The organism is Brevibacillus nigriterrae (assembly GCF_049846925.1).
In the GTDB taxonomy this organism is placed as follows: Bacteria; Bacillota; Bacilli; order Brevibacillales; family Brevibacillaceae; genus Brevibacillus_H.
Genome location: NZ_JBNCMT010000006.1, coordinates 1 through 57,174 on the forward strand (window position 1 = coordinate 1; position 57,174 = coordinate 57,174).

The 57,174-nt window shown below is 44.4% G+C and carries 55 protein-coding genes, 1 other RNA gene, 1 pseudogene, 1 riboswitch and 1 other annotated feature (1 of these 59 only partly in view); of the genes and pseudogenes, 30 read left to right on the forward strand and 27 right to left on the reverse strand.

All coding sequences use genetic code 11. The features are described 5' to 3' along the window. Positions 1-55 precede the first annotated feature (55 nt). Positions 56-493: a GntR family transcriptional regulator gene (locus ACPW7N_RS05890; protein ID WP_425650104.1), complete on the reverse strand. Its 438-nt coding sequence runs from the start codon at positions 491-493 to the stop codon at positions 56-58. Positions 494-615: 122 nt separating this feature from the next. On the opposite strand from ACPW7N_RS05890, the gene ACPW7N_RS05895 reads away from it, so the two are divergent. Then, positions 616-1,233, forward strand: a complete 618-nt coding sequence (locus ACPW7N_RS05895) for a pyridoxamine 5'-phosphate oxidase family protein (protein ID WP_425650105.1) — start codon at positions 616-618, stop codon at positions 1,231-1,233. 200 nt (positions 1,234-1,433) lie between these two features. Here the strand turns inward: ACPW7N_RS05895 and ACPW7N_RS05900 are convergent, their stop codons facing one another. Continuing rightward, positions 1,434-2,471 (reverse strand): glycosyl hydrolase family 18 protein, encoded by a 1,038-nt coding sequence (locus ACPW7N_RS05900; RefSeq protein ID WP_425650106.1) that lies wholly within the window; start codon positions 2,469-2,471, stop codon positions 1,434-1,436. A 235-nt stretch (positions 2,472-2,706) separates the two neighbouring features. Here ACPW7N_RS05900 and ACPW7N_RS05905 point away from each other — a divergent pair, with 235 nt between their 5' ends. The 7 genes from ACPW7N_RS05905 to ACPW7N_RS05935 all read left to right on the forward strand — a co-directional run bounded on the left by ACPW7N_RS05905 (position 2,707) and on the right by ACPW7N_RS05935 (position 9,562). After that, the gene (locus ACPW7N_RS05905) at positions 2,707-2,835 is read left to right on the forward strand and encodes a DUF3953 domain-containing protein (RefSeq protein WP_425650279.1); all 129 of its coding nucleotides are present in this window, start codon (positions 2,707-2,709) and stop codon (positions 2,833-2,835) included. Positions 2,836-3,162: 327 nt separating this feature from the next. Then, the gene (locus ACPW7N_RS05910) at positions 3,163-4,155 is read left to right on the forward strand and encodes an ABC transporter substrate-binding protein (protein ID WP_425650107.1); all 993 of its coding nucleotides are present in this window, start codon (positions 3,163-3,165) and stop codon (positions 4,153-4,155) included. Positions 4,156-4,161: 6 nt separating this feature from the next. Beyond that, complete coding sequence (locus tag ACPW7N_RS05915) at positions 4,162-4,959, forward strand: ABC transporter ATP-binding protein (protein WP_425650108.1); 798 nt, start codon at positions 4,162-4,164, stop codon at positions 4,957-4,959. Then, a complete protein-coding gene (locus ACPW7N_RS05920; RefSeq protein WP_425650109.1) occupies positions 4,946-5,767 on the forward strand; it encodes an ABC transporter permease in 822 nt (273 codons plus the stop codon). Before ACPW7N_RS05915 ends, ACPW7N_RS05920 begins: the two co-directional genes overlap by 14 nt. Positions 5,768-5,783: 16 nt before the next feature. Beyond that, complete coding sequence (locus ACPW7N_RS05925) at positions 5,784-7,325, forward strand: spore germination protein (protein WP_425650110.1); 1,542 nt, start codon at positions 5,784-5,786, stop codon at positions 7,323-7,325. Further along, positions 7,312-8,430, forward strand: coding sequence for a GerAB/ArcD/ProY family transporter (locus ACPW7N_RS05930; RefSeq protein ID WP_425650111.1), 1,119 nt, complete (start codon positions 7,312-7,314; stop codon positions 8,428-8,430). The genes ACPW7N_RS05925 and ACPW7N_RS05930 overlap by 14 nt, the downstream gene beginning before the upstream one ends. Beyond that, complete coding sequence (locus tag ACPW7N_RS05935) at positions 8,414-9,562, forward strand: Ger(x)C family spore germination protein (RefSeq protein ID WP_425650112.1); 1,149 nt, start codon at positions 8,414-8,416, stop codon at positions 9,560-9,562. Before ACPW7N_RS05930 ends, ACPW7N_RS05935 begins: the two co-directional genes overlap by 17 nt. Positions 9,563-9,589: 27 nt before the next feature. Here ACPW7N_RS05935 and ACPW7N_RS05940 read toward each other — a convergent pair whose 3' ends face one another. Together ACPW7N_RS05940 and ACPW7N_RS05945 are read right to left on the reverse strand one after the other, a co-directional pair. Next, entirely contained in the window at positions 9,590-9,901 is a 312-nt protein-coding gene (locus ACPW7N_RS05940; protein ID WP_425650113.1) for a YciI family protein, read from the reverse strand. A gap of 63 nt (positions 9,902-9,964) precedes the next feature. Continuing rightward, on the reverse strand, positions 9,965-10,135 hold the full coding sequence (locus ACPW7N_RS05945; RefSeq protein WP_425650114.1) for a hypothetical protein: 171 nt from the start codon (positions 10,133-10,135) through the stop codon (positions 9,965-9,967). A gap of 217 nt (positions 10,136-10,352) precedes the next feature. Between ACPW7N_RS05945 and ACPW7N_RS05950 the strand changes: the two genes are divergently transcribed. The 3 genes and pseudogenes from ACPW7N_RS05950 to ACPW7N_RS05960 all read left to right on the forward strand — a co-directional run bounded on the left by ACPW7N_RS05950 (position 10,353) and on the right by ACPW7N_RS05960 (position 13,083). Then, positions 10,353-11,822: a recombinase family protein gene (locus ACPW7N_RS05950; protein ID WP_425650115.1), complete on the forward strand. Its 1,470-nt coding sequence runs from the start codon at positions 10,353-10,355 to the stop codon at positions 11,820-11,822. Positions 11,823-11,897: 75 nt separating this feature from the next. After that, a pseudogene (locus ACPW7N_RS05955) lies at positions 11,898-12,002 on the forward strand (ABC transporter permease); the annotation flags it as partial. 100 nt (positions 12,003-12,102) lie between these two features. Continuing rightward, positions 12,103-13,083, forward strand: coding sequence for a glycerophosphodiester phosphodiesterase family protein (locus ACPW7N_RS05960; protein WP_425650116.1), 981 nt, complete (start codon positions 12,103-12,105; stop codon positions 13,081-13,083). 59 nt (positions 13,084-13,142) lie between these two features. Here the strand turns inward: ACPW7N_RS05960 and ACPW7N_RS05965 are convergent, their stop codons facing one another. Next, a complete protein-coding gene (locus tag ACPW7N_RS05965; RefSeq protein WP_425650117.1) occupies positions 13,143-14,081 on the reverse strand; it encodes a tetratricopeptide repeat protein in 939 nt (312 codons plus the stop codon). 74 nt (positions 14,082-14,155) lie between these two features. Next, entirely contained in the window at positions 14,156-14,533 is a 378-nt protein-coding gene (locus ACPW7N_RS05970; protein WP_425650118.1) for an ATPase, read from the reverse strand. A gap of 134 nt (positions 14,534-14,667) precedes the next feature. Between ACPW7N_RS05970 and ACPW7N_RS05975 the strand changes: the two genes are divergently transcribed. Beyond that, entirely contained in the window at positions 14,668-15,090 is a 423-nt protein-coding gene (locus ACPW7N_RS05975; RefSeq protein ID WP_425650119.1) for a DUF2621 domain-containing protein, read from the forward strand. A 54-nt stretch (positions 15,091-15,144) separates the two neighbouring features. Here the strand turns inward: ACPW7N_RS05975 and ACPW7N_RS05980 are convergent, their stop codons facing one another. After that, positions 15,145-15,621 carry a glutathione peroxidase gene (locus ACPW7N_RS05980; RefSeq protein ID WP_425650120.1) on the reverse strand — a complete coding sequence of 159 codons (477 nt, stop codon included), beginning with the start codon at positions 15,619-15,621 and terminating at the stop codon, positions 15,145-15,147. Positions 15,622-15,623: 2 nt separating this feature from the next. Beyond that, complete coding sequence (locus tag ACPW7N_RS05985; RefSeq protein WP_425650121.1) at positions 15,624-16,196, reverse strand: DUF502 domain-containing protein; 573 nt, start codon at positions 16,194-16,196, stop codon at positions 15,624-15,626. Positions 16,197-16,352: 156 nt separating this feature from the next. Here ACPW7N_RS05985 and ACPW7N_RS05990 point away from each other — a divergent pair, with 156 nt between their 5' ends. Together ACPW7N_RS05990 and ACPW7N_RS05995 are read left to right on the forward strand one after the other, a co-directional pair. Further along, entirely contained in the window at positions 16,353-17,186 is an 834-nt protein-coding gene (locus ACPW7N_RS05990; protein WP_425650122.1) for a sulfurtransferase, read from the forward strand. Beyond that, positions 17,186-18,040, forward strand: a complete 855-nt coding sequence (locus ACPW7N_RS05995) for a DUF817 domain-containing protein (RefSeq protein ID WP_425650123.1) — start codon at positions 17,186-17,188, stop codon at positions 18,038-18,040. Before ACPW7N_RS05990 ends, ACPW7N_RS05995 begins: the two co-directional genes overlap by 1 nt. Before the next feature lie 51 nt (positions 18,041-18,091). Here the strand turns inward: ACPW7N_RS05995 and ACPW7N_RS06000 are convergent, their stop codons facing one another. Next, positions 18,092-19,987, reverse strand: coding sequence for a clostripain-related cysteine peptidase (locus ACPW7N_RS06000; RefSeq protein WP_425650124.1), 1,896 nt, complete (start codon positions 19,985-19,987; stop codon positions 18,092-18,094). Positions 19,988-20,128: 141 nt separating this feature from the next. On the opposite strand from ACPW7N_RS06000, the gene ACPW7N_RS06005 reads away from it, so the two are divergent. Beyond that, positions 20,129-20,809, forward strand: a complete 681-nt coding sequence (locus tag ACPW7N_RS06005) for a response regulator transcription factor (RefSeq protein WP_425650125.1) — start codon at positions 20,129-20,131, stop codon at positions 20,807-20,809. Further along, the gene (locus tag ACPW7N_RS06010; RefSeq protein WP_425650126.1) at positions 20,806-22,614 is read left to right on the forward strand and encodes a sensor histidine kinase; all 1,809 of its coding nucleotides are present in this window, start codon (positions 20,806-20,808) and stop codon (positions 22,612-22,614) included. Before ACPW7N_RS06005 ends, ACPW7N_RS06010 begins: the two co-directional genes overlap by 4 nt. Here the strand turns inward: ACPW7N_RS06010 and ACPW7N_RS06015 are convergent. Next, on the reverse strand, positions 22,601-23,755 hold the full coding sequence (locus tag ACPW7N_RS06015; RefSeq protein ID WP_425650127.1) for an MFS transporter: 1,155 nt from the start codon (positions 23,753-23,755) through the stop codon (positions 22,601-22,603). The two genes, ACPW7N_RS06010 and ACPW7N_RS06015, sit on opposite strands and share 14 nt — an antisense overlap. A gap of 212 nt (positions 23,756-23,967) precedes the next feature. Then, positions 23,968-25,572: a peptide chain release factor 3 gene (locus ACPW7N_RS06020; protein ID WP_425650128.1), complete on the reverse strand. Its 1,605-nt coding sequence runs from the start codon at positions 25,570-25,572 to the stop codon at positions 23,968-23,970. A 174-nt stretch (positions 25,573-25,746) separates the two neighbouring features. Here ACPW7N_RS06020 and ACPW7N_RS06025 point away from each other — a divergent pair, with 174 nt between their 5' ends. The 4 genes from ACPW7N_RS06025 (at position 25,747) to ACPW7N_RS06040 (ending at position 29,417) form a co-directional block, all read left to right on the forward strand. Continuing rightward, the gene (locus tag ACPW7N_RS06025; protein WP_425650129.1) at positions 25,747-27,267 is read left to right on the forward strand and encodes a carboxypeptidase M32; all 1,521 of its coding nucleotides are present in this window, start codon (positions 25,747-25,749) and stop codon (positions 27,265-27,267) included. A gap of 317 nt (positions 27,268-27,584) precedes the next feature. Beyond that, entirely contained in the window at positions 27,585-28,124 is a 540-nt protein-coding gene (locus ACPW7N_RS06030; protein ID WP_425650130.1) for a GNAT family N-acetyltransferase, read from the forward strand. Between the two features lie 86 nt (positions 28,125-28,210). Continuing rightward, positions 28,211-28,549: a YmaF family protein gene (locus tag ACPW7N_RS06035; RefSeq protein WP_425650131.1), complete on the forward strand. Its 339-nt coding sequence runs from the start codon at positions 28,211-28,213 to the stop codon at positions 28,547-28,549. A 163-nt stretch (positions 28,550-28,712) separates the two neighbouring features. Next, positions 28,713-29,417 (forward strand): L,D-transpeptidase family protein, encoded by a 705-nt coding sequence (locus tag ACPW7N_RS06040; RefSeq protein ID WP_425650132.1) that lies wholly within the window; start codon positions 28,713-28,715, stop codon positions 29,415-29,417. A gap of 199 nt (positions 29,418-29,616) precedes the next feature. Here the strand turns inward: ACPW7N_RS06040 and ACPW7N_RS06045 are convergent, their stop codons facing one another. From ACPW7N_RS06045 to ACPW7N_RS06060, 4 genes are all read right to left on the reverse strand, one after another. Continuing rightward, on the reverse strand, positions 29,617-29,706 hold the full coding sequence (locus ACPW7N_RS06045) for a YjcZ family sporulation protein (protein WP_425650133.1): 90 nt from the start codon (positions 29,704-29,706) through the stop codon (positions 29,617-29,619). Positions 29,707-29,847: 141 nt separating this feature from the next. After that, entirely contained in the window at positions 29,848-31,710 is a 1,863-nt protein-coding gene (locus ACPW7N_RS06050; RefSeq protein WP_425650134.1) for a bifunctional homocysteine S-methyltransferase/methylenetetrahydrofolate reductase, read from the reverse strand. Between the two features lie 28 nt (positions 31,711-31,738). Beyond that, entirely contained in the window at positions 31,739-35,197 is a 3,459-nt protein-coding gene (gene metH / locus ACPW7N_RS06055) for a methionine synthase (protein ID WP_425650135.1), read from the reverse strand. 132 nt (positions 35,198-35,329) lie between these two features. Further along, positions 35,330-35,429: riboswitch (SAM riboswitch) on the reverse strand. An 88-nt stretch (positions 35,430-35,517) separates the two neighbouring features. Then, complete coding sequence (locus ACPW7N_RS06060; RefSeq protein WP_425650136.1) at positions 35,518-37,926, reverse strand: M6 family metalloprotease domain-containing protein; 2,409 nt, start codon at positions 37,924-37,926, stop codon at positions 35,518-35,520. A 255-nt stretch (positions 37,927-38,181) separates the two neighbouring features. On the opposite strand from ACPW7N_RS06060, the gene ACPW7N_RS06065 reads away from it, so the two are divergent. From ACPW7N_RS06065 to ACPW7N_RS06080, 4 genes are all read left to right on the forward strand, one after another. Next, the gene (locus ACPW7N_RS06065) at positions 38,182-38,670 is read left to right on the forward strand and encodes a hypothetical protein (RefSeq protein ID WP_425650137.1); all 489 of its coding nucleotides are present in this window, start codon (positions 38,182-38,184) and stop codon (positions 38,668-38,670) included. Positions 38,671-38,774: 104 nt separating this feature from the next. Further along, positions 38,775-39,024 (forward strand) — a binding site (T-box leader). 44 nt (positions 39,025-39,068) lie between these two features. Then, positions 39,069-40,787, forward strand: coding sequence for an arginine--tRNA ligase (gene argS, locus ACPW7N_RS06070; RefSeq protein ID WP_425650138.1), 1,719 nt, complete (start codon positions 39,069-39,071; stop codon positions 40,785-40,787). Between the two features lie 168 nt (positions 40,788-40,955). After that, positions 40,956-42,137 carry a GGDEF domain-containing protein gene (locus ACPW7N_RS06075; RefSeq protein ID WP_425650139.1) on the forward strand — a complete coding sequence of 394 codons (1,182 nt, stop codon included), beginning with the start codon at positions 40,956-40,958 and terminating at the stop codon, positions 42,135-42,137. 92 nt (positions 42,138-42,229) lie between these two features. Beyond that, positions 42,230-42,799, forward strand: coding sequence for an NAD(P)/FAD-dependent oxidoreductase (locus ACPW7N_RS06080; protein ID WP_425650140.1), 570 nt, complete (start codon positions 42,230-42,232; stop codon positions 42,797-42,799). A 40-nt stretch (positions 42,800-42,839) separates the two neighbouring features. Here ACPW7N_RS06080 and ACPW7N_RS06085 read toward each other — a convergent pair whose 3' ends face one another. From ACPW7N_RS06085 to ACPW7N_RS06100, 4 genes are all read right to left on the reverse strand, one after another. After that, positions 42,840-43,313, reverse strand: coding sequence for a GyrI-like domain-containing protein (locus tag ACPW7N_RS06085; protein ID WP_425650141.1), 474 nt, complete (start codon positions 43,311-43,313; stop codon positions 42,840-42,842). Positions 43,314-43,322: 9 nt separating this feature from the next. Further along, positions 43,323-44,006, reverse strand: a complete 684-nt coding sequence (locus ACPW7N_RS06090) for an MOSC domain-containing protein (RefSeq protein ID WP_425650142.1) — start codon at positions 44,004-44,006, stop codon at positions 43,323-43,325. Between the two features lie 6 nt (positions 44,007-44,012). Further along, positions 44,013-44,408, reverse strand: coding sequence for a hypothetical protein (locus tag ACPW7N_RS06095; RefSeq protein WP_425650143.1), 396 nt, complete (start codon positions 44,406-44,408; stop codon positions 44,013-44,015). 108 nt (positions 44,409-44,516) lie between these two features. Further along, positions 44,517-44,831 carry a hypothetical protein gene (locus ACPW7N_RS06100; protein WP_425650144.1) on the reverse strand — a complete coding sequence of 105 codons (315 nt, stop codon included), beginning with the start codon at positions 44,829-44,831 and terminating at the stop codon, positions 44,517-44,519. A gap of 188 nt (positions 44,832-45,019) precedes the next feature. Here ACPW7N_RS06100 and asnB point away from each other — a divergent pair, with 188 nt between their 5' ends. Next, positions 45,020-46,864 carry an asparagine synthase (glutamine-hydrolyzing) gene (asnB, locus tag ACPW7N_RS06105; protein ID WP_425650145.1) on the forward strand — a complete coding sequence of 615 codons (1,845 nt, stop codon included), beginning with the start codon at positions 45,020-45,022 and terminating at the stop codon, positions 46,862-46,864. A gap of 103 nt (positions 46,865-46,967) precedes the next feature. Here the strand turns inward: asnB and ACPW7N_RS06110 are convergent, their stop codons facing one another. Continuing rightward, on the reverse strand, positions 46,968-48,137 hold the full coding sequence (locus ACPW7N_RS06110) for a peptidoglycan DD-metalloendopeptidase family protein (protein WP_425650146.1): 1,170 nt from the start codon (positions 48,135-48,137) through the stop codon (positions 46,968-46,970). A gap of 99 nt (positions 48,138-48,236) precedes the next feature. Continuing rightward, a complete protein-coding gene (locus ACPW7N_RS06115) occupies positions 48,237-48,497 on the reverse strand; it encodes a metal-sensitive transcriptional regulator (RefSeq protein WP_425650147.1) in 261 nt (86 codons plus the stop codon). Positions 48,498-48,758: 261 nt separating this feature from the next. Here ACPW7N_RS06115 and trpS point away from each other — a divergent pair, with 261 nt between their 5' ends. Then, complete coding sequence (gene trpS / locus ACPW7N_RS06120) at positions 48,759-49,742, forward strand: tryptophan--tRNA ligase (RefSeq protein WP_425650148.1); 984 nt, start codon at positions 48,759-48,761, stop codon at positions 49,740-49,742. A 55-nt stretch (positions 49,743-49,797) separates the two neighbouring features. Here trpS and ACPW7N_RS06125 read toward each other — a convergent pair whose 3' ends face one another. From ACPW7N_RS06125 to ACPW7N_RS06135, 3 genes are all read right to left on the reverse strand, one after another. Next, positions 49,798-50,430 carry a nitroreductase family protein gene (locus tag ACPW7N_RS06125; RefSeq protein WP_425650149.1) on the reverse strand — a complete coding sequence of 211 codons (633 nt, stop codon included), beginning with the start codon at positions 50,428-50,430 and terminating at the stop codon, positions 49,798-49,800. A gap of 167 nt (positions 50,431-50,597) precedes the next feature. Continuing rightward, positions 50,598-50,987, reverse strand: an RNA gene (gene rnpB / locus ACPW7N_RS06130) — RNase P RNA component class B. 81 nt (positions 50,988-51,068) lie between these two features. Continuing rightward, on the reverse strand, positions 51,069-51,833 hold the full coding sequence (locus tag ACPW7N_RS06135) for an MBL fold metallo-hydrolase (RefSeq protein WP_425650150.1): 765 nt from the start codon (positions 51,831-51,833) through the stop codon (positions 51,069-51,071). 182 nt (positions 51,834-52,015) lie between these two features. On the opposite strand from ACPW7N_RS06135, the gene ACPW7N_RS06140 reads away from it, so the two are divergent. From ACPW7N_RS06140 to ACPW7N_RS06155, 4 genes are all read left to right on the forward strand, one after another. Further along, a complete protein-coding gene (locus tag ACPW7N_RS06140) occupies positions 52,016-52,447 on the forward strand; it encodes a winged helix-turn-helix transcriptional regulator (protein ID WP_425650151.1) in 432 nt (143 codons plus the stop codon). Between the two features lie 13 nt (positions 52,448-52,460). Further along, on the forward strand, positions 52,461-53,066 hold the full coding sequence (locus ACPW7N_RS06145; RefSeq protein ID WP_425650152.1) for a GNAT family N-acetyltransferase: 606 nt from the start codon (positions 52,461-52,463) through the stop codon (positions 53,064-53,066). Further along, entirely contained in the window at positions 53,054-53,365 is a 312-nt protein-coding gene (locus ACPW7N_RS06150) for a hypothetical protein (protein ID WP_425650153.1), read from the forward strand. Before ACPW7N_RS06145 ends, ACPW7N_RS06150 begins: the two co-directional genes overlap by 13 nt. A gap of 69 nt (positions 53,366-53,434) precedes the next feature. Further along, a complete protein-coding gene (locus ACPW7N_RS06155; protein WP_425650154.1) occupies positions 53,435-53,965 on the forward strand; it encodes a gamma carbonic anhydrase in 531 nt (176 codons plus the stop codon). A gap of 85 nt (positions 53,966-54,050) precedes the next feature. On the opposite strand, the gene ACPW7N_RS06160 is transcribed toward ACPW7N_RS06155, so the two are convergent. The 3 genes from ACPW7N_RS06160 to ACPW7N_RS06170 form a co-directional block, all read right to left on the reverse strand. Beyond that, complete coding sequence (locus tag ACPW7N_RS06160) at positions 54,051-55,139, reverse strand: GRAS family protein (RefSeq protein ID WP_425650155.1); 1,089 nt, start codon at positions 55,137-55,139, stop codon at positions 54,051-54,053. Positions 55,140-55,410: 271 nt separating this feature from the next. Then, positions 55,411-56,139: a fumarate reductase iron-sulfur subunit gene (locus ACPW7N_RS06165; protein ID WP_425650156.1), complete on the reverse strand. Its 729-nt coding sequence runs from the start codon at positions 56,137-56,139 to the stop codon at positions 55,411-55,413. A 33-nt stretch (positions 56,140-56,172) separates the two neighbouring features. Continuing rightward, positions 56,173-57,174, reverse strand: the 3' portion of a protein-coding gene (locus tag ACPW7N_RS06170; protein ID WP_425650157.1) for a fumarate reductase flavoprotein subunit. 825 nt of this gene lie beyond the right edge of the window; only the last 1,002 of its 1,827 coding nucleotides appear in the window; its start codon lies off the right edge, out of view; the stop codon is at positions 56,173-56,175.

The following is a 57,174-nucleotide window of genomic DNA, read 5'->3' on the forward strand; positions in this document are numbered from 1 at the left end:
CTTACAGGAGACCCTTTTATACATTATTTCATTCAAGCTACTGAATCGGACTATCTCATTTTGCGCGTCGCGTTTTCTCATTTTGCGCGTCCGCATACACAGAACGAGATATTTGAAAGTCGTATTTTAGATCGTTATCCAGTCTTTTGACATGCCCTTGAAAAGTAAGATGATTGATTCTCTTACCCCAATCAGATAGCTGCGCATATCGCTTTTCGCAGTTTTTTTCATGTTTTCGTTCATTGTGAAAAGCAACAAATGTGCCTTTCCCCACAACCGCCTCGACATAGCCTTCTGCAAAGAGCATCTCGTACACCTGATTCACAATTCCTCGTGACAATACATAGAGGTCTGCCATTTCTCTCGAGGAAGGCAGCTTCGTACCATAAGCAATAGCTCCACTCACAATAGCATCACGCAATGCATGGTACAGGGCGAGATGCTTAAAGCGATATTCGTTTAAATAGAGATGAAAAGGAAGATGGAACTCCATATAGCACCCTCTCTTCTTACAAGTGGTACAAAAAATTCTTACTAAAATGGCTCTTTTTATGGATCAATCTACTCTCTATTATAAATAATACAAAGGAAAAAATGGATGGGAGTAGAGATACCATGAGAAGAAAAGAATTTGAGATGAAGGAACAGCAAGAAATCGCTTCATTCTTACAAGAAATGAGTTTTGGCTTTTTGGGGTCAAACGGGACGAATGGATGGCCACAGATTACACCCGTTAATTTTGTCTACCATAAGGAAGCCATCTACTTCCACGGCAGTCGGATCGGACAAAAAATGAAAGACATGGCAGGAGATACTCGAGTTACTTTTTCAGTGGCAAAGGAATATGCAATCATTCCTTCCTACTTCACCGATCCCAAAATGGCCTGTCCAGCTTCTGCTTTTTTTAAGTCTGTATTAATTTACGGTCATGCCTCCGTACTAGAAGATGAAGCTGAAAAAGCCGAGGTGCTTTCGGTATTCATGAAAAAGCTGCAGCCAGAAGGAGGATATGAGCCTATCACTCATGAAGACGAGCAATATCTCAAAATGTTGCGTGCAGTTGCTGTTGTAAAGATCAGCGTGGAAGAGATGACAGCCAAATTCAAGTTTGGACAAAATCTCAACGAAGATCGTTATGAGAAAATCGCCGATGGACTAACGGAAAGAGGCGCAGAATTCGATCAGGAGACAGTCGAGTTAATGAAAAAATACTGTCCGATGCATCGAGATTAATTTGTTTCATCAAAAGTGCAAGAGAATAAAGTAAAAGAAGGATTCGGAATATTTTCACTCCAAATCCTTCTTTTTATGTGAAAAACGTCTCGACGTTTTTACCGAAGTAAATGCCAGATGTTACGCTGAGGCACCTTGTCATAAAAGTGGATGTGACCGCTTGCGGGCAACAAAACGGTCATGACCGTTTTGTTGTCGATTTATTCCAGTCCAGCAGAGAGAGCTTCCCAAAATCTCTGATCTTCCATACCCATTGCATAGACAGAAACACCAGCTAGCTCGTATGTAAGTGTATAATGTGTCTTTTGTGTAATACTTGTTTCGTCTTCATACCAAACGACATGTTCATACCCATTCGAATCCGTGTAAGTGAAGTACATGGAACCAGAAACGGTATCTCTCACCGGAGTTGCTCCTGTAGCAGCAATTAATTTAAGCATATCTTTCCACTCTACTACGGCATTGCTTTTATTTGTAGGATCAGATAGGTTCCAGTCATTTCCGTATTCTGGAATCCCCATCAGTACCTTTTCAGAAGGAACATAAGTAATCGCAAAGTCGAGCGTAGATTCTATCCATGGATTACTTGCTACAGAACCCGGCTCCCCCCATACCCCATGCTCATCATATGTCATCACCTGAATGAAGTCGGCAGCTTTTCCTAGCGCTTCATAATCGAATGCTCCTGTCCATTCATCCGAAGGGTCGTCTAAGGATTTGGCGGGAACAGAAACCATCGTGAGAAATCCGTTCGCTTTCATCGTTTTCGCTACATCTTCAACGAACTTCGTCATGGCCGTGCGGTCATCCGGCAAAACAGCTTCGAAGTCAATGTTAATGCCTTTATACTTGTTTTTTTTCACAAGAGATACCATGTTTTTGATGAGATTTTTTTTGGCTTTGGGATTGGTCAGCACTTGATGTGCTATGTTACTGTCCCAACCTTCTGCGCCATAGTTGGACACCAGAGCGTATGTCAGCACATTTACCGATTTTGCGTAGGAGACGGCTTGTTTTGGCACTTTTCCCACAATATTACCCTTACTATCTGTATTCAACGTGTCGGTTGAGATTTGATTCATGTATTTATGAAATTGTCGAAACGACTTTGTTGAATCATCCGTATAATATCCAAGAATAATTGGAGAGGCAGCATTAGATTTCGCAGTACCGACGAAGATTGAAGATGTCAGGATTGCTGTAATCGAGAGGATCGTTAGTACTTTTCTGAAATTCATGTATATAGCCCCCTCTGAATGCACTTATTTTAACTAATATTTACAATTTACAGTTCGAATTTAGTATAATTTTACCGTATAAACAAATTTATCAGAAGGAGGAAACTATATGGAGAATAAAATAAATATTTATTTACTTATCAGCTATTTCTTTGCAGCACTAACATTAATTACTGCTAGTTATTCTCTGATATACTCTGTCGATAATCAATTTACAGGATACCTTCAACTCTTTATGGGACTCATGTTTTTATTTTCAAGTTTTTCGGAGTTCAAAAGAAAAAACAAAAGAAGCGGTATGCTCAATTTCTTAGTCGCAGCATTTGTGATATTCGTCTTTTTGAAAATACAATTTTTCCGATAAATAACCCGTTTGAAAAAGACTTCTCAATCCACCACTACCCTTCTAAGGCATAGAGCTGGTTACAAACTCCTGAGTATTATCCTCGTACTGATTGGCGATATTTTCATAATCTACGTACTGCGAATTCATCCATATCCTTTTCTCTAATCCTTTTACTTCCATTTCCTTTCCCCCCTTCTTTCTTAACCACTTTTTTTATCAAAAACACCTAGGCAATCACCCTTTTTTATCTGGGCGCATAGGCTACATCATCCAAAAAACCCACTTGAGAAAGCTCTAAAAGCTATTTCAGGTGACAGAGCAACTACTGCCCAGGAGGGATTTGCCATGAAACGATTTCTTTCCCTTGGCCTAGCGATAGGTTTAGGGCTGTTCAGTGTAATTACTGGCTGTTCGAGCAGCAGTGACAAAATTCGTATCGGGGAAGTCACCCGTTCCCTGTTTTATGCACCACAATATGTAGCTATTGAAAAAGGCCTTTTCAAAAAAGAAGGCTTGGAAGTAGAACTCACGACTACCTGGGGCGGAGACAAAACCATGACAGCGCTCCTGTCCGACGGGATAGACGTTGCGTTGGTTGGCTCTGAAACAAGTATCTACGTTTCCCAACAAGGTGCGCAAGATCCGGTAATCAATTTTGCGCAGCTTACTCAGACAGACGGCACGTTCCTCGTCTCTCGCAAAAAAGTAGATAACTTTTCATGGGACCAGTTGAAAGCCAGCACATTCCTGGGCCAACGCAAAGGTGGCATGCCACAGATGGTCGGCGAGTTTGTACTGAAGAAGCACAACATCGACCCTCACAAGGACCTCAACCTGATCCAGAACATTGAATTCGCCAATATCGCTTCTGCCTTCTCTTCTGGTACCGGAGAATACGTCCAACTATTCGAGCCTACCGCATCTCAGTTCGAAAAAGAAGGCATCGGTCATGTTATCGCATCGTTTGGCAAGGAAAGCGGTGCTGTCCCCTATACCGTATTCATGTCAAAACAAAGCTACATCCAGAAAAATGAAGCGGTCATCCAGAAGTTCACCAATGCTGTTTACCAAGGTCAACAGTGGGTAGCGACTCATTCTGCCAAAGAGGTTGCTGAGGCTATCAAGCCGTACTTCAAGGATATCTCACCGGAAATCCTGGAGTCTTCCGTGAAGCGTTATCAGGAACAGGGCTCGTATGCAGCCGATCCAATCCTCGATGAAGCGGAATGGAACAACTTGCAGGATATCATGGATGAGGCAGGCGAACTGAAAAGCCGGGCGGATTACAGCAAGCTGGTCAACACGACATTTGCAGCAAAGGCTAAAGATGGGAGGTAATCACTCATGACTACTCTTCCTTCGACTCCCGCCAAGATCGAGCTTCACCGTGTCTCTCACCTTTACGTCAATACAATTAATGCATTCATGGCGATAAAAGGCATCGACTTGCGTGTAGAAGAAGGTGAGTTCGTCTGTTTGGTTGGCCCAAGCGGTTGCGGCAAAACTACACTTCTTTCATTAATTGCAGGCATCGAGAAACCGACTGCGGGCAAAGTGTTCATAGACGGAAAGGAAGTCACTGGGACTTCTCGTCAAGTCGGTTACATGCTTCAGCAAGACTATTTGTTTACGTGGAGAACCATCGAGGATAATGTGATGTTGGGATTGGATATTCAAGGTATCCGCAATAAAGTGACGGAAGAATATGCTTCTTCGCTCCTGGAAGAAATGGGGCTAACCGCTTTTCGCAAAGCATATCCACAGCAGTTGTCCGGCGGAATGAGGCAACGGGTTGCGCTAGCCAGGACACTTGCTTGCCAGCCTGATGTACTTTTGCTAGATGAGCCTTTCTCTGCTCTTGATTATCAGACGAAGCTGAAACTGGAAGACCTCATTATCGAAACGCTGCGCCGTCATAAAAAAACAGCGATTCTGGTAACACACGATTTGTCAGAAGCGGTAGCTATGGGTGATCGGGTCTATATCCTTGAGCGCAATCCTGGTCGCATCCATTCAGAAGTAATCATTCCTGATGAAATTCGCCTCCCGCTTCCATTCCTGGCACGAAATCAGGAGGGGTTTCAGGCGCTGTTTCGTCAAGTGTGGAAAGAAATGGAGCGTGTGTCCGATGGAACCCATTAATGTGGAGCACGTACATCACGAATACCTCAGGCAACAAAAACGACGAACAGGCTTGGTTATTTTGACACAAGTCAGCATATTCCTGGCGTTTATCGGAACATGGGAATGGTTAGCCCGATCAGACAAGATCAACGTGTTGTTGTTCAGTCATCCGAGCAAAATGTGGGATTTGTTTTATCAGAAGTTACTGGATGGAAGTCTCTTGCCACATCTGTACACGACTGTTTTGGAAACCGCTGTTGGATTTATCCTCGGGACGGTGCTTGGCACCCTGTTTGCCACTCTCATCTGGTGGTTTCCATTCCTATCCCGTGTACTCGATCCCTACCTGGTCATCGCTAACAGTATGCCAAAGGTTGCGTTGGGTCCGCTGTTTATCGTGGGACTTGGACCCGGTTTCTTCTCCATCGTCGCTATGGGATGTGCCATTTCCGTTATCATCACAACCATTGTCGTTTACACGAGCTTCAAGGAAGTGAATCAGCAGTATGTAAAAGTCGTTCAGACACTGGGGGGCAACAAGCGGCAAATCTTCTCTCTCGTCATTTACCCTTCCACTTTACCCACAATTGTTTCAACCCTAAAAGTAAATGTTGGCCTCTCATGGGTGGGAGTGATAGTCGGAGAATTCCTTGTCTCCCAAAGTGGGCTCGGATATCTGATCATTTACGGATTTCAAGTATTTAACTTCACCCTCTTGAAGGTAACGAAAGAACTACATCACGATTATCTACAGTTTTTATGGATAAACTGCCCTTTCTTACCAAACAATACTTACATATCTTCCCCTTTCTTCATTTCCTCGTGAAAGGAAGTGACATTTGATGTTTTTTCGTAAAAAGTCTACCCCCATGAAAAATAACGATCCGCAAGACATCGTGCCTGCGACCTATGATGACTTTCTGACCAAATTGATTAATCGGACAGCACCGGGTAGAGATTGGACCATTTCTCGAACACAACAGGGCTTTGCTCTTGTGTACTATGAATATTTAATAGATCCTGCTCAGTTGCAACGTGCGATTCTTGAACAAATCCAGTTGCTTGAGGAACCATGCACAATTGAACAGCTGATTACGACTATCCCAATACCCGAAATAAAACTGACGAACGACTTTACTGTTGTCCTGAATCATCTTCTTGAAGGCTGGACCTTCATACATATGGATGGATGTGCCAGAGGTGTATTGTGCAACACCGTAAAAGAGGCGAAGCGTTCACTGCAAAGACCAGAGGTAGAAAGCCAGATATTTGGCCCACAAATCGCCTTCGTGGAATCGATTGATACGAACGTTTCAATCATTCGCAACTATGTTCCTCGCCCCAATCTCATTATTGAAACATGCGATATTGGCGCTCGGGCAAAATCAGTCGTCTCGATTTTATATATGAAAGATATCGCTTTGGAGGAAAATGTACAGGAAGTGAAATCTCGCCTTTCCCGCATCGATATTGACCGTGTTTTGGATAGTTCGGTACTTGTCCAGCTTTTAGTGGATAACCCGTGGTCAATTTTTCCTCAGATACTGTTTACAGAACGTCCCGATCGTGTTGTTCAAGAGTTAATGGAAGGAAAAATTACACTTTTTTTATCAGGCAGTCCTTTTGCCATAGTCTGTCCAAGCACCATCTTTGATTTCTTCAAGTCACCCGAAGACTCGTACGTCCGTTGGAATATCGGATCATTTTTTCGATTCTTGCGTATTGTAGCTGTTGTCGTATCTGTCCTGTTTACACCTGCATATGTCGCTGCATTAACGTTTCATTATCAGTTGATCCCGTCTGCCATGTTAGTTTCACTGGCCCAGTCACGCTCCCGAGTACCTTTCCCTCCGATAATGGAGGCACTAATTCTAGAATTTATGATTGAGCTTTTACGAGAGGCTGGAGCCCGATTACCGACAAAAGTCGGACAAACGATGAGTATCGTTGGAGGTATTGTCATCGGACAAGCAGCCGTTCAGGCAGGTTTTACAAGTAACATTCTCATCATTATTGTCGCCCTGGGAGCTCTTGCTTCGTTCACTACACCCTCTTACATCCTTGGCAATGCCATCCGTATTATCCGTTTTCCCATGATAATCCTCGCAGGATCTTTAGGAGGAGTGGGGATCATGCTTGGGATCTGCTTCATTTTGTTACATTTGCTTCGGCAAACTAGTTTGAATCACCCATTTTTATATCCGTTGTACCCTCTTCGCTTCCGTGATCTCCCTAACAGCATAATTCGGTTACCCTTGTATAAATCACTCAAGCGTACATCCTACACTACAGGAGATAATAAAATTCGAATGGAAAAACCTCATATCCAAAAACCTGAAGATATTTTTGAAGAACCGGTAGGTGTTCGAGTTGAAAAACAATGACCATGTCAATTCTGTACCGGCTTTTAATGCCTACCTGCTCTTCTTCATCATCCCAGCCATTCAAATTGGTGTCGGAGCCATGGGGTTTCAGTCAACTATTTACGAAAAGACGGGTCATGACGCATGGATTTCCGTCATAATTGCAGGTATTGCAGCACAGATATCCACATGGATTGTGATTCGCACGTTACTTCGCTTTCCAAAGAAAGATTTGTACGACATCCATGAACTTATTTTAGGAAAATGGCTGGGAAAGATAATGAATATTGTCTACCTGGTCTACCTGTTCTTAATCGGATTTACGATATTGCGTAATTACATTGATGTCATTCAGACTTGGCTGTTTCCTGAAATGAAGTCATGGACTTTAGCATTCCTTCTTGTTTTACTAATCCTTTATGGGGTTATGGGTGGAATTCGAGTAATCGTTGGTTACTGTGTTCTTTCCTGTATCTTTTCTATCTGGCTTTTCTTCTTAATTTTTTACGGATTAAAATACTCCACATGGGATCAGCTTTTTCCAATCATGGAAGCCAAAGTCGGCAATCTGCTAAATGGTGCATTTCAAATGTCTTTTACCGTTCTCGGCTTTGAGATTCTTTACTTCATTCTGCCCTTCATCAAAGAACAAAACAGAGCTCAAAAGTATTCGCAATTTGGCCTCATCTTCACCACAGTTACGTATATCGGTCTCATGATTGCCGCCATCGTTTATTATTCTGGTCCTCAATTGATTCATGTAACTTGGGCCACTTTAAACATGTATAAAATTGTCGAACTCCCTTTCTTAGAGCGTTTTGAATTTCTGGCTGTATCCTATTGGGTACTAGTCATTACACCCAATTGTCTCTTATATTTGTGGGCTGCGACCCGGGGAATCAAAAAGGTATTTCCATTTAAACAAAAGTATGCCGTTTACTTTCTATGTCTTGTGACAATCGGGCTGACGCCACTATTCAAGACTCGTGAGCAATTAACGACGTTCACTGAGTGGGTAGGCCAACTTGGTATTCTATTAAGTTTCATTTATCCGTTTTTTTTACACCTTCTCGTGATGCTGGTTCAAAGGCAAGGGAGGAAAAAAAAGAATGAGCAGAGTGCGTAATACAACCATTCCTTTGATCATCATTTTCTTTTTCATGGCTGTAGTCGCATCGGGCTGCGCAGAAAAACGCGTCCTTGAGCGAATGGGTTTAATTGTTGCAGCGGGCTATGATCCACTGCAGAAAAACCGTATGCTGGGTACTGTTGTGCTCTACCAAATCGATCCCAATGCGAAAGAAAAAGTGAATGTCATTGCAAATACAGCTTATACAAGTAAAGGGTTCCGAAGTGCAATGAATGTGGAGTCTTCCAAAAAACTGGTATCCGGCCAATTGCGTGTGGCTCTTTATAATGAATCGCTTGCACGAAAAGGAGTCATCAATCTGGTTGACACATTAAGCAGAGATTCGGATATAGGAACAGGGGTTTATCTGACTGTCTCAGAAGGAAGAGCGTTTGATATCCTATCCCACCGCTATCCGGAAGTAAGTAACATCGGCACTTACCTTTTCCAAACCATTAAACAAAACGTAACAGGAGAACGAATGATCTCGCCAACGTTACATGAATTTCTCCATGCCTATTTCTCCGTCGGTAAAGACCCTGTACTTCCCTATGTACAGAGAAGAGGAAATGAAGTCTTGGTAAACCAAATCGCTTATTTCAAGAATGACAAAATGGTGGGCCTCGGCTCGCTTCAAGAGGCATTCCATTTGAAATTGCTGCGTGATCGATTCCGTTCTGGAACTATTGAGCTTTCATTGCGTTACCATCCAATGGCAAAGTATGCGATCCGAAAGAAAGCTACAAAAGATGATGTTTATTACATTGTTATAGAACAAATTTCTAGTAATTGCAAAATCAAACTGGTTGACAAAAAAACACCTTCTTTCAAAGTGTCCATTGATTTGACAGCAAGGTTACAAGAGATATCCGAGCAATTTGATTTATCAAACCCGGAAGCATTAAAAGAAATTCAAAACGAAATCAACAAAAAAATGGAATTGATGATCGTGAAATTCCTGAAGAAGACACAACAGATGCAAATTGATCCTGCTGGCTTTGGAAAAAAATATCTGGCAAGTGTCCGCAATCCCCAACTCACCAAAGAAAAATGGCGCCAGATGTATTCCAGCGCCAAATTTAATATTACCGTCGATACGACTTTAGTTCGAGTTGGTGTAACGAAGTAGTAATCAGAAAAGTTATGTTCTTGCTGTTCAGCCCATACCTAAGTGATTGTTCTCTTCACAAGACAAACTCCAGACACGCAGCTCGTAAGACTCAGCACCAGATGAGACGAACGGATCACGCTCAGCAATTTCTGTCGCCTCTTCCAAAGATGACGCCGAAATGATGACCATCCCCCCACGATAATTGGAAAATGGTCCACACAGCACCAGTTGCCCTTTCTGATCCAAATCTCTCAAATAGGCTACGTGTTCGCGAATTAATTGCTCATTCAGACTTTTCCCTTCATTCATGTTCAACAGGATCACATATCGGACGAATGAGTCAGGCTGTTGGGTCATTTAACTTCCTCTTTTCCTAGAATTACAGTATCCATCCTCACGTACAAGATTACTGGCAAGTTTCTACTCCCGCTTTAATAGACTGTAATGAGAGTTGGTTTGTGTAACGATCCGTTTGGCTGTCGGTAACATCATCATGAACATGATCTGAAGGATTCGCTCGCTGGGAAATTGTTTGTCATTACGGGGATAAACAGGAGATACTGTCACTTCAACTATTTCTACAGGTGTCATAAGATCCCTCCCGTTATTCTGTGAAAAACGTCTCGACGTTTTTACCGAAGTTAATGCCAGATGTTACGCTGAGGCACCTTGTCATAAAAGTGGATATGACCGCTTGCGGACAATAAAACGGTTATGACCGTTTTATTGTCAATTTATTCTCATCCGCCTGTACGACATGACGAAACCTTACTCCTATTCCCGGGTAATGGATGAGGTAGGTGAACGTATGAAAGCTGCCCTTTACATCCGTGTCTCCACAGATGAGCAGGCCAAAGAAGGCTACTCCATTCCTGCCCAACGAGAACGGTTACTCGCATATGCCCACTCCCAGGGGTGGGCAATCTCCGATGAATATGTAGATGAGGGGCGAAGCGGCAAGGACATCCAACGCCCGCAGCTCCAACGATTGCTCACTGATCTGCCAAGCAACAAGTTTGATGTGGTGCTTGTTTATCGCCTCGACAGGCTGACCCGCTCCGTGTTGGATCTCTACTCTCTCTTACAAGAATTCGATGCCTTCCAGGTAACGTTCAAATCAGCTACAGAAGTGTATGATACGACAACAGCGATGGGACGCTTGTTTATCACCTTGGTGGCGGCTTTGGCTCAGTGGGAACGTGAGAACCTCGGAGAACGAACTCGTCTCGGGAAAGAGCAAAAAGTCAAACAAGGAAAAAGAGCAGGAGGCAGACCTCCCTTTGGCTACCAGCTAGAACAGGGAAACCTGGTTGTTCATCATGCCGAAGCGGAAATCGTCCGCCTGATTTTTCATCTCTATCTGACTTGTCAAAACATGAATACCGTGGCAGACAAACTGTTTGAACAGGGAATCGTCACACGATCCAAAAAACCATTTTCCGTAAAAACCATCCGTGACCTTTTGCGCAATCCCGTATATTCCGGGTTGTTACGCTACAATTACACCAGAAAGCAGCAGGTTTCGGGAGCAAGTCAAACACATAAGCTCGTGATTGCCCCACCAGAGGAATGGATCGAGGTTCCTGCAGCTTTGCCAGCGATTATTACTCCTTCTGAATTTGATTCAGTGCAGCAGCTATTGATTACCCAATCCCGAAAAAAACCGCGCCATATTTCATCTACCTATCTTTTTTCAGGGCTAGTGATCTGTCCCAACTGCAACCACACATTGCTAGGAAAGACGAGCAACCAACGAAAATACTATCATTGCTCCTATACCAAACCAGGTGCCTGTCATCGTTTTAGCATGCGAGAGGACGCCTTGGAAGACTTGTTTGTCCAAAAACTCCATTCACTCCTGCAGCATGTAACCGTACGCATTCACCTGACCGGTCAAGAAAGCATCTGGAGTGAACCCGTAGACACCTCCATCGAAAGGGAGCTTCACCAACTGCAACAAAAGAAACAACGCCTGCATGATCTTTACTTGGGTGCCTTCATTCACTTAGAAGAACTTTCTATTCAACAGCAGATGATTGAAAATCGTGAGAACGAACTGCGACAAATCATCCAAGAAAGAGAACAGACTGTGGGCAGCAGTCTACCTACTACAGATGAGCTTGCTCAGGCTCTCGTTGACCTGCCAAATGTATGGATGAAATTGAACGAACTAGAAAAGAAAAAAATCGTCCACATCCTTGTTGAGCGGATTCATGTCAGCAAAGACTGTTCGAAAAAGAATGAATGTTCCATCACATCAATCTGGTTTCGCCAATAGTTTTGCACCAATAGTTTTGCAATGAAAAAGTTCTCATTGAGATTTTCCATGGAGAATGGTGATGCTTTCGTTACCTTTCTCCTGGTAATGGTAAGTCTCTCCATGATCGCCGTCGTGGCAACCATTATGTATCAAGGGGTTGCCTTTCTGGAAAGGAGACTTACCCGCCAGTTCAAATAGATTGCTCCTAGCCAAAGCCGCTGCGAATGCCCATTCGTAGTGGCTTTGGTTTTTTGCTACAATGGGTGAAAAATGAGTCGTCAAAAGAAAGAGGAATTGTATGCGGATATCGAAACGAGGGATTTTTAAGCGAAAACGATTTTGGATCTTCCTGGTACTCCTGATAGGTATCTATCTAAACAACACATCACTCCTTGCTGAAAAACAATACAAGAAACCACTTCTTCTTGCGCATCGGGGACTTGCGCAAACGTTTACGATGGAGGGTATCACCAATGATACCTGCACAGCAAAACAAATCTATCCTCCAGAGCATTCGTATTTGGAAAATACCATATCATCCATGGAGGCAGCCTTCCGACTGGGTGCTGATGTCGTCGAGCTTGATGTACAAATGACCAAAGATGCGAAGTTCGCCGTCTTCCACGACTGGACACTGGAATGCCGAACCAATGGCAAGGGTATTACTCGTGACTATACCTTGAGTGAATTGCAAGCCCTCGACATCGGTTATGGCTACACTGCGGATGGGGGCAAAACCTATCCTTTCAGAGGGAAAGGAGTTGGACTAATGCCCTCTCTTGAGCAAGTGTTACTCCACTTCCCTGGTAAGGAGCTTCTCATCCATGTCAAAAGCAATGATCCTAAGGAAGGAGAATTGTTAGCGAAATACCTCTCTTCCCTTGATGCCAATCGATTAGCTAACATTACTGTGTATGGGGGCGATCGACCGATTGAGGCACTTCAGATGCAAATGCCAAATCAACCTGTCATGTCCAAGGCTACGATGAAAAAATGCCTTATCCCTTATCTAGCCGCCGGATGGACAGGCTACGTTCCAACAGCCTGCGAGAAGACACAATTGCATATTCCCGAGGAAATTGCCCCCTGGCTGTGGGGATGGCCCAATCGTTTCATCGGCAGAATGAATGATGTCAATACAAGAGTCATCCTCGTTGGTGGAAATGGTGAATTCTCTACCGGATTTGATTCTTCCGAAGATATCAAACGGCTCCCCCCTGATTATTCTGGAGGGGTCTGGACGAACCGAATCGACAGGATTGCACCTCTTTTTCCATAAAGTCAAAAAAAGCACCTCTGCCCCATCATCTTGCGAATGAGGCGAGGTGCTTACCATTTTTACCAAACTTTCCACCAAGGCTTCTTGTCAGCTTCTTGACTGGATGTTTCTCCATGTGACTCCTCCAGCAATTCTTGAGGAAGCTGTTCCAGGAAGCGGTTGACGACTTCCTTATAATCCTCACGAATGTGGGGGAGCATTGCTTTGAGGACAGTGACAGCTTGTTGTTTCTGATCCGTAGAAATCAGGGCATTGGCATAGTTAAAGCCCGTGTAAGGATACTCAAATGTTGGTTGCCAGTACTTCTCAGCAACCTGGATCAGTTGATACACATATCCTGCCTGCCCCAGCTCACCAGTTACATTCATAATCGTAACTTCGCTATTGCCGCTTTTCGTTATTGCCTCCTGGTACTTGTCCATAGCCAGCAGCAGGTTCTCGTCTTCCAAAGCTAGACGACCCATGATTAATTGCGGGCGCCATGCACCTTCCTGTTTGGCAATCAGCTCCAGGCGTTCAAATAATTGTTCTTTTTTGCCGTGTTCCAGGAAGTTCGCCACATACCAATCCAAGCCGTTATCCTGGTTCGGATCTTTGACCAGACCACCTTCGAGAATCTCGAACGCTTTTTCTTCATCGCCTTCATAGGCAAAGATTTTGGCGAGGTTCGTATAGGCATTTCCGGAATTTGGATAGTGGTGAATGACATACAGGAGCAATTGTTTTGCAGGATCAAATTCCTGTGCCTGCATGTGTACCACAGCACGGAAAATCAGTGCCGGTTCAATCGGGCCAAACAGCTCAAGCAGACGATCCGCAGCTTTAGCACCCTCTTCATTGAATCCCTGAGCAACCAGCTCAATGGCGAATTGGCGCAACATTTCCTTTTCGTCCCAGTATTGCTCTAATTTTTGCGGGATGATTTTCTCCCGGTATGTTTCCCTAGGAAGTTCAATCTTTTGTCCATGTTCATTTGTAAATTCAATAAAATCAGACATAAGAAACCTCTCTTTCTTCGCCAATCACGTCTAGTCCTTATCTAATTCGAGAAGCACAATTGAAATCCCTTGTTTTAAATCCATGCTTTCAAATTTACTTTGCGTATAAATTCTTCTGTTGATTCCTTTATGACGTGATCGTTGTTTTCCTGATCACTCTCTTCCATTCCCATGAGCTGTCGAAAAAGTGCCTCATTGCGGGTTGCCAGGGCAAAGTCTAACAGCGCTTCCTGCTGGACTTTTTCGGCCTCTTCTTCCATGATGCTTTCTTCTGTTGTGATGTCCGCTTCAACGATCTGGAAATGTTTATCAATACGTGGTACACGAATGATCCATTCAAAGACACTGTCAGGATTACGATCTCGTCCAATAATGTATGCATGCTCACCTACAGGCAAGCTCTGTTCGAAGGAGTCTGCCACGATGATGATGCGCTGTCCAAGCTTGAACATAGACGCCGCCCCCCTTATGCTGTTGCACATTGTATTCTAATGATACTCACTCGAAACCTTGTTGGGAAGCAAAAAATCGGCTACACTTCATTAGTGTACAAGGTTTTTTGATGAATGAGGTGAGCATAAAGCTAATGAATACAATGTTTTCCTGGTTTATCTTGTTCTGGACGGTAATTTTGTTCAGCTTGATCGCTATTGGCGGTTACTTCATGTTTCGGAAGTTCCTCAAATCGATGCCCAAACAGGACGGCAAATCCGATCTGGACTGGCAAGATCACTATATTGATCAGACAAGGTCGATGTGGACAGATGAGACACTCGCCTTCTTAAATGAGCTGGTAGAGCCTGTACCCCCATTGTTTCGCGATGTGGCCAGACGTTCCATCGCTGCACGAATCGGGAAATTGGCACTGGATGAAGGTGCCACAACGATCACCCAGGATCTGATTATCAAAGGGTATATTCTGGCTACCCCTAAACGTGATCATAAATGGCTCGTCGCCCATTTGAAGAACAAAGAGATTGAGCTTGCGCCATACGAGCAATATCTGTAAAAAATCGTTAGACAAAAAGGAGTTGGACTTTGATGTCCAACTCTTTTTTCATAATCATTCCAGCAATTTATTGATGTCCGCTTCTAACTCTTCCGGTTTTGTCGTAGGAGCATATCGTTTGACTACATTCCCCTTTTTGTCAACGAGGAACTTGGTAAAATTCCATTTAACGGCATCTGTTATCATTCCAGGAGCCGCTTTGGTCAGATATTGAAACAAGGGGTGAGCAGTAGGTCCATTCACATCCACTTTGGCAAACATCGGGAAAGTGACTCCAAAGTTCATTTCACAAAAGCTGTGAATCTCTTCGTTCGTGCCCGGCTCCTGACTCATGAACTGGTTGCACGGAAATCCAAGCACAGTAAATCCTTGCCCCTGAAACTTATCATAAAGCTTCTGTAGCCCTTTGTACTGAGGAGTAAAACCACATTTCGACGCCGTATTGACAATAAGCAATACTTGACCGGAATAATCGGAAAGTGGCTTTTCGGCTCCTTTAATCGTAGTTGCAGTGAATGGATACACGCTCATAATTATGCCCCTTTCGCCGGCTCCTTCTTCTGTTCTTTTCCTGATACTCCGCCCGATACGAGGAATGCCATCACATCTGCACTGTCTGCTTCCAGCACCTCTACTTGCTCACGAGGGAAAATCAACAAATTGCCCGCAAAGTTGTACGATTGGGGAAAGTAGACAGCGACATGATCCTGAATTCCATACATTTCCATAGAATCTCTGGTGATAAATCCAATCGCTTTGGCAGATCCCTCAGGAGTCAGTTTGACGAGTACGGGACGATCGAAGCTTTTTTTCTCACCGACAAAGGCACCAATTAAATCTTTGATCGATGTATACAGCAGTTTAATAAAAGGCATATGCCCGAAAAGTCTGTCAACCAATGAGAGAATTCCTTTGGTAAGCACATTCGAAGCAAGAAATCCAATGACGACAATCCCCGCAATCGTAATGACGAAACCAACTCCCGGAATCCCTAAGCGAAGCCAACTGTCAACCGTAACAAATACTGTATAGAGTATGTACACCGTTACTGCCAAAGGGATGGTAAATAACAATCCTTCAAAAAAATAGGTCGCAATGCGTTTCACCTACGAGTTCCTCCTCTGTTATCCTTCTTTTTCCATTGTAAACATTCTACTCACGAATGCAAACTAGCCGAAGGGATAGTAGAGACGAAAAGAGCTGTTTTTGATATGATTAGTACTGGAAAAAATAGAAAGCGAATGGATAGGAGGCTCTCACTCATGGAAAAAACAGCGTCTGTTGTAAGTGTAGAATGGCTCCACGATCATCTGAGCGATCCCAATCTGGTTATCATTGACTGCCGCTATGTACTGGGAAATCCTGATCATGGCAAATTGAGTTACGAAGCTTCACACATCCCTGGTGCTATCTATCTGGATTTAGGTCACGATCTCTCCGGTGCAAAAACACAACATGGGGGTCGTCACCCTCTCCCTTCCGTTGATGAAATGGTCGCACTTTTCTCTCGTTGTGGTATTGATCAAAGCGTAACCGTGGTCGCATACGATGAACAAGATATCACGCATGCCGCTCGTCTCTGGTGGATGCTTCGCTATTTGGGACACGAAAAAGTAACTGTACTGGATGGTGGATACAGCGCATGGCAGAAAGCAGCGTATCCTGTCACAGCAGAAATTGTCACTCCGACACCAAAAGAATTCGTGCCAAACGTGCAAGCCCACATGCTGGTCACGATTGATGAGGTTCTCAGCCGTCATTCCGATACGGTCCTGATTGATTCTCGTGCTGGGGAACGTTTTCGAGGAGAAGTTGAGACGATTGATTCCAAGGCGGGACATATTCCCGGTGCGGTCAATTACTTTTTCAAAGAAAATCTGGATCAAAACGGACTCCTTCGCTCATCCGCCGAGTTACAGGATCGGTTCTCGGCCATTGCTGATGCTCCAGAGGTCATTGTTTATTGCGGTTCTGGTGTAACAGCTTGCGTCAACCTGCTTTCACTCGAAAAAGCCGGACGAAAAGATGCCAAACTCTATCTTGGTAGCTGGAGTGACTATTGCTCCCGTGAGCTGCCCGTAGCTACAGGAGAATAATGAAGAAGATCATATTGTTTTTTCTGCATTTTGGCTATCAGCAAGCCATGAGCTGTCTGTTTCCCGTTTTTATCTTTCTATCGTTGGCGCTGTCTCATGTCATCACCATTCCCGGCTTGCCACGCTATGATTTACTTTTGTTACTCTGTATTGCCATGCAAGCGTTGATGGTCATGACAAAATTGGAGACAAAGGATGAACTAAAGGTAATCACGGTGTTCCATCTCATCGGTCTCGCTTTGGAAATTTTTAAAGTAAAGATGGGTTCCTGGTCTTATCCGGAAGAAGCGTACAGCAAAGTGCTGGGGGTACCCTTATACAGTGGCTTTATGTATGCGAGTGTAGCCAGCTACCTGTGTCAGGCATGGCGCAGGCTGGAGGTATCCATCACGGGATGGCCCCGCTTTTTCATTACGGTTCCACTCGGTGCAGCCATATACCTCAACTTCTTTACCCACCACTACTGGATTGATATTCGTTGGTATTTGACTATCCTGATTTTTATCGCATTCTGGCAAACAAGGGTATATTATGTGGTCAATCGGGAGCAATACAAGATGCCACTCTGGCTTTCGTATATTCTGATCGGCTTTTTCATCTGGCTGGCCGAAAATATCGCCACCCTGCTCGGCGCATGGAAATACCCCAATCAGAATCAGGAATGGCAGATGGTGCACATAAGCAAGATCAGTTCGTGGTTCCTGCTCGTCATCGTCAGCTTTATCATCGTGGCACAGTTAAAACATGTAAAGTCAGCTATCCAACGCGACAATCACCTACCGGATAATGAGATCAATGACAACGAGAATGATCCAACCAATGAAAAATCAGAACGCACGCCTACCTTGGAATAAGGTGGGCCCCAAACAAAAGAGGACGGCTACTATCCGTCCTCTTTTCGAATGCTATTTGGTTTCAATTTGAACAAAGTCAGAGTAAGTCTGGTTTTGTGCGTAATCTATCATTGAAAAGCCATAGAGATAGTTATCTTGTGGTAATGTTTTGAACTCCACTTTCAACTCTTCCCCGGCACGGAATTCTGCTCCTTCATCAAATCCGGTCTTACCTGTTTTGCTGTCATAGTATTGGATCAGTGGAACAATGTTGTCTTCTGGTTTGATTGGAATCAGATTGCGGTCAACGACACCTGTTTCCTCATCGATTCCACGCCAGCCGCCAAGCACCTGACCTTCTTTGGTCTTATCATTTACTAGCACCATCAGGTTCATTTTTTCTCCGTTTACCAGAGCAGGTATAGCGTATTCGGTATGTTTGTCGGTTTTTCCTGCGATGGACATGGTGACGAATTGACCTCCCAGCATTGCCCATGAATCCGACCACTGACCTTTGATAGAACCAGTTTTTCTGTTTAATTCCACACCATCTTTATCGACCCCAAGAATGTGCACCTTACTGTCGGAATCCGGTGCAAGACGCCCGAGAATACCAAATACTTCAACGAGAGAACCAGCATCTTTGGTGCTTATTTTTACTTCGTACTGGTGTTTGCCATTTCCTTTTACAGGCAACAATTGTGGCTTGCTGTTTTTTAACGAAACTGCCTTCTTGTCACTTGTTACTTTGGAAACATAGGTGGACAGGAACGTCTGATAATTTGATGAAAACGCCATTTTTTGATATGTTTTTACATTTGACTTGAAGTTGTCTCGATCCTTGGAAGGGAAATAAATCGAAATGCCCGTTGCCTTTGGCTTGGCAGGACTGTTAATGTTGTAAACAACAGCTTTGTTGACTGCCTTGGAAATTTTGGCGGATTCTCTCCAGTAGTTATCTCCGAGATTGTTTGCGAAATCAGCCAGGTCTGTCATATCTGTCCCACCGCTCGGGCCAAAGCTGCCGTAATCCTCTGAATTATATCGTGCAATGGCAATCGAGATCAGATTTTCAATTTTCTTAATATCTTTATCCATTTTTTTGACGAGCGATTCCAATTCTGTCACTACTTTGTTAATCTTGGAAAGGTCCAACACAGAGAAGGTGATCGTGTCTGCGGTTCCTTCACGTATGGATTGGTCACGGTATCCGTTGGCAATTACTTTTCCGAGCGAGTAGCCTGTCATGTTTGGATTGTTGGTTAACTCTTCAACAACAGGAGTGTAATCCCAACCATGTCCCGGCTCCAGCTCTTCTGATGCTGCCAAATAATTCGCATACGGCTCCAATATCTTCGCCATTTCAAGATTACCCATCAAGCAGGCATCGAAGCCGACCAGTTCAAATTTGCTTTTTGTTTTAGTATAGGCATCTGCGAAAGCCTTCTGCATTTCATCGAGTGTCAAACCATCATGCTTGTAATTTTCATCCGATCCAAAACCGGTGACAGAGCCTCCCCCGTGGTCCCAGAATACAATTGCGTATTTCTTCGCAGGGTACTTCTCAACAGACCACGTAATAAAATCAGTTAGAGTTGCCGCTTTCCCCATATTGCGGCTGCCGACATCCTCGATCAGTTGCAGATTATCCTTTTGGACGAGCCAGCGCTGATTCGTCTTGCTGCTGATGTTTTTATTTATCCATTGGAGTGCTCCACCAGTCTCTACTACCACATTCACCTTGTCATTGGAACCAATTCGCATCATCTCTTCCAGATCCATAGAAGCGTAGCCTGCATATTCTTCCGGTGTATCAGGTGATCCACCGCTCTCAAGATCAGAGCCAACCATGTAGACCAATACAGTATAGTCGTCTTGCTCCTGTGTATTAGCCTTGGCCTGCGCTGCTGATGTCATCGGGACCAGAATGGCAAGTGTGAATGCAACAACGATTTTGAAAAATTTCATGTTCTCTCCCCTTTACTGTTAACTGAATTTACTAGATTCAGCATCTATCAGTCGTTAATATAAAGGAGAAATGTGCCCATCGTGTGACCAATCGATGATTTTTTTAGTCTTTTTTATAGTGACAATATCTGAGGTGCCTAAATGAAAAAAAACATTCTGCTAGTAGAAGATGAAAGTTTGATGCGCGAAATTGTCTTAGACTATTTTAAGAAAGAACAATGGGCTGTGTTTGAGGCAGATAACGGGAAGTCCGCATTGGAGATGTTTAACGCTCATCGGATGGATCTTGTGATTCTCGATGTCATGGTACCGGAAGTTGATGGGTGGACTGTGTGCAAACGGATTCGCCGCAGCTCGGATGTTCCGATTATTTTTTTGACAGCCCGTTCTGAAGATGATGATAAATTAATGGGTTTTGAATTTGGTGCAGATGATTACGTAACCAAGCCATTTAGCCCGAAAGTACTGGTTGCACGATCCAAAATGCTGATGAAACGAGCAGAAGGCACCATCGGTAAGGAAGATGCTGTCCTGTCTTATGGGGACTTACAGATTCATGTACAGGCACACCAGATACTGATATCCGGACACGAAGTCGAATTGGCCCCAAAAGAGTATGAACTGTTGGTCTATTTAGTCAAAAATCGTGATTTCGTCCTCTCTCGTGAACACATTTTGAACCAGGTGTGGGGATATGATTTTGTCGGGGATGTACGGACAGTCGATTCTCATATCAAGAAGCTGCGCAAAAAACTGGGTACCATCGGGAACTACATCCATACCATCCGACAAGCAGGGTACAAGTTTAAGGAGGAGAAATGAAAAGAGGCAGTATCGTACTCAAATTATTCCTGCTAATCACTCTCTTCTTCGTTTGCTTTTACTCTGTTTCCACATTTGGACAGATGCTCTTTTTTGAACAATTTTATCAAAATCAGAAAGCTACACAACTGAAACAAAGTGTAGACACGTTTTTGGCTGACTATCGAGCAGGAAAATGGGATGAACAAACCATAACGGAAAAAATTGCCCAGGTAGGTATGGAATCAGGAACACAGATTGCCATTGTGGATAAAGACTCCTGGATCAAGCATATTAACACACTGGGTATCGAAGTACGGATGGAAAATGGCGAAATGGTCAAGGTCGCGTTCGATGACTACTCCCAGCTAAAATCACTTGCTGAGAGTAAAATTAATACAGGCATGGAAATAAGTATAGATGGATTCTATTACGACGAAAAAACAAGAATCTTCATCCCATATGAAATCCGTGAAAAAACAAGTAATCAGATAATTGTCTCTTGGAAAAACAACGATTCAAGTCCACTAGACAATTCCCAGAAGATAACAGGTACCGTGACCAATTTATTACTTCCTGACAATCAAAACATGCTCTATTTGTTCATGCAGGAAGGAATGATGTACGAAGCAGTATACGACTGGTTCAAACACTCGAAGGATCATACAGAAGAACTAAAACAGGGAAAGTCTGTCGAATATGAATGGATTGACTCACTGAGTGGGATTAAGAACCTGATTCACATCCAGCCTGTCGAACATAATGGAAAGACGGATGAATTTATCTTTGCTTTCACATCCTTGCAACCAGTTGGAGATGCCGTTGTTGCGATGAAATTGTATTTTGCCTATGTTTTTCTCGGTGCCATACTGCTCATCGTTGTCATATCGTATCTGTTCTCCAAAATGATCTCCAAGCCGTTGATCAAGCTGAATGAGGTTGCCTTACGCATGGCAAAACTGGATTTTTCCGCTCGATCGAATATCCATTCCCGTGATGAATTAGGCAGCCTATCGAACAGCCTGAATACACTCTCCAGCAATCTGGACCAAAGCTTGCAGCAATTGCAGAAAACGAATGAAAAATTGCAAGAAGAAATCGATCATAAAAGCCAGATAGAAAATATGCGCAAGGAATTCATATCCAGTGCTTCACACGAGTTGAAAACACCACTTGGCATTATCAGGGCCTATGCAGAGGGATTGAAAGATGGCGTGAATGAGTCCAAAATTGATCGATACACTCAAGTCATTCTGACTGAAGTAGAAAAAATGAATGATTTGGTTCAAGGGATGCTGGAATTGTCCAAGCTGGAATCAAAAACAAATGAACATAAAACAGAATCGTTCAATCTCCTTGCCCTGATTGAGGAAGTGATCGAAGCGTTAACCTTTCATCTCTCTGAAAAAGAGCTTCTGATCAATCTGGATATTTCTTCAGATCTTCGTGTTGACGCAGATCGCTCCAAAATTGAGCAGGTTCTGGTCAATCTGCTTTGTAATGCGATCAGGCATGCCAATCGACAAAGTGCGATTACCGTGAAGGCAGAGCCTCTATACGAAAATGTCCTCATCTCAGTGGAAAATCAGGGAGAACACATCCCGGAACATCTGTTGGCACGTGTCTGGGAAGAATTCTACCGTGTAGAGCAATCTCGTGATCGAAAATCTGGCGGAACCGGTCTTGGCCTTTCGATCGTCAAAAAGATTCTGGAATCGCATAAAAGTGCTTACGGGGTGGCCAATTCAGAACAAGGCGTTCTGTTTTCGTTTACACTTGCTCTTGCCCGTAACAACACAGCGGATGACTCGCCTACCTTGGAATAAGGTGGGCGTTTTTGTTGCGACGAATACTTTGCCCAAGCGACAAGATACAGGCGATGAATGCTAACAGAAAGGCAAGGAAAAATGAAGTATTCATCTGATCGATGTATCCCGACACGAGCGGGCTGATCATGGCGCCGACGGAAAGTACGGCAGAGAAAATACTGAATGCTACGCCATACGACTCCTTGGGCGAACGGGAGGCAAGAATGGTTGACATGGCCGGAAACAGAATTCCAAAGCTTATCCCGAGACAAAGCATGACGATGTACAAGGAAATGGGAATATCCAATGCAAGTGAATACATGACAAGACCTAAAAGAGTTAAGCCTGTCAGGCATCGAACAATAGGAGAAATGCGGTGCATCCAGAACATGCTGAGGATCACCAGTGAACCAACCCCCATGAGACTAAACAGGTTTCCCGTATCAAGCGGAGATAAATGATGTTTTTCCATAAGCAACGGAATTTCATAAAGAAGTGTGCCTTGTGCGTACAAGACAGTGAATCCGGCAAGATAAGCAAGAAACAATTCAGAGACTGGCAGTTTGGATGGTGATAGCCCCCTGGCAGTTGAGCTTCTGGTATGTGAGGGCTGAGCTGTCCGCAATTGGGTGAAAACCAATAAACAGGCAAAGATCATCACGAGGCCAAACAAATAAAAAGCTTGCTGATAACCAAAATGACCGGCAACCATTCCTCCGATTGCTGGCGAGATCATCGAGGCAATGGTCATGACGATTCCGTTCTTTGCCATCACACTGCCTTGCTCTTGCTCAGTCTTGCCCATTTCCCCCAGCATCGCAAAACAAGCTGGTGTCACAAATGCCATCACGAAACCAAACAAAAATCGAATGACGAGAAATGAGGAAATCTCTGTAACTACGCCTTGTAGTATCAACAAACCGCCAGCGATGAACAGCCCTGTACTAATAATAAGTGGTTTTCGATATTTATCCAGAAATGGACCAGCAATCAGGTTGCCGATTAAATTGCTCGTAGAATAGGCGCTCAATATCACCCCAATCATCATGGCAGATGCTCCCAATGATTTCACATAAGGAGATAACAGCGGCATCTGGGCATGCATATCGAATGAGGCGAGAAACATCACAAAAAACAATGTCAGCAATTGGCGATTCACATATCTCCACTCCTTTCTCTCCCATGTTATCGAGACAACCCTGGAAATATGTCAAGAAACCCACCCGACACAAGCTATCGCTGGCGGTCGACGAAACCGCAACATCCTGTTGCTTCGTCGACACTCGCACGTCCTATGCATCGTCGGTCGGGGCCCCAAATTTTTTAAAAAATGGCCACTGCCATGAGGACAGTGACCATTTAAACATCGTCTTATGAGTTTGTCGTTTTCAACCCAAGTGAGCTTTCGTGGAAAGTGATGGAAGGATATTTATCCTGTGCCATCCGAAGTTGGTATTCACTATCAAACAGCATAACCAGACGTCCATAGCGATCTCTCACTGTTTGACTGCGTCCTGCCAATGTGTCGAGCGTCGCCTTGTCTCCCTCGATCCAACGGGCAATCTGATAGGACATGCGTTGTAGCATGATATCTACACCATACTCCGCCTTTAGGCGATACTCCAGTACTTCAAACTGAAGCACACCGACCACACCCAGAATCAATTCTTCCATCGGATACGTACGGAATAACTGAACCGTACCCTCTTCGGTCAACTGCATGATTCCCTTCTGGAACTGCTTGTGCTTCATGGCATCCTTTACTGTCACCTTGGAGAAGAATTCCGGCGAGAAGTGCGGCATCTCTTCAAATTCAAACGGTTCTCCCAGACAGAGTGTATCGCCAATCTGGAAAATGCCTGGATCGTACAGACCTACTACGTCTCCTGCAAATGACTCTTCTACAATCGCCCGATCCTGCGCCATGAATTGCATCGGCTGAGCCAACTTAATCTCTTTGCCCAGACGAACGTGCTTAACAGCCATCCCCCGTTCAAAACGACCAGAACAAACTCGCATGAAAGCAACACGGTCACGATGGGCAGGGTTCATATTCGCCTGGATTTTAAAGATAAAGCCGGAGAATGGACGTTCATATGGATCAATCAATCCAATCGTACTCTTTTTCGGTGATGGAGGCGGAGCCATGTTCAGGAAGTTATCCAGGAACGTCTGCACACCGAAGTTGTTAATCGCACTTCCAAAGAAAACCGGAGTCAATTCACCATTTGCGATCAAATCCGGATTGAATTCGTCACCCGCTACATCTAACAGGGAGATTTCATCTTGCAATTGCTGCCATAAATCCTGGCTGATTCGCTCACCAATGACAGGGTCATCTGCGCCAGTAACCTCAACGAACTTGATCTCATCATGGTAGTTACCGTTCTCATACAATTCCACCCGAGACTTCACTCGATCGTACACACCACAAAAATGGTTCCCCATACCAATCGGCCAGTTCATCGGATACGAGCGGATGCCAAGCACGTTCTCCAGTTCCTCCAGGAGATCAAACGTCTCTTTCCCGTGACGGTCAAGTTTGTTAACGAATGTAAAAATCGGAATGCCTCGCATACGGCAAACTTTGAACAGTTTAATCGTCTGTGCCTCTACCCCCTTGGCAACGTCGATAATCATCACTGCTGCGTCGGCTGCCGTCAGGGTGCGGTACGTGTCTTCACTAAAATCTTCGTGTCCCGGTGTATCAAGAATATTAATGTGGTGACCCTTGTAAATGAAATCCATCGCACTTGAGGTAACGGAGATTCCACGCTTTTTCTCTATTTCCATCCAGTCTGAAGTGGCATGCTTGGAATTTTTGCGTCCTTTGACCATACCGGCTTCACGGATTGCTCCACCGAAATAAAGCAGTTTTTCTGTCATTGTCGTTTTACCCGCATCCGGGTGGGATATGATAGCAAATGTACGTCGTTTTGCTATTTCTTGTTCCCATTGTGGATTTGTTTGAGCCATATCATTTCTCCTATGTTGAAATAATCTCGTTATCTTTCATCAGTACGATTATACAGAGATTCCCGTTCAGACGAAAGCAGAAACATCTGAACTGGAATTTTTTTGTCCACCAGTTATAATAATCTGTAAGAAAAAAAGTTTTTATCGAAGAGATACCTTTAAAGGAGGCATCGTATGTCTACGGCAACACAAGAAAAACGCATCGCTCTTTTTCGTGAGTTTGTCAAGAAAGTGACCAGCTATAGACAGGCATTAGCTGTTTTGCATTGGGATATGAGAACACAGGCACCTCGCAAGGGCATGGATGCTCGTTCCGACATTATCGGCACACTTTCTGGTGAAGAATTCAGACTGGCAACGTCAAATGAAATGGAAGAGCACCTGGAGGCGTTAAGTGAGCCTGCTACCTTTGCTGCACTTGACCCGATCACCGCTGCCACAGTGAAGGAATGCAAAAAAGAATTCGATCGCAGCAAGAAATTGCCTGCGGAGAAGTATCAGGAATTCGTTGTCCTGACGACCCAAGCTGAGACGATTTGGGAAGACGCTCGCAAAAACAATGATTTCGCCAGCTTCCGTCCATATCTCGAGAAAATCATCGCCCTTCAGTTGGAGTTCATCGATTACTGGGGACATAACGGCGTAAAGTATGACACACTCCTCGATCTGTATGAACCTGGAATGAAGAGCGCCCAGCTAGATGATATTTTCCGAGTACTGCGTGAAAAAACAGTGCCGCTCGTAGCAGCAATTGCTGATTCACCCAATAAACCAGATACCCGTTTCTTCACCAAACACTTCCCTGTAGCAGAACAGGAAGCATTTAACCGTTTTATTCTGGAGCGAATTGGCTACGACTTCCAGGCAGGACGCCTCGACCGAAGTGCGCATCCGTTTGCCACCAGTTTTGCCCCGGGCGATGTGCGGATCACAACCCGCTTCAAAGCAGATGACTTCCGAGAGGCACTGTGGAGCAGTATCCACGAAGCAGGTCATGCCATTTATGAGCAAAACATCTCCAATGATCTGTTCGGTACACCGCTATGCGACGGCACTTCCATGGGTATCCACGAGTCCCAATCCCGCTTCTGGGAAAACATGATCGGACGAAGCATACCGTTCTGGAGCCACTTTTATCCTGACTTGACCAAAGCGTTCCCTGCTCAGTTCAGTGGTATCAGCCTCGATCAATTCTGGCGTGCGGTGAATGAAGTTTCTCCTTCGCTCATTCGTGTCGATGCAGATGAGCTTACCTACAATTTACATATCATGATTCGTTATGAGATCGAAAAAGGGCTGATTAACCAAACGATCGAAGTAGGCGATCTGCCAACGATCTGGAATGAAAAAATGAAAGAATATCTAGGGGTCGTTCCTGCGAATGATGCAGACGGTGTCCTCCAAGATGTTCATTGGGCTGGCGGCAGCTTTGGTTACTTCCCAACATATTCATTGGGCAATGTGTATGCTGCTCAGTTCGCCAATACGATGGAAAAAGAAATTCCGAACTACAATGACACGCTCCAATCAGGCAACTTTGCTCCTGTTCGTGACTGGTTAAAAGAAAAAATTCATCGTCACGGCAAAATGAAATCTCCGGGTGAGCTTGTTCAAGAAATTACTGGAGAGTCTGTGAACGCAACATATCTGGTTAATTATCTGGAGCAAAAAGCAAAAGAAGTTTATAAACTGTAATGAAAAATGCCAGTCGAAATACGGATTACCCGTTTCGGCTGGCTTTGGTTTTTTGCTATGGATAATCCTTGCGTAACAATTTCGTACGAACAAATGCAAAGTTTCCTTTTGACTGTGTAGGTCTTCTTGGTTGTGTGCTCATCATTGTACTATCCATATGCAAAAAGCGTCGTAACACTCCTTTGTCTCTGTAACTATTACTTTGCTATACTGGTTATGCTTGTTTAGCCTCTATTTATTAGGTGAAAGGACTGATTTATGCCAGGTAGGTTCATAGATTCCAATTCACCTAATTACATGGGAGGCTGATTTTATCCATGAGTCAAATTACAACTGAACGATTATTAGTAAGACCGATGCAACTCAATGACGCTCCCTATTTATTTGAATTTTGGTCTGATCCTATGGTCTCGAAACATATGAACATCGACTCATTTGTAGATGTTTCTCAGGCTCAACAGATGATTTTATTATTCGAGAAGCTTTGCACGGAAAATAAAGCAATCCGTTGGACAATTCTCTTGAGACATTCAAACGAGGTCATCGGGTCGTGTGGGTTTAATTATCTTGATTTCGAAAACGAACGAGCAGAAATTGGCTACGACCTTGGGTATCCCTATTGGGGGAATGGATATGCTTCTGAAGCAATTAAAGCTATCATTTCCTATGGCTTTGATAGTCTCCGTCTAAATAGAGTGGAAGCAAAAGTTGAACCTGAGAACCTCAACTCGATCAGGTTAATAAAAAAGTTACGATTCGTTGAAGAGGGAAAACTCAGACAATACGAAAAATCCAAAGGAGAATTTGTAGATCTGATCATGTTTTCCATGTTACGAACCGAATGGACCGAAGAATAACTCGATTTATTAGATGAATGGCCGTTTCAAAACACCTCAAAATCGCATGTAATAAGGCAAGAAGTCATGCAAAGGAGCGGTTCTGGGTGAAGGCAAAACACGGTCATTCGATAAACTTTGTAAGGCTTTCCGGTATTCCTGGTCATAAGCATGGTTATGACACGCCAACGACGGTTAATGATCGTCATCGTCATATAGTACGCGGAATCACAGGACCTCCACAAGGACCTGAAAATCAGCACGTCCATTACTATGAAGGCACCACTACATTTAATGATGGGCATGTGCATCGTTTCCGTGGTTGGACAGGGCGACCTATCCCCTTACCGAATGGAAACCATTACCACGAATTCGGTGGACAAACGACATTTGACGATGGACACATACACTATTATCGAGGTAATACTGGTGAAGCATTTGTTTAAAGTATATCTTTCAGATTAAGCCGGTCTGTTATTGACCGGTTTTTTTCATTTTCTCAATCGTTATATTCCTGAATTGCAAGCAGGCAATAATAAAATATGCGTAGGTGACACATCATAAATAATGTTTGGATAAGATAACTTTCAGAAAAAGTAGTGATAATTAATGAATCGAAATATACGACTTCTTCTCTTTCGAACCGTTGTGATATTCTTTCTAACTTTGATCTTTGTTCAAAATATCGGTTACAAGCCTGCTTATGCCAATCCAACATTGCCGATTGTAGTAAATCAGGGGATTTTTTCCATTGAGGTTTACCCTCTACAGCACCAATTAATTGTTCGGAAAAAGGGGCAAAAAATAAAGAGTTTTCCAGTCGCTGTCGGTAATCCGTCCACTCCTACACCTGTTGGTGAATACATAGTTGTATACAAAGGAAAAGATTGGGGGCGAGCTTTTGGCCCGCGCTGGTTAGGATTAAATGTCCCTTGGGGAATTTACGGTATTCACGGCACGAACAAACCAGATTCGATTGGACAGCACAAGAGTCATGGTTGTATCCGCATGCGCAACAATGATGTCATTGAATTATTTGATTTGATACCACTCGGATCCAAAGTTACGATTTTTGGGCATGTATTAGGAGACCCGAATCATAATCCAAGAGATTTAGCTGAGGGCGATGTTGGCGGAGATGTTCAACTGATTCAATCCCGTTTGAAAAGTGCCGGATACTTCAAAGGCATTTGTGATGGCAAATTTCGCTCAAATACAACTGCGGCCCTTAAAAAGTTTCAACGTGATCGTAAGTTGGCGACAAATGGTGTCGTTTCAATCAAGGTTTACCAAGAACTCGGATTGCTGGAATAAGGAACGAAGGAAGGACCTGTTTGTAAAATAGGCTATTATCTAGGGGCGTTTTCTTCTCCACAAAAGTACACTGTAATATAAAACTTTTGGAGGAGAAGAGCCGAACTTCTCGCTCAGCAGCAACATTTCCGATGATGTGTTGAACAAGCAGAAAGAGCGCTATTCACAGCGCTCTTTCTTCATCCATTGTCTTCTTCAATTAATCCTCAGCACCGACAATAACCAAGAGGATGAACAGAACCAAAATCAAAATGAAATCGTCGTTAAAGATTCCACCTGACACGAGCATTCCCTCCTTTCGATTGATACGTTGGCATTGTATTCAAGGAGGGGCTATTTCCGTGTTAGAGGATTTACCTATTTTGTTGTGATTAATGCAAACATCCTGTCCGCTCGTACCCGAAACATGCGAGATTGCTAACCCTGTCGATCAGCTTGTCAAAACGACACGGGAAGGAACCGTTTTTTGCTTAATGTACCGGGTCAACTCTACTGTCATCTGGTGATAGTGAAATGGGGTAATCAAGTAAATCCCATTAAAATAACGTGTCGCTACGTCCAACAATTCTTTCGCCATCAAGACACCTTCTTCTCTGGCTGCTTCTCCTTGCACATGCTTCATTCGCTCCAGCGCCATGGCAGACAATTTGATTCCCGGCACTTCGTTATGCAAAAACTCAGCGTTGCGAGAACTGGTTAACGGCATGATCCCTAAGAAGATAGGAATCGGGATGTGTTTGGTTTTTTCATAAATCAGTTCAATGGTTTCCGCATCGTAGACGGGCTGCGTCATAATGTAATCCGCCCCTGCCTCTACTTTGCGCTCAAGGCGTTGCACAGCCGCATCGATGTTTCGCACATGCGGATTAAATGCGGCGCCTACAATAAACTGTGCTTTCTGCTTCAACGGACGACCCGAGAAAGAGAATCCTTCGTTAAGTTGTTTGGTCATTCGGATCAGGTCAAATGAGGTGACATCAAATACGGAGCTTGCTCCCGGCAAATCGCCAAAACGGGAAGGGTCTCCCGTGATCACCAGGACCTGATCAATCCCTAGTGCATGCAATCCCATCAGGTGTGACTGCTGGCCGATCAGGTTTCGATCTCGACAAGCGATATGGACAAGCGGCTCAATTCCGAATTCATTTTTCATAATAGCTCCAAGCGCCATATTGCTCATCCGCACATTGGCGAGTGAATTATCCGCCATGGTGATAGCATCCACCCCTGCATGATGCAGTTCACAACAACCTTTGAGAAAATCTCCAATTTCTAAATCCTTTGGCGTATCGTATTCCACGATGATCGTGGGACGCTCTGCTACCAGTTCAACAATACTCGGCGCCTGACGAGGCAACACTTGATAAACGCTTGCTGGTTTACTTTCTTCAATCGTACTTGGATTCACCCGGGTGATCGGTGTCAGTCCTCTAAGCGCCTCAGCGATGGCTTCGATATGGGCAGGTGTAGTACCACAACAGCCACCGATGAGCCGAGCACCCTGTTCCCGCAAGCGAAGTGCACTCTCTCCGAAATATTCAGGAGATGATTTATACGCATATTCCCCGTCTGCCATCCCCAAGCGTCCCGCATTGGCAAAAACGGAAATTGAAACTTCTTCAGGGATAATCGATGATTCCAATGAGCGAAGCATCTCGGCAGGGCCCATGCGACAATTGAGACCAACGATATCTGCGCCCGCTTTTTGCAACTGATAGAACGCATCGGTAAGCGTATAGCCATCCCGCGTTCTGCCAACTTCGAGTGTAGCCAAATTGGCTAGAATCGGTTGGTCTGTCAAGGAGCGGACAATCTCCACCCCAAGCAGCAATTCTTCCAGATCGAGAAACGTTTCCAGAATGACTCCGTCCACTCCGGCATGCAGCAAAGCTACAGCCTGTTCTTCAAACTGGTCACGATACCCGTTCATCGACTGGTTTCTGACTCGTCCAGCGGTAATCGATCCGATACTACCAATCAGATAGGCATCATCGGGCAATATTTCCTTGGCAATTTCCACTGCGGCACGATTGATTCGTGATACTTTGTTCTCCAAGCCGTATCGGGACAGTGCGTCTCGATTGGCTCCAAACGTATTTGTTTCAAACAAGCGAGCACCTGCCTTGTAATAGGAGCGGTGCACTTCCTGTACCAACCCCGGATTGGTTAAACAAAGTTCTTCAAAACAGACACCTACTGGAACTCCCAGATGGTACAGTTGTGTTGCCATTGCTCCGTCTCCGACCAGGAGGTTTGTCTTGAGGTAGTCACGTAAATTCTCTTTTTTTGTCATGGTTTCTCTTCGCTCCCCCTTCTAGTGTCTACTCTTCGGAATCAGTCGCTGAAACAGCATTAAAATAGCGAGCTTCTGGATGGGCAAACACCATCGCTGTAACGGACGCTTCGGGGTCCATCATAAAGCCGTCTGTAAGCTGTACGCCAATTTCTTCGGGACGAAGGAGTGCAAACAACTTCTCCTGATCTTCCAGATTCGGACAAGCAGGATAGCCGAACGATACCCGGATGCCTTGGTATCTGGCACCGAATCGATCCTGCATGGTCATGTCTTGTGGATCGGGGAAGCCCCAGACATCTCTCATCACGTGATGCAAGCGTTCTGCAAAAGCTTCCGCAAGCTCCAGTGCCACAGCTTGCAGCACATGAGATTTTAGATAATCTCCCTTGTCTTTCCACTCGGAGGATTTTTCTCTGATTCCTTTGCCTGCTGTTACAGTCAGGAAGCCGACTGTATCCATTTCTCCGCTCTCGACAGGTCGGAGGAAGTCCGCCAGACAAAGGTACGGAGCTTGTGTCTGACGAGGGAAGCTAAACCGTTGAATTTCCTCCTGTGCATTGGCCGGGTTGTAAATCACAACATCGTTTCCGTCCGCCTGTGCCGGGAAGAACTGATACATGCCGTGTGCTTCGATTAAATTCTGCTCTCTTGCTTCCGCTAACAAATTCTCTACAACATCGTAGAGTTCCAATACTTTTTTATCTCCACTCTCCAGCAGCTTCTCAACATTTCCCCGAACGCCTAAGTGCTTGCCTAACAGCATCCGCAGGTTCAGGTAAGGCTGCAAATGGCTAATCGGATAGTTCCGAAGCACGTGTCGCTCATAATCCGGTGCAGTGAACAGAGTCGCTTTTCGGTTAATCTCCGATCTCACGACCTTTGGTTCAGCAGTTGTTTGCGTCGTTTCTCGGGAAATACCACTGGAAGCTTTCTGACGCTCTTCTTCCTGATGTTTGCGTATTTGCTCCAGCTCATCAGGATTCTGCAATTTGTTGGCGAGATCCAGACCATCCATCGCATCTTTGGCATACATGACGACACCTTCGTACTCAGGAGCAATCCGGTTGCTCGTGAACTTGCGAGTCAAAGCTGCCCCGCCGACTAGAATCGGAACGTCAATCCCTGCTGTGCGCAAATCCTGTGCCGTGATCACCATTTGTTGGGCTGACTTGACTAGCAAGCCAGACAGACCGATGGCATCGGGATTTTCACGTCTGCATGCCTCAATCAGTTGTTCTGGTGGAACCTTGATACCCAGATTGACGATCTCATACCCGTTGTTGGAAAGAATGATCTCTACCAGGTTTTTGCCGATATCATGGACATCCCCTTTGACGGTAGCTAGGATTATCTTGCCTTTTGCAGCAGACTCGGATTTTTCCATGAACGGCTCCAGATAAGCGACAGCCGCTTTCATGACTTCAGCACTCTGCAAAACTTCTGCAACAATCAATTGATTCCCGTTGAACAGTCTCCCTACCTCTTCCATACCTGCCATCAGCGGACCGTTGATGATTTCCAAGGGAGTATACTTTTTGCGAGCTTCTTCCAAATCCTGCGTTAATCCGTCTTTCGAGCCATCGATGACATACTGAGCCAATCGTTCTTCTAGCGTAAGGGTAGAGACTTCTTTTTTCTCTACAACCTTCTTTTGGCGATAAAATTCAGTGAACTCAGCTAATGTCTGATCATTTGTTTCGAATAACAGCGCTTCAGCAAGCTTTTTTTCGTCCTCGGAGATCGAAGCATACCGCTCCAATTTCTCCGAGTTAACGATGGCATAATCCAGTCCAGCCACAGTCGTATGGTACAAAAATACCGAATTCAGCACTTCACGACCTGCTGCTGGCAACCCGAATGAGATATTGGATATACCTAAGGTTGTTTTGCATGCTGGAAATGCTTCTTTGATCAGGCGGATACCCTCTACAGTCTCTCGGGCTGATCCAATATACTGTTCATCACCAGTACCTACCGGGAAAACCAGTGGGTCAAAAATAATATCTTGTGGCTTCACCCCAAACTGATTCACCAGCAAGTCGAAGGATCGCTTGGCTACTTCCAATTTGCGTTCACGAGTAACTGCCATTCCTTCTTCATCGATCGTCCCCACAACTACTGCCGCACCGTATTGATGAATCAACGGAACAACCTGCTCGAATCGTTCCAAACCGTCTTCCAGATTGATCGAGTTCAGGATTGCTTTTCCTTGCGAATAGGTTAATCCAAGTTCCATAACTTTCGGATCGGTGGAGTCGATCATCAAAGGTGCTTTGACCTTTTTCGAAACATATTGCAAGAACTGCTTCATGTCGTTGTACTCGTCCCGGTCTGGATCAGCAAGACAAATATCGATCACCTGCGCTCCTTTTCGTACCTGCGCACGAGCAATATCAGAGGCTTCCTCATATTGGACGCTGGTAATCAAATCACGAAATTTCTTCGAACCGATGACATTCGTTCTCTCCCCAATCAGGAGGGGGCGGTTGTCCTCTTCAATATAGACCGGATCAATCCCTGAAACTGCACTGATTTGTTTTTGCTCCACCTGACGTGGCTTGTAGTTTTTCAAAGTCTCTGCCATTGCCTGAACGTGCTCAGGTGTCGTACCACAACAGCCCCCAGCAATATTCAACCACCCTTGCTCAGCAAATCCAGCGAGTTTGGCTGCCAGTGCTTGCGGTGACTCATGATAATGACCATTCTCATCAGGCAGACCTGCGTTGGGATAGCAACTGATCTGACAGTTGGCCAAATCGGAAAGCGTACGGATGTGATCACGCATAAACTCTGGCCCTGTTGCACAGTTCAACCCGACAGAAACTGGTTTGAGATGCTCAATAGAAATATAAAATGCCTCAATATTCTGACCAGCCAACGTAGTACCCATCGGCTCAATCGTGCCGGAGATCATGACAGGAAGCTCAACCTGGAGCTCTTCAAATGCCTTGCGAATACCAATCCCACCTGCTTTGACATTCAAAGTGTCTTGAGCTGTTTCTAACAGCAATACATCTGCTCCACCCAAAATGAGTCCCTTGGTCTGGCGATAGTATGCTTCTACCAGTTCCTCGAAGGTAATGCCGCCAGTTAGTGAAAGCATTTTGGTCGTTGGACCCATCGAGCCTGCTACATACCGGGGCCATTCCTCCGTGGAGAAAGCATCTGCCGCTTCTTTGGCCAGCTTGGCTGCAGCGATATTTAACTCAATATCCTTTGCCTCTTGACCATACTCAGCCAATACCACATTCGTCGCTCCAAACGTATTGGTCTCGATAATGTCAGCACCTGCCACAAGATACTTCTCATGGATGGAACGAATGACATCCGGTCGAGTCAGATTGAGAATCTCATTACAGCCTTCCAGCTCTTCTCCGCCAAAATCCGCTTCTGTCAGGTTCGCTTGCTGAAGCATCGTACCCATTGCACCATCGAGAATTAGTATTTTGCGAGAAAGTTGTTCCGTAAAGGTTGGTTTTGCCATTCATCTTACCTACTTTCTATCGAGTCTCTCAGGTAACCCTGTTTTCTGAAATTGTAACCAGAAAAAAGAAAAATCCCCTTCTTGAAAGTCATAAGAAGAGGATTTGTGTCATGTAAGATCAACGGACATCCTCTCTTATCTTTCAAAGCAAATCGCTCTGCTGGAATTGGCACCTGCTAAACAGGTTGCCGAGGCTTCAAAGGGCCAGTCCCTCCACCTCTCTTGATAAGAGAAATCATTTGGAAACATATGAATTTGTTGTGTATCTTACCACTCATTTGGAACATTCGTCAACAAGCAATCTGCTTTTTTGTGGGCTTTCACCCATTTGTCACCGTTACTTGCACTCTCACGAACTTGGTTCCACTTTTTCCTGTTATAGTGGTCGTTCCTTTTGCTTTTGCTACGATCAGACCATTTTCTACCGAAGCTACTTGGGAGTTGGACGTTGTCCAAGTAATTGTGTCAGTGACATCGGCAGTGGAGCCATCTTCATAAGTTGCAGTAACCAGGATTTGCTTCTGCTCTTCTATTTTTAACGAGACTCTGGTTTGATCAGCCTGCAACTTGACAAGCTTTTTCGAGTCTGCCACCTTCAATGTAAATATCGCTTTTTTCGTTCCTAGCGTGGCAGTAATCGTTGTGGTTCCTGGTGCAAGAGCCGTGACAACTCCTTTATCTACACTGGCAATTTTGCTGTTTTTCACTGTCCATGTAACCTGCTCCGTTACATTCTCTGTCGTCTTGTCGCTGTAGGTTGCAGTTACCTGTAAGGAAACCGTTTCGTTCCCTTTGAGCGTGGCACTCTTCTTGTCGAGCTCAATTTTACTCACTGTCTTTATTTGAGCTTTTACCGTAACGGGTAATGTAACAGTTTTCCCCATATAGGAGACGCTGACTGTAACATTGCCCGGTTTTTTGGCAGTAATCGTTCCTTTGTTCAAGTCAATCAGGTTACTATTTTTGCTCCATGTCGCCTGACTTGTCACATCTTCCTTCGTTTTGTCCGAGTAAGTTGCAAAAGCTTGAACGGTTTGTGTCTCTCCCACCTGCAATGTCAAGGTATTCTGTGAAAGCTCCAAACCTTCCATCAAATTGGGCAGATCCAGTTTAACCTGCATTCTGCTGGCACTTGTATTTGTGGTACTAATGGCAATATTGGTTTTGGTGTTATTGTACAAGTCACTACTTGGTCTTGTCGCAGGGCTGAATATTGGAAATCTTGAGTTGAAATAATGATCGTATAAGACACCATACACTCTTTTGTCTAATTGACTATATCCGAGAATCGATTCATTTGCCTCTTCCAGATCGACACCTTTATGTTTTTCATCGTTATTGACTTTATTATAGTACCAAGTCTTGCGAAGCACATTTTCATCAATATGCCAAATCGCTACTCCACCGGTGCTGACATAATCTTGCAAACTGCTATCATATCCTTCAAATTGTCTGTTTTCCACTAAAAAGTATTGGTCAGGATCTGAGGTAGGAACTTTTATCATATTGTAGTTGTTTGTCCCAATTGAGAAAAGGGTGTACTCACCGCTTGAGGTTGCGATAGCAGGTTCAACGAATCCCAGCATCATTTTGGACCACGGATCAAAATGGGTTGGCATGCTACCCGAATAACCGGTGAGATACGCCCATGATCCTGATGCCATCAAACTGTGGATACCAAGCCCAGATGAAGAGCCGTCTCCATCATACAAGTCAGGCAAGCCCAGATCATGCCCTAACTCATGGGCAATAATCCCGATGGTTGCCATATGGTCATCCTGATACATTTTATCTCCTTGCACTTCACCAAACTGGGTGTAGCCGCCATCATAATCTCCATTTCCAAGCGTTACGCTGTCGAGAGTGACTGGTTTGCTCAGACTGCCCTTGTGTCCCCACGTATTCGGGGTGTTCGATGGATCGTAAGCCGCTTCGTAACCTGCAACAATCGTCATCACATGCAGTTCCTTTGCGGAAATAAAACCGTTTTTGTCAGTATCAAATGTTTTGAAATCGATGTATTGATCGGCAGCTTGCAAGGCATCCCTTACAATCATTTCATTCTTTACGCCTAGATCACCACCCGTGTTTGGATGTGGATAGGGAAGACGTACTCGAATGAAGCCGTCGTTCGTTGTTCCACCTTGTTCTTCTGCTGGTTTAAAGTAAAAATTGCCGCTCGAGTTTTCTTTATAATAATGATTCAGTGACCCTGGAGAGTCGTTAAAGAATACTCCTGGCCAACTGCTTTCTGGATAGCGCATGGATATATTGGAAAATTCAACAAGCAGCACAAGCAGTTTCTCGGGGGTCTTGTGAGTCTCCATCATTTCTCCCCTATTTTTGGAAGAAGTTTTCGTGAATGACTCTATCTTCTTGTTCTTCCATTCCTTACTTTGTTTTCTCACTTTTTCGCTACTGGCAGCATTTCGTGGAGTTTTATCAATGGCCACCTTCTCATCAAGAATTTTCAGTCCGCTACCGCTCACCTTGGCGTAATGCCAGTATCCATCCTCACCAAGCAAAATGACGTCCCCATCTTCTGTCTCGACCCAGTTGAACCATTCATCGCCAAATTGTGTTGCCGTGAAAGTCTCACCCGACGGTTGCTCATAATCCCTCGGGACAGATACAGCAGGTGCTGCTGCTGTGATGCTCGCCAAGCTAAAGCAGACGGCTACCACAACAAACAAAAAAAGCAAACTCTTCCCCCAACAATGGTTTCTCATTTCTCTACCTCTCATTCTACCTATTTCGATTGAATATATGATTTCTGAACAATATTTCTACAAATTAGTAAATGATTCCTGTTTAAGCTTGTCGAATCATACAAAATTTTCTAGTAATAGAGAATCTTGACACTAGCACTTGGGCAAGCTTGGGTTTACATGGCATCAGACATTGCCAGTATCAAACTTCTTTGATACGATCAAGCGGAACAGAATATCTCCTATAACAAACGCTAGTGAAAGGAGCGTAGTATCATGGATCATCCCCTTTCCGCAACCAGTCGCTCGGCAATGCTTGCTTCCATAGAAACAGTGAAAGAGCTTCACAAGACCGATTTTGAGACCTATCGGCTTGTCAAAGATAGCAATACTTCGCAACACTATATCCATTACTCGTTTTACCATATCAAGCTGTCAGAGGGCGGCGTACGGGAGGAATACGATTATTTCCTGCCTCTTGATGAAGATGACGTCCTCTCCATTGTCTTGGGTGAACAGCCTTATCTCTATCCCGATCATTGGAAAACCACCTATTTGCGAAGCGGAACTGATGACCGACTTGTCCCTTTTCATCTCGATGCGGAAGATGAACTGCAAAAAGATATTGAAGAGGAAATGGCAATTTTTGAAGCTCTGCAACGGTATAAGCAAGCATTCGAAAATGCCGAGAATAAAGATGCATTGACCAAAGACCTGTTCATGGAACTGGACGCCAATCGCCAAAATCGCAACAAGAAATCCTGATCACTCCCCCTCTTCGATTCTTCAATTGGATGATTGGTCGGTTGCACAGGACTGTCAGATTGGTTATAATAATGTTCAAGAATTTCGTACTCTTAACTGGATATACAGGATCGATGATGAGGAGAGTATTCTTTCGTACAACCCAAGCGAGTCAGGGATGGTGGAAGCCTGATGGTATGACGATCGATGAAGCGCACCTCGTAGATGCTTGCTTGAAGGTCTCCCCTTCTGATGGGTAGATTGCGTAGAGCAAGCCGGGTAAGCCCGTTACAGCATCAAGCAGGCTATTGTTCTTAGACAAACGATAGCAATAAGAGTGGTACCGCGGGAGTCAATGATCCTCTCGTCTCTTTTTAGAGGCGAGGGGTTTTTATTTTTTGTTAAAGGGTGGATAGATGATGAGCACGAGTTACGAACAGGTTGTAGCAGCGAAAATCTCGGCTGCACTCACTGAATTAGGTGTTGAGGATTTTCCTCAGGAAAAAATTGAATCAATGCTGGAAACACCTCCAAATCCAGCTATGGGCGATATTGCTTTCCCATGCTTCCAATTGGCTAAAGCATTGCGCAAAGCTCCACCGATGATCGCAGGTGACATCGCTAGCAAGATTACTGGCCATCCGTTAAAAGACGTCCAAGTGGCTGGTCCGTATGTGAACTTCTACCTGGATCGTCAAAGCGTCAGCACAGAAGTGATCGACACAATCAACTCCCAAGGAAGCACTTATGGCAGCAGCAACGTCGGCGCAGGACGCAACGTTCCGATCGACCTCTCTTCTCCAAACATTGCAAAGCCTTTCTCGATGGGACACCTCCGCTCTACCGTTATCGGGAATGCGATTGCCAATATCTTGGAAAAAAGCGGGTACAACCCTGTTCGCATCAACCATCTTGGCGATTGGGGAACACAATTCGGGAAGCTGATCGTTGCCTACAAAAAATGGGGCAATGAAGAAAAAGTAAAGGCAGAACCAATCAAGGAGCTGCTCCAACTCTACATTCAATTCCACGAAGAAGCCGAAAAAGACCCTGCTCTGGAAGATCAAGGTCGTGAGTGGTTCAAACGCATGGAAGACGGTGACCAAGAAGCTCATCAGTTGTGGCAATGGTTCCGTGATGAGTCACTGAAGGAATTTAAGAAAATTTATGACCTGATGGGTGTTTCCTTTGACTCCTTCCACGGAGAAGCTTTCTACAATGACAAGATGGATCATGTCGTTGAACTGCTGGAGTCCAAGGGCTTGCTTACTGAATCGGAAGGTGCAATGGTCGTAAACCTCGATGAATTCGATATGCCGCCATGCCTGATCAAGAAGTCTGATGGAGCTACCCTGTACGCGACTCGTGACTTGGCTGCCGCTCTGTATCGCAATGAACAGTACGACTTTGCCAAAGCTCTTTACGTGGTCGGTGGCGAACAACGTCTTCACTTCCAACAGCTTTACAAAGTGCTGCAAAAGGCAGGCTTTGACTGGGCATATGAAATGTACCACATCCCATTCGGCATGATGTTAAAAGACGGCAAAAAAATGTCTACACGCAAAGGGAAAGTTGTTCTTCTCGAAGAAGTGCTTGCTCAAGCAATTGAGGATGTCTCCAAAGTCATTGAAGAGAAAAACCCTTCTCTGCCGAATAAAGAATCAGTTGCTCGTCAGGTTGGCGTAGGCGCAGTCATTTTCCACGACTTGAAAAACTACCGCCTGAATGACATTAACTTCTCTTGGGAGGAAATGCTTACCTTTGAAGGCGAAACAGGTCCGTATGTGCAATACAGTCATGCTCGTGCCTGCTCACTCCTGCGCAAAGGCAACTACCAGGGCGGTCAAGTAAATCTGACACCGGATGCTCTGGATTCTTCCGAAGCGTGGGCAGTAGTAACACTTTTGATTAACTTCCCGGAAACAATAGCACGGGCGAGAGATGAATTTGATCCGTCTCAAATCGGTAAATATGTGGTCGATTTGGCACAGGCCTTTAACAAGTTCTATGCCAATGTGCGTATCCTCGCTGAAGATGAAGCAGTAAAAACAGCCCGTCTCCATCTCGTAGCAGCGGTCGTTGTTGTTCTCAAGGAAGGTCTCCGGTTGCTCGGTCTGCAGGCTCCTGAAGAAATGTAACATCAAAAAAACCAGTCCAAGACACGGTATTAACGTGCGGGACTGGTTTTTTCAACTAATTGTTATTTAAATATTCTTGTTAAATAAAAATATAGATAATGTATATGATCCCGACTTTTGCTATACTCAGTTTGATTTGGATTTTTTTAGTAGGAATGGTGACCCGATATGGACTTATTGCTTGATATGAAAACGATCTTTATTACCCTTGTAGTGGGACATCTGTTTACGGTGATCCTGATTAGTGCGTATTGGCGTCACCACCAGAAAGATACAACCATTAATACTTTCTTTATTGCAAAATGTGTACAAGCAATTGCGTGGTTTTTTTTGACCCTTCGTAATGGGATTCCCGACGTTCTCACCATATCGATAGCAAATTCATTATTATTTATTGGTGCTTCCCTGGAAATAATAGCTGTGTTAATGCTTCAACACGCATTTACAGTGAGACTCAAGAAGGTTTATATATTGCTGACAATCTGTAATATTGTTGGATTTCATCTCATTCTTTTCTTTTATAACTTCGAAAGTGTAAGGATCGCCTTCGCCTCTGTTGGCGTTGCGGTATTAGTCATTATTCCTGCATGGAGGATGGTCAGAGAAAAAACAGCGTCCATGCTAATGAAAATCATCGGCTACCTCTACCTATTTGTCATCGTATCCCTTTTCGGCAGAGCAGTTGTAGCCCTGTTTTTAAACCAATCAATGGGACTGTTTACCCCTGGTATCTATCAGACACTCTCTTTTTTGGCCCTTTATCTTGTGATGATGCAGGGTAATACTGGTTTCGTCCTGCTTTTAAAAGAACAAGTAGACCAAGAGTTGCTTCGACTGGCTAGCTATGACGACTTGACTGGTACTTTAAACCGTAGGACATTTATTTTCCGTGCAAAGCAATGCATCCGTGAGAACGCCAGGAAACAGAAACCTGTCACTCTGCTGCTTTTTGATGTCGATTATTTCAAAAAAATCAATGATACATATGGTCATGATATTGGTGACCGTGTTCTTCAGTCCCTCTCAGAAAAAATCATTCATCATCTCGGTACAGAGAATTTGTTTGGTCGATATGGTGGTGATGAGTTTGCGATCCTGTTGCCAGGAATAGATGAGATCGAAGCTACCGAATGTGCGGAACAAATCAGGCAATTGGCAGGCTCTTTACATGTTCAAGGAATTTCAGTGCCCTATACGCTCAGTCTGGGTATCCTCACCGTTGTTCCTGATCAACAGACACAATTGGAGTCGCTGTACATCTCTTGTGACAAGGCGTTGTATGGAGCCAAAAAGAACGGGCGAAACTGCGTGTATCAAGTCCCAGCAGAAAGTGCAAAAATTGTATTCTAATTTGACTTTTTAAACATATCCTTTTATTATGTATATATATTTGTTTTCATGAAAATTTTGCTACATTACCATAACAAAAAGGAGTGCTGAATATGTACGATATTGCCATTGTTGGGGCAGGGCCAGCCGGGTCAAGTGCTGCACTTTTTACTGCAAAAGCTGGGAAGAAGACATTGGTTATAGATAGCGACAAGAGCATGACCAAACGAGCTTGGCTTGAAAATCACTATGGTGTTGAGGAAATCACCGGGCCCGATCTGGTTGAAATAGGAAAGAAACAAGCAATTAAATTTGGAGCAGAATACATTTCTGACTCAGTTACCAACATTACAATTAAAGATTCTGGATTTGTGATAGAAACAGAAAATCAAACCTATGAAGCAAATCAGGTCATTTTGGCTACGGGAATAGCTGTTGATCTTGCTGAAAAAATTGGCGTAAAAACAAAAGGCGGATCAGAGCCACGGATCAAAACCGTGATCGATGTAGATAGCCACGGGGCAACCAATGTGGATGGAATTTGGGCTGCTGGTACTGTAGCCGGAGTAAGTGTACATACCATCATCACGGCTGGCGACGGCGCAAAGGTTGCGATCAATGTAATTAGCAAGCTGAATGGTGAACGCTATGTTGACCATGATGTGTTGAAACCGAAAGAATAGGCTATATTATGAAAAAGAGTAGGCACCTCATAGAGGCGGCCTACTCTTTTCGTATTGGGATCATAATAGTCAATTCAGGGGTGTCTGTCAGTGGATTGTATGTCCCAGGATACATTTCCAGGTGGTTAATGTGCTGATCCTCCTGCTGATATCCCTGCTCTTTGATCCATTCAAACACCCGCTGATAGGACTGAAAGACTTCTTCTCCTGTCGGGTGTATCGCTTTGGCATACAATTGTACTGGAACGGTGATGTGTGACATGCCCTCAGGCAATGGAAATTGATCAACATGCTCTACTTCAATGCCGACCGTATACGTAAAGGATGTTTGCGTCATGTACTGGGTAATCCCCAAAATAGTCGAAGGGTCGATACGATTCAAGATTTGATCTTGACGCTCTCTTACCTGCTGCATTACTTGTCGTATCTCACCTGCACCAGCCTGTTCAAATGTTCCCTGCCACGTCAACCCTACCAACTGGAATGCTGATTTGTCAACGATTTGAATTTCCATTCGACCCGCTCACTCGCTTCCTTTCAATCTGTGTGCCGTGTCTACTTCCAAGCCTTCCAGTCGCTTGTTCAGCGTATTCCGCCAGCTTGTTGACAACCCTTCTACTGCCAAAATCTGTTCTGCACCTGCTCGATTTTTTTTGTCATGATGCATGATTTGATTGGCAAATTCCACTGTGATTCCATGTGGATCACGCTCAAGCAACCGAATATCAGAATCTGTAGTTACATTGCCTTCCTGTAGAACACGAAAATAATAGCCGGTAAACATCGTATCTTGCACTCGAACAGGCAAATCTGAAACGTTGTATTTTTTAGCCAACTTATGACACGGTTGACGAGGTTGGGACACTTGCACAACTGCCTCGCCCAGTTGAAATTTATCACCGATACAGACATCTTTCTCCAACAGTCCACTCACTGTGAGATTTTCTCCGAATGCAGCGAACCCAAGCGCTCGATTCAAATTCTGCTCCCAGTACGGATAATGTTCATGCGGATAGACGCAGATGGCCTTGTCTACACCGCCATGAAACTGTAAATCAGCCTGTGCATCTCCGTCGAAATTGAGTGAAGATAAAAAAATCGGACCCTGTACGGGAGCCTTGGTGATTCCCGTCAAGATTTCTCCTCCTTCATAGGTCAAGAGCTGGGGAAGCCCTACATTAAGGGAGATAATTTTACCTTGCAACATAATACCCTATTCTCCTTTCGGTTGCTTGCCGAACCAGGTTTGACCGACAAGCCGAACCACTTGCTTCGACAATGATTTTTCTTCTCCTACCGTTTCTCCCGCTTCGTTTACCCAACGATAAAGAAGGGATGTGTCGTCGCCCGGATCAGACTTGGTTTGCAGGGTAAGCTCACCTTGTTTGCCTGCTTCCTTCCATTCTTCAATCATTAATTCGTATTCATCTAACGCCAATTCGATGTATTCACCGTCTGGCAAGTCAATCACAGCATATCCGTCATGTTCAATTTCAGCTTCGTATGTATGACCATTGGCTTTCTCGTACATGGCCAACTCGTTTTTGTCATTCAGGTTTTCTTCAATTTTGCTTAAATCTCGGATTGTAACTTTTACCAGTTTTTTCATATCGTATCGCCTCCTTCTCTACTCTAGCATGTTGAATGATCAGATGCCAGTTCACAGTGTCAAAAACAGAAAGCTGCCCTCTGTTTATCATTCAGGGGCAGCCTCTGCTCACTCTTCTTTCAATCGCATGACACTGTATTGATCACGTACGACAGTAACGTTTTCGTTTTCTTGCGTCATTGCCAATTTATTCATGATATCCTGGAGGACGGAAGCGAAAACTAGGGTGAGAACGCCTGTATTCATCGGCGTCTTGCTGTATACACCGACCATTTCGTACCCCATTCGTTTAAATTTCTCTGGATTATTTTCCTCCATAACTTCACAAAGCTCTGCGATTAGTTCCTGTAGCACTTTGTTTGCTTTTTCGTATACATCAACCTCTGTTGTAGCTTGCAGGTTACTTGTTACATCCGTTTCCATTGTATCCCCCCAATCTACAGCTTATCCCTATTGTGAGCAGTTAAAGGATACTTATGCCCCTGTGCGTACTTTTGCTCCAAACAGAAATGTAAAGATCGGACAGACAATTCCGCCCAATTCGCCGCATACGATGTGCACAGAACGGTTAACTGCAACATCGGTAAGATTGGAACGGAGGATGGAATATTATGTGTGGCATAACAGGGTGGATTCACTGGGAAAAGGATGTAACGCAAGAGCTTCCCATCGTTCAAAAAATGACGGAAACCTTATCGAGAAGAGGTCCCGATGCGATTGGAATGTGGATGAACCAGCATGTGGCATTTGGACATCGCCGTCTTAGTGTTGTCGATCCTGTCGGCGGTGCGCAACCGATGACCAAAAATAGAGGCGACTACAGCTATACCATGATTTACAACGGTGAGCTTTATAATACAGAAGACATTCGCCGAGACTTGTTGCAGCGTGGGCATCAGTTCCGTTCGCATTCCGATACAGAAGTGTTGCTTACCGCCTATATGGAATGGGGAAGTGACTGTCTGGAACGGTTAAACGGGATTTTTGCCTTTGCGATCTGGGATGAAATCGAACAGCGAGTATTCATCGCTCGTGACCGGATGGGGGTCAAACCGCTTTTCTATGCAGAGCGAGAGCATTCTTTTGTGTTTGGCTCTGAATTAAAATCGGTGCTCGCCCATCCGAACGTCAAACCTGTCATTGATCGAGAAGGACTTGCTGAAGTCTTCATGATGGGACCATCTCGTACACCTGGACACGGGGTTTTTCGAGGTATCAAGGAACTGAAACCGGGGCACTATCTGGAAATTGACCGCTCAGGCGTGCGCACGACTGCGTATTGGTCGCTCGCAAGCAAACCTCATGAGGATGACTTCGAAACAACTGTTTCAACTGTTCGTTCTCTTTTGCTGGACTCTATTGAACGGCAGCTTGTTTCGGATGTGCCGCTTGCGACGTTACTTTCTGGCGGGCTGGATTCCAGTATCATTACGGCCGTAGCTGCTGACGTTTACAAACGGGAAGGCAAAGGAAAATTGCACACATACTCCATCGACTATGTCGGAAATGACCAATATTTTAAAGCGAACGCCTTCCAGCCCGATGAGGACACGCCATGGGTGAAACGAGTCAGCGAATTTGCTGACAGTGAGCCTCATTTTTTCACTTTCGATACACCAGAATTGGTTGATGCGTTAAAAACGGCCGTACTGGCAAGGGATTTGCCTGCAATGGCAGACGTAGATGCATCCCTTTACTTATTTTGCCGTGAGATTAAAAAGGAAACCACGGTCGTCCTGTCAGGAGAGTGCGCTGACGAAGTATTCGGAGGATATCCCTGGTTTTATCGGGAGGATCTGCTAGCTTCTGACACATTCCCATGGATGAGACACGCTTCCCAGCGGGTAACCTGGCTGTCTGATGAAATGAAACAAATAATCAGACCAGAAGCGTATTTGCATCAACGGTACCAGGAAACGTTGGATGAAGTGCCTCGTCTAGCTGGAGAAGACCCGCTGGAGGCTCGCCGACGAGAAATGTTTTATCTGAATATTACCTGGTTTATGAGTACCCTGCTGGATCGAAAAGACCGTATGAGTATGTATGCCAGTCTAGAAGCAAGAGTTCCGTTTTGCGATCATCGACTTGTGGAGTATGTATGGAACATTCCATGGGCGATGAAGCGGTATAAAGACAGGGAGAAAGGGATCCTTCGCAAAGCAGTGGAAGGAATTTTGCCAGATGACGTGCTTTATCGCAAAAAAAGTCCCTATCCCAAAACTCATAATCCAGCCTATGCCGCCGCAACTCGCAATTGGCTATTGGAAGTTTTGAATGACCCGTCTTCTCCCCTGCTTCCATTGATTGATCAAAAAATCGTTCATGATCTGACGAAAGAAGACGCTTCTGCAAGCAACCTTCCCTGGTTTGGTCAGTTGATGAGTACACCTCAGTTATTTGCCTACCTTGCCCAAATTGATTTTTGGCTGAGAGAGTATAAAGTATCCATCGTGTAAAAGAATGCCCACCCGACACAAGCTAACGCTGGTGACAGGTGGGATTCCAAATTTCAAAAAAACTCCCTTCTATATAGCGAAGGGAGTTTTGCTGTATTCATCTTTATTTTTTGATTGGCGGTGTGTTAAAAACAGCTTCCAGCACATGCCGAATTTCCTGCTTGTTGAGCTTTTTCCAGAATAACTCACCATAAATCAGGATATCCGAATGAAGATGTGCACCTTCCTTGGATTTTTCTACACCATAGCTGGTTCCGCTATTGCCAACATATCCGATCAACTGCCCTTTTTTTACGGTGACGCCTGGCACGATCGTCTTTGGAATGTCATTCAAATGCGCATACCGAACCATGACCCCATGATCGTATTGTACCCAAACGGTACGTCCCCGCAACTTGTCAAGAATCCACAGTGGTGTGCGTGGTGACTCCGCAGAGATTTTCAAAATTTCATCACGTGCAGCCAAACTCAACTCTTGATAACCGAGATCAGAACGGACCACTTTTCCATCTGACATCGAGTATACCGGGGTTCCGACGGCAATGTTGGGACCAGATGAGCCTTCATACCAATCCAGCCCTTCATGTGTACCATTGCGGTATGGTCTTGGCGCATTGGGCATTTGTGAATCTCTCGTACTTACTTTGGCTCCTTTTAACGGTAACTCGAGGAAGTTCAAATAGGTAATAAGTTCAGATGCTTTTGCCTGATCCAGATTGATCTCCCGTTTTGATGCATTGACTGGAACGGCTTGATTGCTCTTTGGATCGATCAAGAGTGTTTGCTTATTTGCATCAAAAGCACTCATCTCATCGCCAATCGTAGTTGCGACAAAATCAACGGGAATATACACATCAGCCTTTTCAAATACAGGAGAAGCAGGAACTGATTCAAATAGGCCATTGATGGAAACCGTTGGCGACCCTTTGAGAAACTCAATGGATTGACCTAGATAAGAAAATGCGACTGTTCCTTCAAACTGATCAATTTTGGGAGAAAAATTTCCTACCTTCGCCAATTGCTGTAGAGAAACCATATTTGCCCCATTTATTTGTTTGATCGGTAGTTTCACCCATTGTGTTGTATCATTTGTTGGAGCCGTTGGCGTTGTTTGTCCGGGTTCCGTAGTCTGTGAAGGAGATGTTGCTGGTGGCTGAGAGGTGTTCTGCTTCGGTAAAATTCCACTGATTGCATTGCACCCTGTCGTCAGTGCAATACAGCTTACCAATACTGCACAGTGTACGAACGTTTTCACCTGTTTCAATTCATTCACTCATCCCATCTGTTCAAGTTCTTTAGTTGCCCTGATTAAGAAGAAAAAACGCCCGGTATATGACAACACGGGCGTAACGATTATCATATTTTAGTAAGTTTAGCGACTTTTCACCAATAAATCAACCGCTTCCTTGATAATCTTATCAGGGTTGTTGCCCTTGCCAATCTCATCGCGAATGCATGATTCCAAATTGCTGGCAACAATTAATCCAATACTGCGATCCACTGCTGACCGAATGGCAGTTAATTGCGTCACTACTTCACGACAATCTTTTGACTCTTCCATCATACTCAGTACACCGCGAATTTGTCCCTCGATCCGTCGCAGTCGATTTTTCATTGAGTTATCATATATCATGGAACCACCTCAGAGTTGACCTAATATCATTTATTATACCCTATGGGGCAAATCAAACAAGTGTATTCAAGGCGGAAAACTACGGAATTCCCCGTTATACAGTCTTTGTTCACGAAATTGTGTATAATTGATGAAGTTCTTGGTTCTCCTGTAGGGATTGACTTTCCCTACACCTTGGTAGATAATACTTGCAGTTTTAAGCTTCGGCAATAGAGGGCGTACAGGCCCTTTTCCGTGTGATTGAAGGAGGAATACATAGTTATGAAGCGATTATTTTCTGGAGTCCAACCATCGGGCAACTTAACAATTGGTAACTACTTGGGTGCGATCAAACAGTTCGTGGAACTGCAGCATGAAGCAGAAGCATACTATTGTGTTGTAGACTTGCATGCCATTACAGTCCCCCAAGATCCAGAAGAGCTTCGTAAGCGGTCCCGCGAAATCGCTCAGCTTTATCTCGCTTGTGGAGTTGATCCAAACAAGGCAACCATGTTTATCCAGTCACATGTAAAAGAACATGCTGAACTGGGATGGCTGCTGCAATGTATCGCCAATATGGGTGAACTTGGTCGCATGACGCAATTCAAAGATAAGTCAGAAGGCAAAGCCTCTGTCAATGTCGGTCTGTATACATATCCTGTGCTGATGGCAGCAGACATTCTTCTCTATGATGCTACCCATGTTCCGGTTGGTGATGACCAGAAGCAGCATATCGAGCTTACCCGTGACATTGCGGAACGTTTTAACGGCCGTTTTGGCGAAACATTCGTCATCCCTGAACCGCAAATTCAAGAGTTTGGTGCACGAATTATGGCATTGGATAATCCGACTAAAAAAATGTCCAAATCTGCCGAAAACGAAGGCAGCCGCATCTCGATTCTCGAGGCACCGGAGGTCTTCAAAAAGAAAATCATGCGAGCAGTAACAGATACAGACAACGAGATTCGCTACGACGAAGACAACAAACCAGGAATCTCCAATTTACTCACCATCTACAGCCTGTTTGCAGACAAAGATGTAGAATCATTGGTAAGCCAATTCAGTGGACAAGGATATGGAACACTGAAAAAAGATCTGGTTGAACTGCTGACCGACAAACTGGGTACGATTCAAAAACGCTTCAATGAATTAAATGACCATACAGAACTTGACCGGATTCTTCGAGACGGCGCTGATCGTGCTCGTGCAACCGCAGAAAAAACCGTTAATCGTGTGAAGGATGCTATGGGTATCGTGCGATTCTAATGAAAAAACAGGAAGGCTGTTATCCTCTACACGAAGGGTAACAGCCTTTTTCTCTTTATCCTTTAAACCGGTTGAATGAAACAAATTGTCCTACTGGCTTGCGGTAACCTCTAGGTCGCTGGCTGGACTGATTTTCCTTACCCAATGCTAGCAGCAAAACCGGTTCGTACTGGTCTGGAATCTCGAATAGCTGCTTTAATGCTTCTGGATCATAACCGATCATCGGGCATGTATCCCACCCTCTATCTTTGGCGATCAGCATAAGCTGCATGGCAGATAAACTGGCGTTGCGAATGGCCTCATCCCGCTGAAAACCTTCGCCACGGGATTCGTAGAAATTGGTAACCGAATCAACGGTTTCATCGTACTCTTGCTGAGTGAGATAGCCGAGTGACAACATCCCTTGGTTGAGGTTGGCAACCTGTTCATATGCCTTTTTATCCCCTAACACAAGGATTACTGCTGTTGCTGTAAGAATCTTATATTGTCTGTAGGCGGCCTCGTACACTTTCTCTTTTAGATGAGCATCAGTAACAGCTATGTAATGAGCGTGCTGCAAGTTGAAAGCGGATGGCGCAAATTTGGCTAATGAAAACATCTCTTCTAACTCAGACTGTGGTATTTCAATGCCTTCCATAAATTTGTTTGCAGAGCGTCTTGCTTTGATCAGTTCAGATACTTGACTCATGTTCAATCCATCTCCTCAATCCCTGAAGGAAGTATTTTTCTCTTCATTTACAATAACATAGTTACATTAAAAAAGTAAGTATATAATTTGAAATTTAAATTTTTAAAAAATAAAACCGCTTCCTCCGAAAAGGAAACGGTCTTGTTTTTATATTATCTAGCAAGGAATGCTGTAAGCCAGGTTCTGTCTCTCCCGTGCTTCAACCGGGGGAACTCCCCTCGCACCAAGAGCGATAGTCATCTATCTATGGCAACATCGGCTGCCATCTGTCCCTCCGTTCAGTTCCTTTGGGACAGTTCCCCTACCAAATTTGGGTTTCTCGCTCGCAGGGTTTACCGCGTTCCATCTTCTCTGTCGCCAGAGAAGCTACGTTTCTGTGGCACTTTCAGCGTACTCGGGTCTCAGAGAGAACCCTTTCCACGCCGTCAGCGAAGTCGAAACCTCACTGCCCTAGCTTGCACTAGGTACGAACACTCCAAGCATCTCAGCCTGGGCGAGCCTGGACTTTCCTCTATCGTCAATCACAAGAGTGATCACGACAGCGACTATCCGCATTCCTTGCTATTTATTTAGTATCATATAAGTTTCACATCGCTTGCGGCGACAATGACTAATCTAACATATTCGATACCTCAAGGTCAACTGGTGAGTTGTGGAAAAATTTCTAATGGTTCCAGGATGGATAGATGGACTCCACGATTCCCAGCTGCTCTTGTCAAACGTTCCAGCGCATTTTCTGTTTCGCAATAACGGGGAGGCTCGTGAAAGGTCCCATAGTGAATCGGAATTAATGTTTGTACGTTCAGAATGTGTGCTGCCTCCACTGCTTGCTCGGGAGTCATACAGGCTTCTTGCAATGTACTTGCGTAATGTGGAGGCAGTGTCAGTACCGCTCCGTTTATCGGCAAGCACGCAATATCAATCGGCCCGTATTTTTTGGCAATCGTCCACCAGTATCCATGCCACAAGGTATCGCCTGCATGCAGTAATTTCCGGCCGTCTTTGTCTACAAGCCATGCGACCTGAGGAAATCCAAACCCATCCATGGATTCGACAGCCGTTATCTCCAAAGTTCCTATCTTTCTTTTTTCCCCTATCTGGAAGCCGTTCACCTGGATAAAGCCTTTGTGCCCTATTGCCTCCGTAACAAGATGGGGAGCAAAAATCGGTACACTCTTACCATAGCGCTTCATAATGGATTTTGGATCAAAATGGTCATGGTGGATATGAGTAATGAGGATTGCATCCACTTCTGGAAGTGTATCAAACGATTGAATTGCTTCTCTTGATTTTCCCACAACTTGCTCTAATTCTTCATTTGTCCCACCAAGCGGATCAATCAACAACTTGGTAGATCCATCATCCACCATAACCCCTGCCCAGGAAAGCTTCGTTATATTCATCTAAGTACCCTCCCATTATTGCCATTTATTTGGTTTTACTACTATACGCTACTAAGTATTAAAAAACAACTTACTATATAAAAAAAATTGAGTTGTGTCTGATGTTTCGCTATACTAAAATAGCCAGTTCAACAATGTACGTACTTTTTGAACTTCCTTTCACAGAAACTGAGGTGAGTCACTTGAACAAATCATATAACCTGCCCTGTAACATTGCGAATACATTGGATATTATCGGTGATCGATGGACGCTTCTGATCATCAGGGATTTGCTGTTGAGTAGAAGGAGGTTCAACGACCTGAAAGGTTCGCTGGAAGGGATATCACCAAATATTCTTTCAGATCGTTTGCAATCATTGGAGAAATCAGGGATTATCACTTCCCGTTTATATTCACAACATCCGCCCCGTTACGAATACAAGTTGACACCAAAGGGTTATGAACTCAAACATGTCTTGGCGGCGATTGCCATCTGGGGCAATCGAAACCTAGAGACGACCTATACCAGGCTGGTTCATTCCGACTGTGGTACGGAAGTCGAGTTATCCTACTATTGCCCCCACTGTGACAAGCATACAGGCGACATTGCATTAGAGCCTGTTTCATTACGATAAGAAGGTGTTACTGATGGATATGTTTACAGCCAAACTGATTGGAACCGATTGTTACTTGCGATTGCTTACTCGTGACGATGCTCCAGCATTCCTCGATTACCTGGAACGCAACAAAGAGTACCACGAACCATTCGTTCCCCTTCGTTCGGCCGACTTCTTCTCAATGGCAACGGCCATCCAGTATACGGAGCAGACGAAAAAAGTGGATGATGATCAGCAATACTCATTTGGCATATTTACTATCTCGGATCATCATCTGATCGGTAAAGTTACCCTCTCCAAAATTACACGAGCCGCCTTTCAAAACTGCTATCTTGGCTACGATATCGATCATGAATACACCAATCGGGGCATGATGACGCAGGCTGTGCAAATGGTCGTCTCTTTCGCTTTGTCTGCCCTTGCCCTGCACCGCATCCAGGCCTCGATTATGCCAAGAAATGTGTCATCACAACGAGTGGTCGAAAAAGCAGGCTTCGTTAGAGAAGGTTTCTGTGAAAACTACTTGCAGATTCACGGAAATTGGGAAGATCACTTTATCTACGCCATTACATCTGAACGGTATGCTCGTATTCCGAAACAGCAACGTTTTCAGGGGGTGATTGAATGGATACAATAATTACGATCTCGTCAGTTGCTGCTGCCAGTTTACGGATGTTGATTGAACAGGAACCAGATGCGCCGGAACTCGGCATTCAGGTTCAAATGACGTCAACAGGTTGCGGCAGTTTGTCTTTTAGCATTGGTATTACAACACCGAATCGAAATGACCTGTGTGAAGAAGTTGAGGGCATTCGTGTCTTTTATACCCAAAATGATCGTTCCTGGTTGCAAGGCCTGGTCATCGATCGAAATGCGGAGACAGGCAAGTTTGAGATTTTCCATCCGAATCCCCCATCGACCAGTTGTCCAATATAAATTCCACATACGACTATAGCGGACGCTGCCTTCAAGCGGGGACACCATTTCCAAAAAAGGAGATCGCTCATGCTCTTACTTTCATTCGAAGACAAAAAACCACAAATTGATGAATCTGTATTTCTTGCCAAGGGAGTTGTCGTTTCAGGAGACGTCGTCATCGGCGCTGACACCTCAATCTGGTATAACACGGTGATCCGTGGAGATATCGCACCAACCATTATCGGTAAACGAGTCAGTGTACAGGATAACAGCACGCTGCACCAGAGCCCAAACAAGCCACTAATCATTGAAGATGAGGTTACTATCGGACACAATGTAGTTCTACATAGCTGCATCATTCGGCAAGGCGCACTAATTGGAATGGGTGCGATCATTTTGGATGGGGCCGAAATTGGCGAAGAAGCAATGATCGGTGCTGGTACGCTAGTTCCACCCGGCATGAAAATTCCACCTCGTACACTCGCTGTCGGTTCTCCGGCAAAAATAAAACGAGAGCTTACAGAAGATGATTTCAAGGAGTTTCGCAGGATTCGCCAATCCTACGTGGATAAAGGCAAGATTTATCGTCAGTTGGAAGAAAATCCACTGTCGAGATAAGGCTTCTTGGACAATGAACACATCAAAAAAACGAGAGTCTAACCTATTAGTTGGTTTGACTCTCATTTCGTTATGGGAGGCCTATTCAGGCTGGAGCCATACTGAGGATTGCTACAATTGATTCTCCTTCGTAGTTTAAACTGATAAACCCATTCTTCTCACTACATTCCACTATATCATCACAAAACGCGTCTATATTGGCTAAATCATTACAAGGTACGAAACCTGCCACGGTGAAGCGTTTCAGCCATGATTCACCAGTTTCGTGTTTTTCCGTTCTGAATTCTTCGCTATTTCCAAGTATGTCTTCGATTTCTCTAGAAAAAAACATTTTTAGGCTGAACTTTTCTTCCTTTGTCAAAGCTAGCTCATTAATTAATCGGAACAATAATGAGAAATGATGCCAACAGTTAAGGAATCTTTCATGCAAATCTGACGTATAGTGATTCGAATACGGTTCACATAAGACAAATTTATCAGGACGCAACCTGTGGATTTTACTAATAATTTGATTTCTGGTATTTATCTCCCCAACTCGGTCACGAATATGGTGAAGTGAAAATGCAGCATTAACAATTAATGGGTCTTCCCTCTGTTCGATAAACTGCCAATGTTCCTCTGATAAGTCCTCAATAGTGGATACAAAAGGATAAAAAATTAGGTCGAAGTTCATTCGTCTTGCTGCAGTTTCAATAACCCGTTGCGCTTCTCCTATGCTTTCTGCAGAAGGCTCTATGGCGTAAATTGTGATTCTCTTTGGAAGCTGATTACGCTGTTGCAGCTCTTGAAACAACGCTAATTCCTGACGACCAGTTCCGATTCCAATATTGCATAAGGCTATTGATTCTTTCCCTACAATCGATTGAGCGAGCAATTGATTTGAAATTTGACCAGCTATTCGAGCGAGAGACATACTGTTTGCCAACAAATTAAATAAATGAATTTGTGGGATTTCGAAGCTTTGCAGGTATAAATTGATTTTTGTGGTCTTACCTGTATCGATTCGCCTCATCAGCGATTTTGCAAATAAATATATCAGGAGATCATCAGAATCTTCCTCAATATTAATTTCTCGCTCGATTATTTTACTTAACAATAAATGAGCCCGATATTCCTCGCCCTTCGCTAACTCTATGACACTGTTGTAAAGAACCTGGTACTCCTCAGTTCCCATTTAGACCCTCCAGATTTCACATGGTAAGAGAGAATCTTTCCTAGATGTTGAATATTTCACATTACTAGCTATATGCTTGATGGTTATAATAGTGATCATTGTCACAACAGAATTCTAACCCCTGTAAACTCCGCAATAACCACATTGTGCCCAGCAAGATTCAGACTCGTACCTCAGTCTAGATAAAAACAGACAGGCTGCGTAAAAAAAATACACCAAAACAGATAACCGTTTTGGTGTAAATAAACTATTCAAGATAGGATTCCAATTCTTACCCTTTCCAGCCGGCAACCGCCATTTTTCTGCGCACATAGGCAAGCTGTCCTTGCAACGGGATTCCTACCGGGCAGTTATCGTCACACGCCATGAGACCGATACACCCGAAAATTCCGTCTTCTGATCCAACTATTTCGTAATACTCTTGTTCTTTGCGCTCGTCGCGAGGATCGACCATGAATCGTGCAACTCGGTTAATCCCTGCCGCACCAACAAAGTTTGGCTTGATATTTGCGGTTGCACAGCCTCCAATGCAGCATCCGCATTCGATACAACGTTCTGCTTCATATATTTCAAGTGCGGTGTTATTGTCCATTCTCTCTTCTTCTGCGGTCGGGTCGAACGGTTTGTCTGTATGTACCCACGACTCCGTACGCAGGGACATTTCTCTGAACCATGTGCCAGTATCTACTGATAAATCGCCAAGTAATTTAAATACGGGAAGTGGCATCAGGTTAATATCTTCTGGCAACTCTTTGGTCAACGAGCGGCAAGCCAAGGACGGTTTGCCATTGATCAGCATCGCACAAGAGCCGCAAATCCCGGCACGGCATACGAAATCAAATTTCAGGGTAGGATCCTGTTCCTCTCTGATTTTATTCAAGGCGATAAACAGGGTCATCCCAGGCTCTTCTGTTAAAGTGAACACCTGTGTGGTCGGCTCTACTTTTGGTGTCTCCGGGTTATAACGAAAGATATGAAATTTAAGTTGGCGTTGGCTCATCATTACCCCTCCATTTTTCCGATTATTCGAAGATTATTGCTTTGTCGTAGTTACCGCTTCCTTACTTGCTTCTCCATATCCCCGATCGCCCGGTGGCAACTCAGGACACTTGACATCTTCGTATTTCATAATTGGTTGGTTTGCTCCTACAGGCCAGTAGGCAAGCGTTCTCTTCAACCAGTTTTCATCGTCACGTTTTGGGAAGTCTTCTCGATAATGGCTTCCCCGACTTTCTTTGCGGTTAAATGCACCCTGTGCGATGCAATAAGCCAACCGGATCATTCCATTAATCCGCAATGCTGCTGCAAGCTCTGGATCAGCACCTTGTCCGCCACTGCGAAGGCCCACACGTAGCGAACGCTCCTGTAGCTGATGAAGCTCTGTTACTGCCTTTTTCAGCGGTTCCTCCGAACGGAAGATACCTACATTTTCACTCAATACCTTTTCCATCTCTTTGCGCAGCTCAAATACGTTTTCTTTTCCATTACGGCCACTGATCAGCCCTTGGATTCGATCTTCCTGAATGTGCACATGCTCTTCTACAAGTGCAGAATTGACATTATAACTTGCATCTTTGGTATATTTGGCAATCTTGTCGCCTACGATCATCCCTGCCACGATTGTTTCGGCGAGCGAGTTTCCGCCTAAACGGTTAAATCCGTGCAGATCCCAGCAAGCCGCTTCTCCGATTGCAAACAATCCTTCCAATCCATATGCCATTCCGTCTTTATTTGTGCGAACGCCACCCATACTGTAATGCTGTGTCGGGCGAACTGGAATCAGGTCATGAACCGGATCAATTCCTGTAAAGCTACGGCATATAATGGCAATTTCCCGCAGGTTGGTATTGATATGCTTCTCACCAAGGTGGCGAATATCAAGCCATACATGGGAACCGTACGGACTCTCTATACCGTTTCCTTTGCGGATATGCTGCATTATCCTTCTGGATACAACGTCCCGAGAAGCCAATTCCTTTTTCTTGGGCTCATAATCTGGCATAAATCGGTGATGGTTTTTGTCCAGCAAGTGCCC

What these genes read in the sequence shown, in the direction of transcription:
- ACPW7N_RS05920 (WP_425650109.1), top strand. Translation starts at nt 4,946, where the DNA reads ATGGAACCCATTAATGTGGAGCACGTACATCACGAATACCTCAGGCAA.
- ACPW7N_RS05980 (WP_425650120.1), bottom strand. Translation starts at nt 15,621, where the DNA reads ATGAGCGTGTATCCATTCACTGCAACTACGATTAAAGGAGCCGAAAAG.
- ACPW7N_RS05890 (WP_425650104.1), bottom strand. Translation starts at nt 493, where the DNA reads ATGGAGTTCCATCTTCCTTTTCATCTCTATTTAAACGAATATCGCTTT.
- ACPW7N_RS06025 (WP_425650129.1), top strand. Translation starts at nt 25,747, where the DNA reads ATGTCTACGGCAACACAAGAAAAACGCATCGCTCTTTTTCGTGAGTTT.
- ACPW7N_RS05970 (WP_425650118.1), bottom strand. Translation starts at nt 14,533, where the DNA reads ATGTTCAAGCTTGGACAGCGCATCATCATCGTGGCAGACTCCTTCGAA.
- ACPW7N_RS05905 (WP_425650279.1), top strand. Translation starts at nt 2,707, where the DNA reads ATGGGACTCATGTTTTTATTTTCAAGTTTTTCGGAGTTCAAAAGAAAA.
- ACPW7N_RS06000 (WP_425650124.1), bottom strand. Translation starts at nt 19,987, where the DNA reads ATGAAATTTTTCAAAATCGTTGTTGCATTCACACTTGCCATTCTGGTC.
- ACPW7N_RS06135 (WP_425650150.1), bottom strand. Translation starts at nt 51,833, where the DNA reads ATGAATATAACGAAGCTTTCCTGGGCAGGGGTTATGGTGGATGATGGA.
- ACPW7N_RS05940 (WP_425650113.1), bottom strand. Translation starts at nt 9,901, where the DNA reads ATGACCCAACAGCCTGACTCATTCGTCCGATATGTGATCCTGTTGAAC.
- ACPW7N_RS06115 (WP_425650147.1), bottom strand. Translation starts at nt 48,497, where the DNA reads ATGATATATGATAACTCAATGAAAAATCGACTGCGACGGATCGAGGGA.
- ACPW7N_RS06150 (WP_425650153.1), top strand. Translation starts at nt 53,054, where the DNA reads ATGGATACAATAATTACGATCTCGTCAGTTGCTGCTGCCAGTTTACGG.
- ACPW7N_RS06100 (WP_425650144.1), bottom strand. Translation starts at nt 44,831, where the DNA reads ATGGAAACGGATGTAACAAGTAACCTGCAAGCTACAACAGAGGTTGAT.
- ACPW7N_RS06155 (WP_425650154.1), top strand. Translation starts at nt 53,435, where the DNA reads ATGCTCTTACTTTCATTCGAAGACAAAAAACCACAAATTGATGAATCT.
- ACPW7N_RS06010 (WP_425650126.1), top strand. Translation starts at nt 20,806, where the DNA reads ATGAAAAGAGGCAGTATCGTACTCAAATTATTCCTGCTAATCACTCTC.
- ACPW7N_RS06050 (WP_425650134.1), bottom strand. Translation starts at nt 31,710, where the DNA reads ATGACAAAAAAAGAGAATTTACGTGACTACCTCAAGACAAACCTCCTG.
- ACPW7N_RS06045 (WP_425650133.1), bottom strand. Translation starts at nt 29,706, where the DNA reads ATGCTCGTGTCAGGTGGAATCTTTAACGACGATTTCATTTTGATTTTG.
- asnB (WP_425650145.1), top strand. Translation starts at nt 45,020, where the DNA reads ATGTGTGGCATAACAGGGTGGATTCACTGGGAAAAGGATGTAACGCAA.
- ACPW7N_RS06080 (WP_425650140.1), top strand. Translation starts at nt 42,230, where the DNA reads ATGTACGATATTGCCATTGTTGGGGCAGGGCCAGCCGGGTCAAGTGCT.
- ACPW7N_RS06005 (WP_425650125.1), top strand. Translation starts at nt 20,129, where the DNA reads ATGAAAAAAAACATTCTGCTAGTAGAAGATGAAAGTTTGATGCGCGAA.
- ACPW7N_RS05910 (WP_425650107.1), top strand. Translation starts at nt 3,163, where the DNA reads ATGAAACGATTTCTTTCCCTTGGCCTAGCGATAGGTTTAGGGCTGTTC.
- ACPW7N_RS05975 (WP_425650119.1), top strand. Translation starts at nt 14,668, where the DNA reads ATGAATACAATGTTTTCCTGGTTTATCTTGTTCTGGACGGTAATTTTG.
- ACPW7N_RS05960 (WP_425650116.1), top strand. Translation starts at nt 12,103, where the DNA reads ATGCGGATATCGAAACGAGGGATTTTTAAGCGAAAACGATTTTGGATC.
- ACPW7N_RS05925 (WP_425650110.1), top strand. Translation starts at nt 5,784, where the DNA reads ATGTTTTTTCGTAAAAAGTCTACCCCCATGAAAAATAACGATCCGCAA.
- ACPW7N_RS05895 (WP_425650105.1), top strand. Translation starts at nt 616, where the DNA reads ATGAGAAGAAAAGAATTTGAGATGAAGGAACAGCAAGAAATCGCTTCA.
- ACPW7N_RS05945 (WP_425650114.1), bottom strand. Translation starts at nt 10,135, where the DNA reads ATGACACCTGTAGAAATAGTTGAAGTGACAGTATCTCCTGTTTATCCC.
- ACPW7N_RS06075 (WP_425650139.1), top strand. Translation starts at nt 40,956, where the DNA reads ATGGACTTATTGCTTGATATGAAAACGATCTTTATTACCCTTGTAGTG.
- ACPW7N_RS06125 (WP_425650149.1), bottom strand. Translation starts at nt 50,430, where the DNA reads ATGAGTCAAGTATCTGAACTGATCAAAGCAAGACGCTCTGCAAACAAA.
- ACPW7N_RS06085 (WP_425650141.1), bottom strand. Translation starts at nt 43,313, where the DNA reads ATGGAAATTCAAATCGTTGACAAATCAGCATTCCAGTTGGTAGGGTTG.
- ACPW7N_RS06095 (WP_425650143.1), bottom strand. Translation starts at nt 44,408, where the DNA reads ATGAAAAAACTGGTAAAAGTTACAATCCGAGATTTAAGCAAAATTGAA.
- ACPW7N_RS06030 (WP_425650130.1), top strand. Translation starts at nt 27,585, where the DNA reads ATGAGTCAAATTACAACTGAACGATTATTAGTAAGACCGATGCAACTC.
- ACPW7N_RS06020 (WP_425650128.1), bottom strand. Translation starts at nt 25,572, where the DNA reads ATGGCTCAAACAAATCCACAATGGGAACAAGAAATAGCAAAACGACGT.
- trpS (WP_425650148.1), top strand. Translation starts at nt 48,759, where the DNA reads ATGAAGCGATTATTTTCTGGAGTCCAACCATCGGGCAACTTAACAATT.
- ACPW7N_RS05995 (WP_425650123.1), top strand. Translation starts at nt 17,186, where the DNA reads ATGAAGAAGATCATATTGTTTTTTCTGCATTTTGGCTATCAGCAAGCC.
- ACPW7N_RS06090 (WP_425650142.1), bottom strand. Translation starts at nt 44,006, where the DNA reads ATGTTGCAAGGTAAAATTATCTCCCTTAATGTAGGGCTTCCCCAGCTC.
- ACPW7N_RS05900 (WP_425650106.1), bottom strand. Translation starts at nt 2,471, where the DNA reads ATGAATTTCAGAAAAGTACTAACGATCCTCTCGATTACAGCAATCCTG.
- ACPW7N_RS05935 (WP_425650112.1), top strand. Translation starts at nt 8,414, where the DNA reads ATGAGCAGAGTGCGTAATACAACCATTCCTTTGATCATCATTTTCTTT.
- metH (WP_425650135.1), bottom strand. Translation starts at nt 35,197, where the DNA reads ATGGCAAAACCAACCTTTACGGAACAACTTTCTCGCAAAATACTAATT.
- ACPW7N_RS06145 (WP_425650152.1), top strand. Translation starts at nt 52,461, where the DNA reads ATGGATATGTTTACAGCCAAACTGATTGGAACCGATTGTTACTTGCGA.
- ACPW7N_RS05915 (WP_425650108.1), top strand. Translation starts at nt 4,162, where the DNA reads ATGACTACTCTTCCTTCGACTCCCGCCAAGATCGAGCTTCACCGTGTC.
- argS (WP_425650138.1), top strand. Translation starts at nt 39,069, where the DNA reads ATGAGCACGAGTTACGAACAGGTTGTAGCAGCGAAAATCTCGGCTGCA.
- ACPW7N_RS05950 (WP_425650115.1), top strand. Translation starts at nt 10,353, where the DNA reads ATGAAAGCTGCCCTTTACATCCGTGTCTCCACAGATGAGCAGGCCAAA.
- ACPW7N_RS06165 (WP_425650156.1), bottom strand. Translation starts at nt 56,139, where the DNA reads ATGAGCCAACGCCAACTTAAATTTCATATCTTTCGTTATAACCCGGAG.
- ACPW7N_RS06160 (WP_425650155.1), bottom strand. Translation starts at nt 55,139, where the DNA reads ATGGGAACTGAGGAGTACCAGGTTCTTTACAACAGTGTCATAGAGTTA.
- ACPW7N_RS05990 (WP_425650122.1), top strand. Translation starts at nt 16,353, where the DNA reads ATGGAAAAAACAGCGTCTGTTGTAAGTGTAGAATGGCTCCACGATCAT.
- ACPW7N_RS06065 (WP_425650137.1), top strand. Translation starts at nt 38,182, where the DNA reads ATGGATCATCCCCTTTCCGCAACCAGTCGCTCGGCAATGCTTGCTTCC.
- ACPW7N_RS05965 (WP_425650117.1), bottom strand. Translation starts at nt 14,081, where the DNA reads ATGTCTGATTTTATTGAATTTACAAATGAACATGGACAAAAGATTGAA.
- ACPW7N_RS06040 (WP_425650132.1), top strand. Translation starts at nt 28,713, where the DNA reads ATGAATCGAAATATACGACTTCTTCTCTTTCGAACCGTTGTGATATTC.
- ACPW7N_RS06060 (WP_425650136.1), bottom strand. Translation starts at nt 37,926, where the DNA reads ATGAGAAACCATTGTTGGGGGAAGAGTTTGCTTTTTTTGTTTGTTGTG.